At 63.4% G+C, this 57,671-nt stretch carries 51 protein-coding genes and 1 other RNA gene (1 of these 52 running past the window's edge); 30 read left to right on the plus strand and 22 right to left on the minus strand.

Features of this window, described 5'->3' with window-relative positions; all coding sequences use genetic code 11:
• Positions 1–207: 207 nt before the first annotated feature.
• Positions 208–621 (minus strand): ferric iron uptake transcriptional regulator, encoded by a 414-nt coding sequence (gene fur, locus VGM61_RS01585; protein ID WP_324348927.1) that lies wholly within the window; start codon positions 619–621, stop codon positions 208–210.
• 81 nt (positions 622–702) lie between these two features.
• Here fur and VGM61_RS01590 point away from each other — a divergent pair, with 81 nt between their 5' ends.
• On the plus strand, positions 703–1,167 hold the full coding sequence (locus VGM61_RS01590; protein ID WP_331520957.1) for an outer membrane protein assembly factor BamE: 465 nt from the start codon (positions 703–705) through the stop codon (positions 1,165–1,167).
• A gap of 4 nt (positions 1,168–1,171) precedes the next feature.
• Here VGM61_RS01590 and VGM61_RS01595 read toward each other — a convergent pair whose 3' ends face one another.
• Positions 1,172–1,417, minus strand: coding sequence for an RnfH family protein (locus VGM61_RS01595; RefSeq protein ID WP_331521005.1), 246 nt, complete (start codon positions 1,415–1,417; stop codon positions 1,172–1,174).
• Between the two features lie 4 nt (positions 1,418–1,421).
• The gene (locus VGM61_RS01600; protein ID WP_331520958.1) at positions 1,422–1,850 is read right to left on the minus strand and encodes a type II toxin-antitoxin system RatA family toxin; all 429 of its coding nucleotides are present in this window, start codon (positions 1,848–1,850) and stop codon (positions 1,422–1,424) included.
• A gap of 68 nt (positions 1,851–1,918) precedes the next feature.
• Here VGM61_RS01600 and smpB point away from each other — a divergent pair, with 68 nt between their 5' ends.
• The 8 genes from smpB (at position 1,919) to VGM61_RS01640 (ending at position 8,511) form a co-directional block, all read left to right on the plus strand.
• Entirely contained in the window at positions 1,919–2,410 is a 492-nt protein-coding gene (gene smpB, locus VGM61_RS01605) for an SsrA-binding protein SmpB (protein WP_331520959.1), read from the plus strand.
• A gap of 157 nt (positions 2,411–2,567) precedes the next feature.
• Positions 2,568–3,491 (plus strand): hypothetical protein, encoded by a 924-nt coding sequence (locus VGM61_RS01610; protein ID WP_331520960.1) that lies wholly within the window; start codon positions 2,568–2,570, stop codon positions 3,489–3,491.
• A gap of 83 nt (positions 3,492–3,574) precedes the next feature.
• Positions 3,575–3,962: a transfer-messenger RNA gene (gene ssrA, locus VGM61_RS01615) on the plus strand.
• A 565-nt stretch (positions 3,963–4,527) separates the two neighbouring features.
• A complete protein-coding gene (locus tag VGM61_RS01620) occupies positions 4,528–4,653 on the plus strand; it encodes a hypothetical protein (protein WP_331520961.1) in 126 nt (41 codons plus the stop codon).
• 139 nt (positions 4,654–4,792) lie between these two features.
• Positions 4,793–5,245: a hypothetical protein gene (locus tag VGM61_RS01625; RefSeq protein ID WP_331520962.1), complete on the plus strand. Its 453-nt coding sequence runs from the start codon at positions 4,793–4,795 to the stop codon at positions 5,243–5,245.
• A gap of 61 nt (positions 5,246–5,306) precedes the next feature.
• Positions 5,307–6,446, plus strand: coding sequence for an acyltransferase (locus VGM61_RS01630; protein WP_331520963.1), 1,140 nt, complete (start codon positions 5,307–5,309; stop codon positions 6,444–6,446).
• 113 nt (positions 6,447–6,559) lie between these two features.
• Positions 6,560–7,492, plus strand: a complete 933-nt coding sequence (locus VGM61_RS01635; protein WP_331520964.1) for a hypothetical protein — start codon at positions 6,560–6,562, stop codon at positions 7,490–7,492.
• Positions 7,489–8,511 (plus strand): LLM class flavin-dependent oxidoreductase, encoded by a 1,023-nt coding sequence (locus VGM61_RS01640; protein WP_331520965.1) that lies wholly within the window; start codon positions 7,489–7,491, stop codon positions 8,509–8,511. Before VGM61_RS01635 ends, VGM61_RS01640 begins: the two co-directional genes overlap by 4 nt.
• A gap of 11 nt (positions 8,512–8,522) precedes the next feature.
• Here VGM61_RS01640 and VGM61_RS01645 read toward each other — a convergent pair whose 3' ends face one another.
• Positions 8,523–9,092 (minus strand): DNA-3-methyladenine glycosylase I, encoded by a 570-nt coding sequence (locus tag VGM61_RS01645; protein WP_331520966.1) that lies wholly within the window; start codon positions 9,090–9,092, stop codon positions 8,523–8,525.
• Positions 9,093–9,191: 99 nt separating this feature from the next.
• Between VGM61_RS01645 and VGM61_RS01650 the strand changes: the two genes are divergently transcribed.
• The 4 genes from VGM61_RS01650 to VGM61_RS01665 are packed head-to-tail and all read left to right on the plus strand — an operon-like array spanning position 9,192 to position 15,212.
• A complete protein-coding gene (locus tag VGM61_RS01650) occupies positions 9,192–9,836 on the plus strand; it encodes a methylamine utilization protein (protein WP_331520967.1) in 645 nt (214 codons plus the stop codon).
• A 6-nt stretch (positions 9,837–9,842) separates the two neighbouring features.
• Positions 9,843–12,173 (plus strand): bifunctional diguanylate cyclase/phosphodiesterase, encoded by a 2,331-nt coding sequence (locus VGM61_RS01655; RefSeq protein ID WP_331520968.1) that lies wholly within the window; start codon positions 9,843–9,845, stop codon positions 12,171–12,173.
• On the plus strand, positions 12,170–13,393 hold the full coding sequence (locus tag VGM61_RS01660; protein ID WP_331520969.1) for a hypothetical protein: 1,224 nt from the start codon (positions 12,170–12,172) through the stop codon (positions 13,391–13,393). The genes VGM61_RS01655 and VGM61_RS01660 overlap by 4 nt, the downstream gene beginning before the upstream one ends.
• 55 nt (positions 13,394–13,448) lie before the next feature.
• Complete coding sequence (locus VGM61_RS01665; RefSeq protein ID WP_331520970.1) at positions 13,449–15,212, plus strand: M28 family metallopeptidase; 1,764 nt, start codon at positions 13,449–13,451, stop codon at positions 15,210–15,212.
• Here VGM61_RS01665 and VGM61_RS01670 read toward each other — a convergent pair.
• On the minus strand, positions 15,209–16,669 hold the full coding sequence (locus VGM61_RS01670; protein ID WP_331520971.1) for a porin: 1,461 nt from the start codon (positions 16,667–16,669) through the stop codon (positions 15,209–15,211). The two genes, VGM61_RS01665 and VGM61_RS01670, sit on opposite strands and share 4 nt — an antisense overlap.
• Positions 16,670–16,923: 254 nt before the next feature.
• On the opposite strand from VGM61_RS01670, the gene VGM61_RS01675 reads away from it, so the two are divergent.
• On the plus strand, positions 16,924–19,158 hold the full coding sequence (locus VGM61_RS01675; protein ID WP_331520973.1) for a TonB-dependent receptor: 2,235 nt from the start codon (positions 16,924–16,926) through the stop codon (positions 19,156–19,158).
• 1 nt (position 19,159) lies between these two features.
• On the opposite strand, the gene VGM61_RS01680 is transcribed toward VGM61_RS01675, so the two are convergent.
• Positions 19,160–19,945, minus strand: a complete 786-nt coding sequence (locus VGM61_RS01680) for an SDR family NAD(P)-dependent oxidoreductase (protein ID WP_331520974.1) — start codon at positions 19,943–19,945, stop codon at positions 19,160–19,162.
• A 210-nt stretch (positions 19,946–20,155) separates the two neighbouring features.
• On the opposite strand from VGM61_RS01680, the gene VGM61_RS01685 reads away from it, so the two are divergent.
• The 6 genes from VGM61_RS01685 (at position 20,156) to VGM61_RS01710 (ending at position 24,950) form a co-directional block, all read left to right on the plus strand.
• Positions 20,156–20,383: a hypothetical protein gene (locus VGM61_RS01685; RefSeq protein WP_331520975.1), complete on the plus strand. Its 228-nt coding sequence runs from the start codon at positions 20,156–20,158 to the stop codon at positions 20,381–20,383.
• A 27-nt stretch (positions 20,384–20,410) separates the two neighbouring features.
• Positions 20,411–20,740 carry a hypothetical protein gene (locus VGM61_RS01690; RefSeq protein ID WP_331520976.1) on the plus strand — a complete coding sequence of 110 codons (330 nt, stop codon included), beginning with the start codon at positions 20,411–20,413 and terminating at the stop codon, positions 20,738–20,740.
• A 5-nt stretch (positions 20,741–20,745) separates the two neighbouring features.
• Complete coding sequence (locus VGM61_RS01695; protein ID WP_250622685.1) at positions 20,746–21,126, plus strand: GntR family transcriptional regulator; 381 nt, start codon at positions 20,746–20,748, stop codon at positions 21,124–21,126.
• Positions 21,123–21,980 carry an ABC transporter ATP-binding protein gene (locus tag VGM61_RS01700; RefSeq protein WP_331520977.1) on the plus strand — a complete coding sequence of 286 codons (858 nt, stop codon included), beginning with the start codon at positions 21,123–21,125 and terminating at the stop codon, positions 21,978–21,980. The genes VGM61_RS01695 and VGM61_RS01700 overlap by 4 nt, the downstream gene beginning before the upstream one ends.
• Entirely contained in the window at positions 21,977–22,960 is a 984-nt protein-coding gene (locus tag VGM61_RS01705) for a hypothetical protein (protein ID WP_331520978.1), read from the plus strand. Before VGM61_RS01700 ends, VGM61_RS01705 begins: the two co-directional genes overlap by 4 nt.
• A gap of 223 nt (positions 22,961–23,183) precedes the next feature.
• Entirely contained in the window at positions 23,184–24,950 is a 1,767-nt protein-coding gene (locus VGM61_RS01710) for a hypothetical protein (RefSeq protein ID WP_331520979.1), read from the plus strand.
• Here the strand turns inward: VGM61_RS01710 and VGM61_RS01715 are convergent.
• Positions 24,931–25,854 carry a phosphodiester glycosidase family protein gene (locus tag VGM61_RS01715; RefSeq protein ID WP_331520980.1) on the minus strand — a complete coding sequence of 308 codons (924 nt, stop codon included), beginning with the start codon at positions 25,852–25,854 and terminating at the stop codon, positions 24,931–24,933. The genes VGM61_RS01710 and VGM61_RS01715 overlap by 20 nt on opposite strands.
• Positions 25,855–25,972: 118 nt before the next feature.
• The gene (locus VGM61_RS01720) at positions 25,973–27,370 is read right to left on the minus strand and encodes a class II fumarate hydratase (RefSeq protein WP_331520981.1); all 1,398 of its coding nucleotides are present in this window, start codon (positions 27,368–27,370) and stop codon (positions 25,973–25,975) included.
• Positions 27,371–27,488: 118 nt separating this feature from the next.
• Here VGM61_RS01720 and purB point away from each other — a divergent pair, with 118 nt between their 5' ends.
• The gene (gene purB / locus VGM61_RS01725) at positions 27,489–28,856 is read left to right on the plus strand and encodes an adenylosuccinate lyase (RefSeq protein WP_331520982.1); all 1,368 of its coding nucleotides are present in this window, start codon (positions 27,489–27,491) and stop codon (positions 28,854–28,856) included.
• 24 nt (positions 28,857–28,880) lie between these two features.
• Here the strand turns inward: purB and cysK are convergent, their stop codons facing one another.
• The gene (cysK, locus tag VGM61_RS01730) at positions 28,881–29,822 is read right to left on the minus strand and encodes a cysteine synthase A (protein ID WP_331520983.1); all 942 of its coding nucleotides are present in this window, start codon (positions 29,820–29,822) and stop codon (positions 28,881–28,883) included.
• An 86-nt stretch (positions 29,823–29,908) separates the two neighbouring features.
• Between cysK and VGM61_RS01735 the strand changes: the two genes are divergently transcribed.
• The 8 genes from VGM61_RS01735 to pilH all read left to right on the plus strand — a co-directional run bounded on the left by VGM61_RS01735 (position 29,909) and on the right by pilH (position 39,538).
• Entirely contained in the window at positions 29,909–31,087 is a 1,179-nt protein-coding gene (locus VGM61_RS01735) for a cupin domain-containing protein (protein ID WP_331520984.1), read from the plus strand.
• Positions 31,088–31,125: 38 nt separating this feature from the next.
• Entirely contained in the window at positions 31,126–31,605 is a 480-nt protein-coding gene (locus VGM61_RS01740) for a hypothetical protein (RefSeq protein ID WP_331520985.1), read from the plus strand.
• Between the two features lie 123 nt (positions 31,606–31,728).
• Positions 31,729–34,575 carry a 2-oxoglutarate dehydrogenase E1 component gene (locus VGM61_RS01745; protein ID WP_331520986.1) on the plus strand — a complete coding sequence of 949 codons (2,847 nt, stop codon included), beginning with the start codon at positions 31,729–31,731 and terminating at the stop codon, positions 34,573–34,575.
• Between the two features lie 7 nt (positions 34,576–34,582).
• Positions 34,583–35,791, plus strand: coding sequence for a 2-oxoglutarate dehydrogenase complex dihydrolipoyllysine-residue succinyltransferase (gene odhB / locus VGM61_RS01750; RefSeq protein WP_331520987.1), 1,209 nt, complete (start codon positions 34,583–34,585; stop codon positions 35,789–35,791).
• Between the two features lie 162 nt (positions 35,792–35,953).
• Positions 35,954–37,378, plus strand: coding sequence for a dihydrolipoyl dehydrogenase (gene lpdA, locus VGM61_RS01755; protein WP_331520988.1), 1,425 nt, complete (start codon positions 35,954–35,956; stop codon positions 37,376–37,378).
• Between the two features lie 76 nt (positions 37,379–37,454).
• Positions 37,455–38,054 (plus strand): TIGR00730 family Rossman fold protein, encoded by a 600-nt coding sequence (locus VGM61_RS01760; protein ID WP_331520989.1) that lies wholly within the window; start codon positions 37,455–37,457, stop codon positions 38,052–38,054.
• Positions 38,055–38,065: 11 nt separating this feature from the next.
• Positions 38,066–39,061 (plus strand): YhdH/YhfP family quinone oxidoreductase, encoded by a 996-nt coding sequence (locus VGM61_RS01765; protein WP_331520990.1) that lies wholly within the window; start codon positions 38,066–38,068, stop codon positions 39,059–39,061.
• Positions 39,062–39,172: 111 nt separating this feature from the next.
• Positions 39,173–39,538: a twitching motility response regulator PilH gene (gene pilH, locus VGM61_RS01770; RefSeq protein ID WP_250622668.1), complete on the plus strand. Its 366-nt coding sequence runs from the start codon at positions 39,173–39,175 to the stop codon at positions 39,536–39,538.
• 33 nt (positions 39,539–39,571) lie between these two features.
• Here the strand turns inward: pilH and VGM61_RS01775 are convergent, their stop codons facing one another.
• The 5 genes from VGM61_RS01775 to mtnA all read right to left on the minus strand — a co-directional run bounded on the left by VGM61_RS01775 (position 39,572) and on the right by mtnA (position 45,590).
• Entirely contained in the window at positions 39,572–40,483 is a 912-nt protein-coding gene (locus VGM61_RS01775) for a DnaJ C-terminal domain-containing protein (protein WP_331520991.1), read from the minus strand.
• Positions 40,484–40,664: 181 nt separating this feature from the next.
• On the minus strand, positions 40,665–41,270 hold the full coding sequence (locus VGM61_RS01780) for a hypothetical protein (RefSeq protein WP_331520992.1): 606 nt from the start codon (positions 41,268–41,270) through the stop codon (positions 40,665–40,667).
• 145 nt (positions 41,271–41,415) lie between these two features.
• Positions 41,416–44,028, minus strand: a complete 2,613-nt coding sequence (gyrA, locus tag VGM61_RS01785) for a DNA gyrase subunit A (RefSeq protein WP_331520993.1) — start codon at positions 44,026–44,028, stop codon at positions 41,416–41,418.
• 138 nt (positions 44,029–44,166) lie between these two features.
• Positions 44,167–44,580, minus strand: a complete 414-nt coding sequence (locus VGM61_RS01790; RefSeq protein ID WP_331520994.1) for a GtrA family protein — start codon at positions 44,578–44,580, stop codon at positions 44,167–44,169.
• Complete coding sequence (gene mtnA, locus VGM61_RS01795) at positions 44,577–45,590, minus strand: S-methyl-5-thioribose-1-phosphate isomerase (protein WP_331520995.1); 1,014 nt, start codon at positions 45,588–45,590, stop codon at positions 44,577–44,579. Before mtnA ends, VGM61_RS01790 begins: the two co-directional genes overlap by 4 nt.
• Positions 45,591–45,734: 144 nt before the next feature.
• Between mtnA and VGM61_RS01800 the strand changes: the two genes are divergently transcribed.
• Positions 45,735–47,303, plus strand: a complete 1,569-nt coding sequence (locus VGM61_RS01800; RefSeq protein ID WP_331520996.1) for a tyrosinase family protein — start codon at positions 45,735–45,737, stop codon at positions 47,301–47,303.
• 55 nt (positions 47,304–47,358) lie between these two features.
• On the opposite strand, the gene phaC is transcribed toward VGM61_RS01800, so the two are convergent.
• The 8 genes from phaC to nusA form a co-directional block, all read right to left on the minus strand.
• Positions 47,359–48,423: a class III poly(R)-hydroxyalkanoic acid synthase subunit PhaC gene (phaC, locus tag VGM61_RS01805; RefSeq protein ID WP_331520997.1), complete on the minus strand. Its 1,065-nt coding sequence runs from the start codon at positions 48,421–48,423 to the stop codon at positions 47,359–47,361.
• 1 nt (position 48,424) lies between these two features.
• Entirely contained in the window at positions 48,425–49,348 is a 924-nt protein-coding gene (locus tag VGM61_RS01810) for a poly(R)-hydroxyalkanoic acid synthase subunit PhaE (RefSeq protein WP_331520998.1), read from the minus strand.
• Between the two features lie 93 nt (positions 49,349–49,441).
• Entirely contained in the window at positions 49,442–51,541 is a 2,100-nt protein-coding gene (gene pnp, locus VGM61_RS01815) for a polyribonucleotide nucleotidyltransferase (protein WP_331520999.1), read from the minus strand.
• Between the two features lie 24 nt (positions 51,542–51,565).
• The gene (gene rpsO / locus VGM61_RS01820) at positions 51,566–51,835 is read right to left on the minus strand and encodes a 30S ribosomal protein S15 (protein ID WP_250622658.1); all 270 of its coding nucleotides are present in this window, start codon (positions 51,833–51,835) and stop codon (positions 51,566–51,568) included.
• A gap of 154 nt (positions 51,836–51,989) precedes the next feature.
• Positions 51,990–52,919, minus strand: coding sequence for a tRNA pseudouridine(55) synthase TruB (gene truB, locus VGM61_RS01825; RefSeq protein ID WP_331521000.1), 930 nt, complete (start codon positions 52,917–52,919; stop codon positions 51,990–51,992).
• A gap of 8 nt (positions 52,920–52,927) precedes the next feature.
• The gene (rbfA, locus tag VGM61_RS01830) at positions 52,928–53,314 is read right to left on the minus strand and encodes a 30S ribosome-binding factor RbfA (RefSeq protein ID WP_331521001.1); all 387 of its coding nucleotides are present in this window, start codon (positions 53,312–53,314) and stop codon (positions 52,928–52,930) included.
• The gene (gene infB, locus VGM61_RS01835) at positions 53,314–56,154 is read right to left on the minus strand and encodes a translation initiation factor IF-2 (protein WP_331521002.1); all 2,841 of its coding nucleotides are present in this window, start codon (positions 56,152–56,154) and stop codon (positions 53,314–53,316) included. Before infB ends, rbfA begins: the two co-directional genes overlap by 1 nt.
• Before the next feature lie 130 nt (positions 56,155–56,284).
• On the minus strand, positions 56,285–57,671 hold the 3' portion of the coding sequence (gene nusA / locus VGM61_RS01840) for a transcription termination factor NusA (protein WP_331521003.1). 119 nt of this gene lie beyond the right edge of the window; 1,387 of the gene's 1,506 nt are visible here — the last part of the coding sequence; its start codon lies beyond the right edge, outside the window — the gene reads right to left on this strand; it ends in the stop codon at positions 56,285–56,287.

Below are 57,671 nucleotides of genomic sequence, written 5' to 3' on the forward strand. Positions count from 1 at the left end.
CTCCCTCCGGCTCATCAGGTGCCGTGCAGAGCAAGGCAGCGCGCGGGATGCAAGTACCCCGTCCCTGCTGGTCCCACAGGCTGACCTAGCGCCTGGAGGAGTCGTTGGGTGGCGTTTTCGTCACGCTTCCGAAGGAGGGCGAAGCCCGACGAGGACTTAGTGACGAAAATGCCACCCGACGGCTCACACCGCCACGCCCCAGGGCTGTTAGCGGCGCTTCTTGGGGCGCACGTACAGGACCAGGGAGTGGTCTTCGATGACGTAGCCGTGCTTCTCGGCGATCTCGTGTTGGAGGCGCTCGATCTCTTCGCTGACGAACTCAATGACCTTTCCGCTGTCCACATCGATCATGTGATCGTGGTGCTTGCCGCGGTCCAGTTCGTAAACGGCCTGGCCGCCCTCGAAATTGTGCTTCATGAGGATACCGGCCGCTTCGAACTGGGTCAGTACCCGGTACACGGTGGCAAGGCCGATGTCCTCGGCGTGGGCCAGCAGGTGTTTGTAGATGTCCTCGGCGGTCAGGTGACGTGCCTCGGAATCCTCAAAAATCTGCAGGATCCGCATCCGGGGATGGGTGACTTTCAGGCCCGCCTTGCGCAATTCCCTGGTTTCCTGATCCATCTGTCTCACCCCTCTTGAAAGCACGGTGCCTTAGGGCGCTTAGTGTATCATCCAACGCTTTACGATCCGGACGCACTACGCATGCAAAAGCTCCTCCGCACGCTGGGCATGGCAATCCTCGCATCCTCGGTTGCCGCCTGCGGGCTCGTTTACGTTCCCGACGTGCAGCAGGGCAACCTGCTCGACAAGAAAACCGTCGAGCAGCTCCAGCCGGGCATGACCAAGCGGCAGGTGCTGGTGCTGATGGGGTCGCCTTCGGTGAGCTCACCGTTCAACCAGAATCGCTGGGATTATGTCTCCACGGTGGCCCACCGCGGCGGCAAGATGAAGGTCCGGACCTTCAGCCTGGCCTTCAACAACGATGTGTTGGTGAGCACCAAGGGCGATTTCTTCGCCGCCGACGCCGCGGCCCTCCTGAAGGACCAGAAAAAGTACCATCAGGATTACCCGACCACGGAAACCAAGGGCGACAAGAACACCGACCCGGACGCCAAGAAGAGCGACGACGGCGGTTTCGGCAGCGGCAGCGGCGACGACAAGAAGTAAAGCGTCAGCGCCGTGAAGCCCGCCGCCGGCGGGCTTCCTTCGGATCGAGGGTGAGCTCGCGGTAAATCTCCACGCGGTCACCTTCGGCCAATACGTGATCTGCATCGACCCGTCGCGAAAACACTCCAAGCGCCGTCGCGGGTGGCCAGCCGGCCAGGGCCACTGCCTGCGCGGCCGTGGTACCCAGGGGCACGGTGAGTGCCAGCACCTCCTGGCGATCGGGGAACGCCCGCGCCACTTCGATGGCGATGTGCTCAACCATAGATGCGGGCGGCCTCGGCGCTGAAGTCGTCCACCATCCTTGTGGCGAGGGCCTGGAACCCCATCTTCAGTACGCTGCTGCCAATGCCGGCATATTCGAAATCCAGCAGCAACCCCACTTTGCAGCCGTGCTCGCCCAACGGGGTGAATTCGAACAATCCCTCGAGCGAGGTAACCGGGCCTTCAACAAAATGCATCGTCAGGCGATGCGGCCGCTCCGGGGTGTTTCGGGTGGTGAACGACTGGCGGATACCGGCGAATTTCAGGTCCAGCCGGGCCACGAGCACATCGCCATCGCGCTCGATCACGGTGGCGGCGTCACACCAGCCGAAGCGCTTTGGGTATGCTTCGACATCGTTTACCAGGTCGAACATCTGCGCTGGGGTATAAGGCACCAGCGCGCTGCGGCGGATTTCGGTCACGGAACCACGCATCCTTTTGGGAGGCCCAAGGCCTGCCCCACCATGAAAGAACACCGATTTTAGCGAAGATGGCCAAGCAAAAAGACAAGGACAAGGCAGCCGGCGGCACAATCGCCCTGAACAAGCGTGCCCGTCACGAATACCACATCGACTCCCGCCACGAGGCAGGTATCGCCCTGCAGGGCTGGGAACTGAAGGCGCTGCGCGCCGGCCGCATCAATTTCACCGACAGTTACGCGGTGGTGCTGGGCAGCGAGCTGTTCCTGGTGGGCACCTCGATCCCGCCGCTGATCCAGGCCTCAAGCCATGTCATCGCCGAGGACCGCCGCACGCGCAAGCTGCTGCTGCACCGTGCCGAGATCGACACCCTGATGGGATTCGTCGAGCGCAAGGGCTACACCCTGGTGCCCACCGCCATGTACTGGAAGGGCAACAAGGTAAAGGTGGAGATTGGCGTGGCCCGCGGCAAGCAGGAACACGACAAGCGCGCCTCGGAGAAGGAACGGGAGTGGAAGGTGGACAAGCAGCGCGTGATGCGTGCGCACAACCGCATGGGATGATCGCCGACGGCGTGTACTTTCACTGCGCTGACTTAAGCTTCGCGAACTGACACACGTCGCGCTCAGTACCGACTTACACCGGTAGTCGCGATACCTAACGTGGATGTGCCACCCCCGCCAACGCGGCGCGGGTGGCTCACTCACTGAAGGAATCGTCATGACCCATCGCACTCTCCCTTCCCTTGCCGCTCTTGTTGTTGGGCTCATCGGCATCGCAGCGAATGCCGCCCCGATCGAAAACCCACTCGAGCGAGCCCAGGCCACGGCAGAACTTGTTCGCCAGTTCTCGCCCGCAACCGACATACCTGCCTCGGTGGCCAACGCCACGGCCAGTGCCGGCCTCGACGCCTTCGGTACGCTACAGATGCCACCTGCATCCGATGGATCGCGCTGGTGGCTGGAACTGCCCGTTGTCCACGCGACTGGCCAGATCACGCACGACGGGACACAGGTATTTAGTACGCTCGATCCTGATGTGGACCTCACCACGACGGCGCTCACCGATGGCATCCAGGTAACCACCGTGATGCGCAACCCCGCGGCAGCCACCGAAGCCACGTACAGGCTGGGCGGGAACGTGGTCGCTTCCCTCGACGACGGCGGCGGCGTCATCATCGGTCACCGTGTGACCGGCGGACGTGCCGCGGGCCACGACTGGCAGCCTGTCGTCACCCTGGGCCAGATCAATGCGCCCTGGGCTCGTGACGCCGCCGGCAATGCCATCGCCACGCGCTATGTCCTTGACGGTGGCGCCATCGTCCAGCAGACCGATCATCGGGCTCCCGGCACGAACTATCCCGTGGTGGCCGATCCCCGGGTGATCTTCGAACCACTCCCTTATGTGTATCTCGGAAAACTGGAAACGAGCCTTGCCAGTTCCGTGGAAGGCGCCGCCGGCCTGTGCGACATCATTGCAGCCATTCCCGCCGTCGGATCGATCTCCGCCGGGCTTTGCCGTAGCCGGGTGACCAAGGTGGCCAGTGAGGCCCAGAAGCAGGCGTCGGCCGGGAAATGCGTGGCGTATCTATTCGCGCCACCGCTGGTGATCTCCAAGGGCCATACCGGCGACTTCTGCGACTGAACTAAACTGAACGGGGCCGCGGCGGCGCTTGGGTAAACGTACCGCGTCCCTATATACTGCAGACGGCTTTCAAAGCTTTCCCCGGGGGTGTCCTGGCTTCGACGGGGGTAGTGCGATCGCCTGGTGCATGCCGAGGGGGTGACTTTCCTCGTTAAACCAGTCGCAAAACCCATAATTGCCAACGATAGCAATTACGAAGTGAATCAGGTGGCTCTCGCCGCCTAATTCTGTGGCCCCATAAAGGCCCTTCCCCGAACCGGTCTTGTGCTCATGCTCGCCGGTGTAGGGTCATTATCATGAGACAGTCCAACGTTGCCGGCCCGGCGGCTGCGGATTAAATCCAACGGGCTGGTTACCTGGTGCGCTTCGCACGCCGTGCTGTCAGGTAACGAGATCCAACGGTGAGCTAAGCATGTAGAACTGGGGGTTAAACGCCTTCGGACGCGGGTTCGACTCCCGCCACCTCCACCACGTTCCGTCAAAACCCCTTGCCTTCCGCAAGGGGTTTTTTCTTGTGTGGCGTTTGTGACTTTGCGCAGTCATGGCGCGCGCGGGCATGGCAGGCCATCCAGTTCGGAGCATCTCTACAACGGCACCCGAGTGATTGAGCATCGTTTGATGGGATGTGTCGGGCAACTTTGAGAAAATCCGTATGGAACCGCAGCGCTGTAGTCGGGATCATTCATGGGTTGCTGGGAAACCGGCAACCGGGTGTCGAAAGCCCGGCGCAAGCCCCGCGTCCCGCAGTGAATCTGCGGGACGCGTGGTTCTACCGCCTTTATGGCGGGCGACCAGGCGGGCGTATGCCCGGCCGTGCTTGTGCGGACTTTCGACCCTGGCTCGCCCGCCCCCTACCCTTTCCTGAAACGGGCCCGGCAGACGAGCTACGGTGGCGAATGAACGTACCCGGCGACATGGAGCTGCCCTGGTTGACCGTTATCCCCGTGGCGGAAGACCAGGCCAGGGTGTAAATGCCGGCGCGTTCATTCGCCTGATCCGTGTGCGTGACTTTGTGCACTATAGCTTCAGGCGCACGATGGGCGCGTCGCTTGCCCGTCAGATGCCCCACGGCAAGTATGTCGTGCTTCAGGACAGCGCCCACTTCAGTTACCAGGACGAGCCCGGCACGTTCAAGGGTGCGGTGGAAGCGTTCCTTCGCTAAAAAGTCCACCACCTACATGGGCGACGCCCGGATCTGACAAGTATTCCTGTCCAGGACGACTTAAAATCCTCCTGCTGCCGCGGCTATAAAAGACAGCGCCATGTGGCGCGCCGCCGGGTCTCCCCGGAAGCAAGGAGTCATGGATTTGGCAAGGAAGAAACAACCATCACGCCATCGTCGGCATCCGCCGCTAACGATGGCAACCTACGCCGATCGTCGGGCGCTCACGCCCAGCGCGTTCGATGGCGAACTGGCGATGTCGATCCTGGTAGACATACACCACACCGTGGGTCGGCTCGATCGTTCCGTGGCCCGACTCGAGGAAGGGCAGAAGCGCCTTGAGGAACGCCAGACGAAGCTGGAAACCAAGGTTGACCATCTTGATGTCAGATTCGACCGTCTCGACAAGAGGGTAGATCATCTCCAGGTCAAGTTCGACCGTCTCGACACCAAAGTCGGGGACCTCTCCGTTACGGTCGATAGCCTATGGACCTTGCGAACAAAAATCATGGGCGGCGTCATCACGCTTGGCGCCATCTGGACGCTCTATCGCGCCGTGTCCTCTTATATCCACTTCGGCCCGCTACCGTAGCAACCTTTCCGGCCCTTGGGCGCACTCACCGATCTGCGGCGGGACGCGACCGGCATCGGACATGAAGCTTAAGTTTGCCCATCAGTTGCGCGCGATCGCCGCGCTATCGGTCGTTATCTACCATTACTGGGGCATCTTCTTCTCGCCTGCCGTGCGCACGATCATCGGGGTACCGGCAAACTTTGTACCGGTGAAGCCGGGCTACGCGCAGCACGTCATGTCACCAGGGCAAGGCGGCTTCTACTACGGTGTTTTCGGTGTTGGCGTTTTCTTCCTGATTAGCGGGTTTGTCATACCCATAAGCCTGCGGAACATTTCGACAGGTACATTTCTGGTGAGGCGGTTCTTTCGCATCTATCCGGTCTATTGGTTCTGCTTGCTCATCAGCCTTTCCATGTACTTCATCTGTTCGGGGTATTGGCACACGCCGCTGTCAGACAGGATCGGCTTGAAGTATCTGCTGGAGACCCTGCCACTGCTGCATAGTTCGACGGGCATACCCTCACTGGATTTCGTTTGTTGGTCGCTGGCGGTGGAAGTGAAGTTCTATGTGATCTTCGCACTGATATTCCTGGCTGGAAGAAACGCCCACAAAGTGCTGGCGCTATCCATCGGCTTCCTGGCTTTGTGCTGCGTAGCGGTTTTCTTTGCCGCCCATGGTTCGAACCCGGCATCCTTCCTGTCATTGCTGATGTCGGACATGAAGTTCATGACCTTCATGTTCCTGGGCTGCCTGTTCTATTACGTCCTCTACAACGAATTGGCCATGGGGGCCGCGCTTGGTTATGGAGCCATCATCTACATCTTGTTCCTGACAATCACGGCGTCTTACGAGGGCAGCGTCGGTGGACCGCTGGCGAAAAATTACACCTATGCACTGGTTCTGTTCTCCGTGTGCTATGTGCTTCGAGACAGGTTCCGTGATAGCAGGGTCCTGGATTTCGTGGCGGACATCAGCTTCCCGCTCTACCTGCTTCACTCGACGATCGGGTATGTGGTCATGCCCATACTGATCGATCATCGCGTTTCGTTTACGTTTGCCTGGATGATCTGCCTGGGCTTGACCCTCCTGGTCGCATCCGGTGTCCATCAATACATCGAGGTTCCCGTAAACGCTTTTGGCAAGAAGATATCGAACCTCGCCGCGAGGCGGCCCAGGCCAGTGCACAGGGACACTCTCCCGCTCGAAGGGTCGCCCTGATGCCAGGCGCCGGACGGGCTGCAGGCAGACGTCCAGACGTCCGCCCGATCTTGCGGCTTGACACGTGCAGCAACCCATGTGAACCATGCCGGACCCCGTCCCTGGACTTCCCCATGCCCGCCCTTCCCCCGCTGGCCATCGTCTACGAGCACCCTGAGTGGTTCAAACCGCTCTTCGCCACGCTTGACCGCCGCGGCATCCCCTACCGGGCCATCCGTTTCGAAGACCACCTGTTCGACCTGGCCGATCGCACGCCGCCGGCGCCGGTGATCTTCAGCCGACTGGCCATGAGCTCGTTCCTGCGCCAGGACGAACACCCCATCTTCTATGCGCAGGCGCTCTATGCGCATTGGGAGTTGAACGGCGCCAGGGTGATCAACGGCACGCGGGCGCTCCGTGTGGACACTTCCAAAGCCCGGCAGATGTCGGTGATCCAGGCCCAGGGCCTGGGGATTCCCGCCACGCGCGTGGTCCATCGCAGGGGTGACCTTGAGGCGGCTAGCCGGGGCTTACGCTTCCCAATTATCGTCAAGGTGAATATCGGCGGCTCAGGCAGCGGTGTGGTTCGCTACGACTCAGTCGATGAACTTCGCGCGGCGGTGGCCGCCAGCACCACGCCGACCGGCATCGACGGTGTCTGCCTGGTGCAGGAATACGTGCCGGCACGCAACGCGCAGGCGGTGCGCATGGAAACCCTTGACGGCAAGTTCCTCTACGCCATCGCCCTGAATACCGACGGTGGCACCTTCGACCTGTGCCCGGCCGACTTCTGCCTGGTCGACAAGCCCACGGTTAGCGCGGTTGAATTCAAACCCGACATGGAAACCATCCGCGAGGCCGAAGCCATCGCGCGGGCATCAGACCTGGACATCGGCGGCATCGAGTTCATGGTGGACGACCGTGACGGCGCACGCCGCTATTACGACATCAACGGCTTGTCGAACTTCGTCGCCGACCCGCTAACCGTGCTGGGCTGGGATCCGCACGAAAAGCTTGCCGACTACCTCGTCCAGGCCATCCACGCACATCAGGGGGAAGCAGCATGAGATACGGATTCTGGGCACCCGTCTTCGGCGGCTGGCTGCGAAATGTACGCGATGAAAACATGGAGGCCAGCTGGGATTATTTCAGCCGGCTTTGCCGTCGCGCCGAGGAGATTGGCTACGACCTTACCTTGATTGCCGAGCTCAACCTCAATGACATCAAGGGCGTCAGGGAACCGGCCATGGACGCCTGGTCGAGCGCCGCAGCCCTCGCTGCCGTCACCAAAACCTTGGAAATCATGGTGGCGGTGCGTCCGAACTTCCATCAGCCGGCGCTGTTCGCCAAGGCCGCGGCCAACATCGACAACATCTCCAACGGCCGCCTGGCGCTGAATGTGGTGTCGTCCTGGTGGGCCGACGAAGCCACGCAATATGGCCTGCAGTTTGACCAGCACGACGACCGCTACGGCCGCACGGCCGAGTGGCTTACCGTGGTGGACGGCCTGTGGTCGCAAACGCCCTTCAACCACCAGGGCGAACGCTACCAGCTGACCGATGCCATCTGCGAGCCGAAGCCGAAGTCATCGCCGCGGCCGACGATCTACGCTGGTGGAGAATCGGAAGCTGCGAAGAACCTCATCGCCAGTCGCTGCGACGCCTACGTGATGCACGGCGACGAACCTGAAGTGATCGCCGAAAAGATCGCCGACATGCGCGCCCGCCGCGAGAAGACCGGTCTGCCGCCGATGATCTATGGCATGGCCGCTTATGCCATCGTGCGGGGCAGCGACGAGGAAGCCCAGGCTGAAGTGGAGCGCATCACCACGCTCGACCCAGACGCCCCGGGCTTTGCCAACTTCGACCAGTGGCTGTCGGGAACCCAGCTCGAGCGCGAGCTGAAGATCCGCGAATATTCAGTGTCCAACCGTGGCCTTCGACCAGGGCTGGTGGGTACGGCAGCGCACGTGAGGGATCGCATCAAGGCCTTCGAAGACGTGGGCCTTGACCTCCTTCTGCTGCAGATGAGCCCTCAGCTGGAAGAAATGGAGCGCTTCGCCGCCGACGTGATACGCAGGCACTAACCGCAGAAAGGTCAAACCTTCTTATATCGGAAACAGCCCTGTACGTGGTCGTTGACCATGCCGGTGGCCTGCATCCAGGCGTAGACAATGACGGGGCCGACGAACTTGAAGCCCCGTTGCTTCAGCGCTTTGGACATGGCCACGGAGCTTTCCGTCTGCGCCGGCACCTGCGCGGTCGATGTCCAGCCGTTTCGAAGCGGCTTGCCGCCTGCGATGTCCCACACGAAATCGGCGAAATCTTCGCCAGCTTCCTGCATATCGAGGAAGGCCCGTGCGTTACCGATCGTCGCAGCGATCTTCGACGCCGAGCGGATGATGCCGGCATTGGCCATCAGGCGGTTCACATCGCGCTTGCCGTAACGAACGATGATCGAGGGGTCGAATTCGTCGAACGCCTCGCGGAAGGCGTCGCGCTTGTGCAGGATGGTTTTCCACGAGAGCCCTGCCTGGAAACCGTCCAGCACCAGCTTCTCCCACAGTGAACGGCTGTCATGGATGGGCACCCCCCATTCGGTGTCGTGGTAGTGGCACATCTTTGGGTCGATACCCGCCCACGCACAGCGAACGACTTCCTTGGCCATGATGCAACCTGGGTTCCCACGCCGATGTCGGCAATGGCTTGCATTGTAGGGCCTCAGCCCGGCTACCATGAGGTGCTTTCCAAGGGGATGCAAAACGGCATGCGCAGGGCATACCAAACACTGGCGGGGCTCGTCATGGGCCTGGCCGCCAACGCCTACGGGGGCACCCTGGTGGTGCACGTGGACGACGGACACGGGCATCCGGCCGAAAGCGCCGTGGTCACGCTGGAATCCCCTGGCGATACGGCGACTCCCACCTCTGCACCGGCCACACACACCATCGACCAGCGCGACGAGACCTTCATACCCTACGTGGAGGTCATGCGACCTGGCGACCAGGTGGTCTTCCGCAATTCGGACAATACCCGCCACCAGGTGTATTCGTTTTCCGACCTCAAGCGCTTTGAATACGTGCTTCGCCCGGGCACCAGTTCCCCGCCGCTGACCATCGACGGCAGCGGCATCATCGCCGTGGGCTGCAACATCCACGATGAGATGATCAACTATCTATTCGTCACCAGTAAGCCTGCGCGCTTGTCGGGCAAAGACGGCAACGCGCAATTCGACAGCCTTGCGCCCGGTAGCTACTCATTGCGCGTCTGGCACCCGCAACTCAAGCCCGGCGACCAGGGCACCCGGGTCGAGGCGGTCGTGGCGGAGGGAAGTTCCACGCCGCTCAAGGTGCACCTGACGTTGCTCCCCGACCCGCGGGCCAGCATGGACCGCGAACACATGGGTTACTGACCGCCCATGCCGCGCCTGGGCTTCCGCCTGCGGGTTGCGCTGTTCTTCGTGGCGACCATCATCGCCGTACAGGCGCTGACGGCGGGCCTGGGCTATGAGGTGGCGCGCCGCGAACTGGTGCGGCAGGGCGGCAGCCAGCTGGCGGCCAATTCCAATGCCTTCGTGGCACAGATGGACGACATCGCCGCCCGCGTGGCCTCGTCCGTGCAGATACTTTCGCAGGACTACGGCCTGCGTTCGGCCATCGGCGAGCGCGACCACGGTACGGTGCTGTCGATCCTGCGCAACCACGGCCGCCGGGTCGGCGCCACGCGCATGCAACTGGTGGGGCTGGACGGCAAGGTGCAGGCCGATACCGCCCATGCGGGCGCGGCCGCCGTAGCGTTCGCCAGGCCCGCCCTGTTGCAGGGCGCCTTCGACGGCCGTAAGGCAGCGGTGGTCGCGGAGAACGGCGCGGTGTTCTGGCAGGTGGTGGTACCCATTTACGCCCCGCAGCCAGCCGGCCTGGTGGTCGCCAGCGTTCCGATCGACGATAAGCTCCTGTCCCACATGCAGGAGCTTTCCACCCTGCCGCGCGACGTGGAAATGATGACGCGGCCAGCGGGCAAACCCTGGTCGGTGGTGGCCCATGGTGGTGGCGAGGCCCGGCTCCCTCCCGGCTTCTTTGCCGGAAACAACCAGTTGCCGGACGCGCCCGTACTGGTCCAGTCCAGCGGCCGCGAATTCCTGGTGCTGGCTCGCGGCTTTCCACAGGCCACGGGCGATCCCGAGGTCGCCGCGGTGCTGGGCTATTCGCTGGACGACGCCTTGCGCCCTTACCGCTCGGTTTGGATCACCTGGGCCGGGCTGCTGGTGTTCGGCCTGGTATTGGGCGTGCTCGGCTCACTGCTGATCGCCCGCAGCGTATCAAGGCCGGTAGAGATGCTGGCCACCGCCGCACGGCGGATCGAAGCGGGGGACTACCGGCCGCCGGAGGGGATGCGGCGTACCGATGAGATCGGCCAGCTCGCCGCCAGTTTCCAGGCCATGACCGCTGCCATCGGCCAGCGCGAGCAACGCATCCGCGAACAGGCACTACACGATGCCGTGACCGGACTTCCCAACCGGGTGGCCAGCCAGGCAGCGATCGATCGGCCCCGTGCGACCTCCGAGGCGAGCCTGATGATGCTTGGCATCACCCGCCTTCCGGACATCATCAAGACCGTGGGCCATGGCCTGGGCGACCGGCTGATGCACGACGCCGGCAGTCGCCTGTCGGATCTGGCCGGATCGCGTTTCGTCGGACGCGTATCGGATACGCAGTTCGTGTTGTGGCTTCCCGATGCCGGCCGCACGCGTGCCACGGAACTGGCCTCGCGGCTGCTCGACGCCCTGGGACGGCCCTTTGTCGAAGGCGACTTCAGCATCGACATGGGACCTGCCATCGGCATTGCCTGCGCCCCCGGGGACGGCGAAGACGCCGCCACGCTGTTGCGCCACGCCGAAGTCGCCCAGTTCGCCGCGGCAGGTTCTACGCGCGGCCTTGCTTTCTATGATGCCGCTACCGATCCACATCGGCCGGACCGCCTGTCGCTGATGGGCGACCTGCGTGAAGCGATCGACCAGGGCCAGCTCACCTTGCACTACCAGCCGAAGCTGGACCTGGCCAGTGGACGTGTCACGGCGGCTGAAGCCCTGATCCGCTGGCAGCACCCGCGGCGTGGCCCGGTGCCACCGGACGCCTTCATCGGCGTGGCCGAGGAAACCGGCAATATCAGCCGCCTGACCCGCTGGGTGGTCAATGATGCCCTGGCCCGCGCCCGCGCCTGGATCGACGCCGGGCATCGGATAAACATCGCCGTGAACCTGTCCGTCCGCGACCTGGAAGACGTCGACCTTACCCGCCGCATCGGCGACCTTGCTGCCGCCCATGGCGTGCCCACCTCGGTCCTCACGCTCGAGGTCACCGAAAGCGCGGTGATCGCCGACCCCGCCCGTGCCCTTCAGGAACTGCGCAGGCTTGCCGATCTAGGTTTCAAGATTGCCGTAGATGACTTCGGCGTCGGCCAATCCTCCTTTGCCTACCTGCGCCAGATGCCCGTCCACGAACTGAAGATCGACAAGACCTTCATACGCAACTTAAGCCGCGACGAGGGCGACCGCGTGGTGGTGCGGTCGATCGTGGACCTGAGCCACCGGCTGGGCCTGCGCGTCACCGCCGAAGGCGCTGAAGACGCGGCCGCGCTGGATTACCTGCGCGAGGTCGGCTGCGATTGCGCCCAGGGCTTCCACATTGCCGCCGCCATGCCGGCCCAGACCTTCGCTGAGCGCTTCCTAGTCGACGGCATACCTCCATGACCGCATCGGCCAGGGTTCGCGGCGTCCTTCTCGCCGGTCTCGCGGTCGGCGGCAACATGGCGTGGGCACAGGAGGTGAAAGTCCATGCGTTCCTTGATGGACGCCTGGTGGATGCTCCCTCCCCCACGAGTTTTACCGAAGGCGGCTATGGCAAGACCCGCTACGGCAGCGGCGATACCCGCCTGCAATTTGGCGGCGGCGGCCTGATTGTCACGGCCCAGGCCACGCCTTCGCTGTTTGGCCTGGTGGACGTACAGGCGCAGACCACCGATCACCGCATGCTCGGTGTGATGGAAAGTTACCTGCGCTATCGCCCCGTATCGCTCTCGCCCTGGCGCTGGTCACTACAGGGCGGCGTATTCTTTCCCCCGGTATCGCTGGAGAACGACGGCATCGGCTGGACCAGTCCCTGGACTATCACGCCGTCGGCGATCAATAGCTGGGTGGGAGAAGAACTGCGCGATGTCGGCGTGCAGGGACAACTGCAATGGCGCGGCCAGGGCAGTTCGCTGGCCATCACCGGAGCGCTGTTCCGACGCAACGAGATCGCTGGCAACATCCTGGCCGTTCGCGGCTGGTCGCTTAGCGACCTGACCTACGGCCTGGGCGAACGCATCCGCCTGCCGGACCAAGCCGGCGACGATGGCCAGGCGCCTACCGAACGCTACGACCCCTTCCGCCGCGTCACCAACCAGATCGGCTGGCACGCCGACCTCACCTGGCGCGCGCCGGGCAATACGCGCGTGACCTTGCTGCGCTGGGACAACGGCGCCGATCCGCGTGCCTTCGTACCCTACGAAGGCGGGGATCGCCTCCGCGCATGGCGCACGAAGTTCTGGTCGTTCGGGGCCACCACGCAATCGGGCCCGATCACCTGGATCACCCAGGCGATGGAGGGCGGCACGCTGGTGCTGCCTGGGACCCGTCACGTACAAACGCACTTCCGCTCGGCGTTCGTGCTGGTGGGGTGGAACCAGGGTGCCTGGCGTCCGGCGTTGCGCGTGGAGCACTTCAGCACCGACAACGATTCCAGCTTTGGCGACGGCGGCGAACACGGCAATGCGCTGACCGCGGCATTGGCATGGCGTCCGCACGACTGGCTGCGCATCACCTATGAATTGATGCGCGTGGACAGCTACCGTTCGGACCTGGCAAGCGATGGCCTATCGCCCCACGTCAAGGTCACTCAGGTGCAGGTCAGCGCGCGACTTTTGTATTGACCCGGTTCGCCCAGGGGGGGCACCATCGACGATCCCTGCGCCCAAAGGCATCCACATGCACTGCAAGCCCTGGCTCATCATCTTCGTCGCCGCGCTTGCCGCGTGCAGTTCCAGCCACAACGACACCCAGGCACCGGCAGCGGCGTCCACCGCACCGGCCAGGGCTTCCACCGCACCTCCGCCGCCTGTACCGGCCGTGCCGCCGGGTACGCACACCTTCCAGGCGGGCATCACCGCCGACGACTTCTCAGCCCATTTGCGCACGATCGCCTCGGACGAATTTGCCGGCCGCAAACCCGGCACGATCGGCGAACGCCTGACCACCAACTACCTGGTGGAGCAGTTCAGGCGCATCGGCCTGCAACCGGGAGTGAAGGGTGAATGGTTCCAGGCCGTTCCGGCGGTCACCACCACCTTGCAACACCAGGACACGCTCAAGCTCGACGTCGCCGAAGGCGGCGGTACCGAATCGTTCGCTTTCGGCAAGGACATGGTGGTCGCCACGCTCAATGCCTCGGCCCATGTGGAACTCAAAGACTCCGACATCGTCTTTGCCGGGTACGGCGTGGACGCGCCCGACCAGCATTGGAACGACTTCGACGGCGTGGACGTGAAAGGCAAGACGGTGGTGGTGCTGGTGAACGACCCAGGCTGGAACGGCAACGACACGTCGCTGTTCAAGGGCCGGGAAATGACCTACTACGGCCGCTGGACGTACAAGTACGAAGAGGCGGCGCGCAAGGGCGCGGCCGCCATATTCATCGTGCACCAGACCGAACCTGCCGGCTACGGCTGGAACGTGGTCGAATCAGGCTTCAGCATGCCGCGGCTGGATCTTCCCGTCAGCGAAGATCCGGCCCCGCGCATGCCCATGGCCGGCTGGCTGACCCATGATGCGGCCAAGCGATTGTTCGCCAAGGCCGGCAAGGATTTCGACGCGCTTGCAGCACAGGCCAACCAGCGCGGCTTCAAGGCCGTGCCGTTGGACGCCAAGGCCTCGATCACGCTCGACAGCACGATCGGTACGTCCATTTCCAGCAATGTGATCGGTGTGCTGAAAGGCAGCAAGCATCCCGACGAGGCCATCGTCTACACCGCGCACTGGGACCACCTGGGTACTGATCCATCGATCAAGGGTCACAACATTTATAACGGCGCGGTCGACAACGGCACCGGCATCGCCGCCATGCTGGAGATTGCCGAGGCTTTCGCCGCAAAGAACCCGCACCCTGAGCGCAGCATCGTGTTCGCCGCGGTAACGATGGAGGAATCGGGGCTGCTTGGCTCGAAGTACTACGTGGCCCATCCGGTGTTCCCGCTGGCCAAGACGGTAGCCGACATCAACATGGACGCGATCGACATCATGGGTCCGACCCACGACATGTCCGTGGTGGGCCTGGGCCAGTCGCAAATGGACGATGTACTGAAGGATGTCCTTGCCGCCCGTGGCCGCGTGGTCAGCGGCGACGACGCACCGGAGAAGGGTCATTACTTCCGTTCGGATCACTTCAACTTCGCCAAGGCCGGCGTTCCGGCACTCTCCGCCGGTGGTGGCGTGGACATGGTCCAGGGCGGCAAGGCGGCCGGCGAGGCCGCCGTGGCCGACTACGTGGCCCATCGCTACCACCAGCCGGCCGATGTCTTCGACCCGCGCTGGAACTTCACTGGCGTGCTTCAGAATGTGCAGGCCTATTACGACGTGGGTGCGAAACTCGCCGACAGCGACATGTGGCCGGCGTGGAGTGAAGGCAGCGAGTTCCGCCCGGCGCGCGAGGCGATGCTTGCCAAGCCCGCCGCGAAGACGAAGAAGAAGCACTAGAAGTTCCACTGCAGCTGCACACGCGCCACGTCGGCCCGCACCCGGGGGTACGGCGCCTGGCGCGTGTTGGTGCGGCGCATGTTGGCGTAGGCCACGGCGATTTCCAGGGCGTTGGAGGGCTGCCACTCCACGCCGGCCTCAAGTTCGTCGACCAGCATGCGCGGGGCGTTGGTATCGAACTTCGCCGCGCCCCGGTAGGTTTGCCACTTCAGGTAAGGCGTAAGCACGCCATAGGCACCGGTGCGGCGAACCATCGCCTGAACATAGCCGCCGCGAAGCGAGCGGGTACGGATGCGCTGCTGCGCGACATCCAGCTGAGGGCCCTCGCCCACCGTCCACTCCGCCTGCAAGCCGAAGGGCTGCGGGTACCAGATCACGTGCGCGGCAACGCGACGATCGGTCGACCCCTGGGCCCCGGCGTCGACCGTGGGAGTGAACGATGCACCGTCGATCTTGACCGATGTCGGCGCACCTACCCGGTATTGCCCTGCGTAGGCATCGGCACCCACTTGTACGAACTGCCCCGAGGCCAGTTTGAATGGCCAGGTGGCATGCAGGACGACGTGGCGCCGGTCGTTGCTCTCCGGGCGATTGGCGCCCTGGCCGTTGTAGACGCCCAATCCCAGCACGCCGTAGTCGCCACTGCCCTTCAATCCCGACTTGGTGAGTTCGCCGAATCGCTGTGCCGCAATCTTCGGCGAGTAGTAAAGGAACAACCCCACATCGCGCTCGTCGCGCACGCCGGCATTGAGCGCATCGGCGCGGTCCGGCGCCAGGCGGTTCTGGCTCGACTGCAGGTTCTCAAAACCATAGGGCACTTTCGACTGACCGGCGCGCACGCGCCATTCATGGGCGCGGTCAAGGCTGATATCGGCATAAGCGTCACGAAGCTGGCCGAAGTTGGATGTGCTCGAACCGCTGGGTGTGCTGCCGAAGTCCGGCTGCAGGTAGATGAACACCCGCTCACTCACCTGGCCGCTGATCACCAGGCGCACACGGCGCAGCCCGAACGACTGGTTCGCACCAAGGAAACGATCACCCGGCGTCGCGAGCTCGGCTTCATTACCTGAAAGCACTTGGTTGTAACGCATCTGCACATAGCCACGAACCTGCAGGCGTTCATGCCACGGCCCGGCAGGTGGCTTGACGGCCGCGACCCTTGCCGTGGATGTGGCGACGGTAGCCTCGGCAGGACGAAGATCACCGCGTGCCGGGGAGGCTCCACGGACGGCAGTGGCACCGGCGGCCATTGACGGCGCAGCGATGTGCGCCGTGGCTTGGCCCGGAGCAGCGGGGTCCTCGACCTTGCGAAACGCTCCCAGCCTGGTCCGGTCCGGCCCCGGCTCGGCAAAGATTTGCCGTGTTTGTTGATCGACGTAAAGTTCGACGTCCGCTTCCGCGGCGTCGACATTCGACATGGCGGCCAATAACCCCACGGCCAGGATGCTTCGTTTCATGCCCACGCTCCTTGTGTCGACGACGTCGCCGGTCCTGGCGACGAAGCGGAAGGTACGGCCTGGATGTTTCCGCGTGGTGACAACGAGCGCAAAAGGTTGCGCAAACAATCGCAATGGAATCAGCGATTTATAAAGTTGGCCAAAAATTCGTAGTTCAAACCTATCGTTCCAGCGGCGATAATCCGGTCTCGGCCGCCACCTGAGGGGAACCACGGCGAGCCGGCCAACCCCTTCCTAAAAAAAGATCCACGCCGATGCCCACCGCCTTCCCGCGCCGTGCCCGCCTTGCCCTGTCCCTCGCCGCTGCCCTTGCCGTACCCGCCTTCGCCCAGGACACCGCTACCGCCCCGCGCGCGGACAAGCCCGCTACCTTGCAGACGATCACGGTGACGGCCGAGAAACGGGTGGAAGACATGCAGAAGGTGCCGATCTCGATGACGGTGCTGCCGTCGGACAAGCTCGAGGCCTTCGGCCAGGCCGGTGATGGCGTGCTGCAGCTGGCTTCGCGCGCGCCAAGCGTCTACGCGGAGACATCCTATGGGCGCGAATTCCCGCGCTTTTACATCCGCGGCCTGGGCAACAGTGATTTCGACCTCAATGCCTCGCAGCCGGTGTCGATGGTGTACGACGACATCGTGCAGGAGAACCCGATCCTCAAGGGTTTCCCCCTGTTCGACCTGGAGCAGGTCGAAGTACTGCGCGGTCCGCAGGGCACGCTGTTCGGGCGCAATTCCCCGGCGGGTGTGATCAAGTTCGAATCGCGCAAGCCCACGCAGGAAACCACCGGTTACGCCCGCGTATCCTACGGCTCGCTCGGCACGGCCAACGCCGAGGCGGCTATCGGCGGCGCGCTTTCCTCTGCGTGGTCGGCGCGCATCTCGGCGCTCGCCCAGCATCGCGATAACTGGATCGACAATACCTTCAAGGGCAAGAACGACGACCTGGGCGGTTACAACGATCGCGCCGTGCGCGTACAGGCACTGTACGAACCCAATAGTGATTTCAGCGCGCTGATCAACGTGCACGCCCGATGGCTCGATGGCAGCGCCATGGTCAACCGCGCCAATGCCATCGAACTGGGCGAGCCCAGCTTCGTGCCGGGCTTCGACCGCGACAAGGTAGCCCAGGACGGCAACAACAAGCAGCACCTGTTCACCTGGGGCAGCAACCTGCACCTGAACTGGAAACTGGGTGACCTTAACCTGACCTCGATCACGGGCCTTGAACGCGCCACCACCTATAGCCTGGGCGACGTCGACGGTGGTTACGGCGCCGTGTACGCGCCGCCCAGCGGCCCGGGTGTGATCCCCTTCCCGTCCGAAACCGCCGACGCGTTGCCGAAGGACCGCCAGATCACCCAGGAAGTACGCCTGTCCAACGACCAGACCGAGCGCCTGAAATGGCAGACCGGCGTGTACTACTTCGACGAAGATATCGCCATCGATAATTTCTCGTACGACACGCTGGCCAACCACGCCCTCAACGACTGGGCGCAACAGTCGCAGCGCACCAAGGCGTGGGCGGTGTTCGGTTCGGCCGACTACGACGTTACCGATCGCTTCGACATCCGGGCCGGTGCCCGCTTCTCACATGACAAGCGTGATTTCTCGGCCAACCGCGTGTTCGGCTTTGACGGGCCGCTCGGTCCGCTGACCTCCAAGCCCACCGATGCGCGCTGGAGCGGTGACATCACCGGAAGCTACGCCATCAGCGACAAGACCAACGCCTATGTGCGCGTGGCCAACGGCTTCCGCGCGCCCAGCGTGCAGGGCCGCATCACCTTCGGCGACACCATCTCAACCGCCAAGCCCGAAACCATCACCTCGTACGAGTTCGGCATGAAGACGCTCGCCGCCGACGGCAAGCTGCGCTTCAACGCCGACATCTACAAGTACAACATGCACAACGAGCAGCTCACCGCGGTAGGCGGCGCCACCAACGTGACGCAGTTGCTCAATGCGAAGAAGACCGAAGGCTATGGCGCCGAATTCGATGCCGAGGCGTATCTCACGCCGAACTTCATCGTCACCGCCGGTGGCAGCTACAACCACACGGAACTGAAGGATCGGAACCTCGCCGTGGCGATCTGCGGTTCCGGCTGCACGGTGCTTGATCCGCTCAATGCCCAGGGCAACGCGCTGATCAACGGCAACGTGCTGCCGAACTCTCCCAAGTGGATCGGCACCTTTACCGCCCGCTACGGGATCCCTTACGGCGATAACGGCGAATTCTTTGTCTACACCGACTGGAACTACCGGAGCGAGATCAACTTCTTCCTGTATGACTCGGCCGAATACCGGTCCAAGGCGTTCCTCGAAGGCGGCTTGCGCCTGGGCTATAACTGGGACTTCGGCAAGCGCGAGGTCGCGCTTTACAGCCGCAACATCACCGGCAAGCAAGTGATCACCGGCGCGATTGACTTCAACAACCGCACCGCGTTCGTCAACGATCCACGCATCATCGGCATCGAGTTCCGCGCCGAACTGTAAGTCAGATCACCGAAGCCTTGCCGCCGTCCATGGGGATGATCGCGCCAGTGACGTAACTGGCCAGATCCGACGCCAGAAATACAGCGACGGCGGCAATCTCGGCGGGCTCGGCCATGCGTCCCATGGGGATGTCGCGCAGCAGTTCGTCGAGCAGGTCTTCCTTGTCGCGGCCGGTGGCGCGCATCGAGGCGTTGAGGCCCTCTTCAACGCGACCAGTACGCGTGTAACCGGGGTTGATCGCATTCACGCGCACACCCTTGCGCGCATAAGCCCGGGCATAGCCCACCGTCGCGAGCATCAACGCAGCGTTAGCCGAACCACCGGCGATATGCACCTCATTGGCTTGCCGCCCACCCTGCCCCACGATGCTGACGATACTGCCGCGGCCTCGCTCGGCCATGCCGCGGATCACCGCTTCAATGGCGTTGACGTAGGTGTAGTACTTGGCACCAAAGGCTTGTTCGAACGCATGCATATCGAGCTCTTCGGCCGGATAGCGCCGCGCCGCGCCAGCGGAGTTGACCAGTACATCGACCGGCCCGATTTCGTGGCCAATACGCAAGAGCACGTCGCGGGCAGCCTCCGCATCGGATAGATCGGCGTCGTAAATGGCCATTTCCAGGCCGTGGCCGTGCAGGTCGCCCTGGGCGAGCTCAAGGTGCTCGCGACTCCGGGAAATCCCCGCCACCGTGGCGCCTTCGCGGGCCAATGCCGTCGCACACGCCAATCCCATGCCCTTGCTGGCGCCTGTGACCACCACAACACGCCCTTCCAGACCGCTTTGCATGCTTTTTCCCAGCCAATTTCACGCCCCGAGCATGCCCAAAGTGCGCGCCGAGCGCCAGTTCTTAAAGTTAACGCACTGATTTTAAAAGTCTTTGGTCATATAGGCCATTAGTCATGGTGACTTTTCAAAAAAAATCCTTGACGGGTCGAAACATGGTGTTATAGTTCACTACAACACCGGTCACCCACATCACCACCAAAGGACATCACCATGAACCGCATCAACGCCACCGCCGCCGTTGCTTCACTGCTAATCACCTTCGCCAGCGTCGCCGCCGTCCGCGACACCACCAACTACGCCGCCCCGGTTGCCCACATCGCTGCCGCTTCCGCCGCCCGCTACATCAACGGCATCGAAGTGACGGACCTGGCCCCGCTGACGGTCACCGCCACGATCACCACGCTCGCCCCCATCGTCGTCACCCCCGACGCCGAGTAACGCAACATCTTTCCGCGGAGAACACCCATGAAAGCGCCGAACCCCATCGCCATGGCCGTCTCGACCCTGCTAGTCGGAGCCACCCTGTTCGCCTTGCGCTCCGCAGACATCGAATTCCCGGCCCCGGCCCAGCCGCTGGCCAGCGTCATCGACGGCATCAACGTCACCCAGTTCCAGACCATCGTGGTCCGCCCCACCGCAGCCCAGATGGGCGCGACGGGTGCACTGCACCGGAGCCCGGGCGCAACCGCGCTGGCCCGTGATGCACGCGACCAGGCGCTGGGACTGATCGGATCACAACTGGCCATGCCCTACTATTCGTTTGGCACGGCACTTCGCCCCGCAGGCAAGGAATAACCCATATGACCGTTACCTGGAACGACAGCGTCCCGATTTATCGCCAGCTACACGAACGTGTAGTGGCGATGATCCTGGACGGCGCCCTGAACGAGGGCGACCCGCTGCCGTCGGTGCGCCAGGTGGCAGCGGATTTTTCCATCAATCCGCTGACCGTCTCGAAGGCGTACCAGGAGCTGGTCGACGAACAACTGGTTGAGAAACGGAGGGGATTGGGCATGTTCGTTATCGATGGCGCTCGCGAGGCGCTGCTTAAATCCGAGCGGGAGCGTTTCCTGCGCGAAGAGTGGCCGATCGTGCTGGCTCGACTGCAGCGCCTTGGCCTGGACCTCAAGACCCTGCTGCGCGACCTGCCCGAAGGCGGCAACGCGAAGGAGACCCCATGAGCACCGTCATCAGTGCCAACGGCCTGTCCAAGACTTACAAGGACGCCAGGGCGCTGGCCGGCGCCAGCTTCCAGATCCAGTCCGGCCGCATCGTGGGGCTGATCGGCCCCAACGGGGCGGGCAAAACCACGGCGCTGAAGGCCATCCTGGGCCTGACCGATTTCGATGGCGAGCTTTCCGTGCTGGGCATGGACCCGCGCCATAGCCGCGGCAAACTGATGGAACAGGTGTGTTTCATCGCCGATGTGGCGGTACTTCCGCGCTGGCTGTGCGTGAAAGACGCGGTGGACTTCGTCGAAGCCGTGCACCCGCGATTCAGCCGTGCCAAGTGCGAGGCCTTCCTGGCTCGGACCAAGCTGACCCCGCGGATGAAGGTCAAGCAGATGTCCAAGGGCATGATCGTGCAGATGCACCTGTCGCTGGTGATGGCGATCGACGCTCGCCTGCTGGTGCTGGACGAACCCACACTCGGCCTGGACCTGCTCTATCGCAAGCAGTTCTACCAGAGCCTGCTGGAAGATTATTTCGACGAGGACAAGACGATCCTGATCACCACCCACCAGGTGGAGGAGATCGAGAACATCCTCACCGACCTGATGTTCATCCGCGACGGCCGCATCGTGCTCGATGCCGACATGGATGCCGTGGGCGAGCGCTTCTGCGAAGTGATGGTGGGCGCCGAGCGTGCCGCCGAGGCCCGCGCACTCAAGCCGCTCGACGAACGGCAGGTGTTCGGCAAAAGCATCTTCCTGTTCGATAACGCCGACCGCGGGCATTTGTCCACGCTCGGGGAATTGCGCCGGCCATCCATCGCCGACCTCTTCGTCGCCACCATGAAGGGAACCTACGCATGAACACCCTCTACTGGCTCGTCAAACGCGAAATCTGGGAACACAAGGGTGGCTTCATCCGTGCGCCCCTGATCGGCGGCGCCATCTTCCTGGTGCTGAACCTGATGACCCTGATCGCAAGCGAAGTCGTCTCCGGGCAGAACTTCCGCTTCGGCGGCAGCTCCATCCGTGAATTGGGCAAGATGCTCGACCAACGGCAGTTGGCGATGGTGGGCATGGGCCTGGATACGGCCATGCTGTTTTCCACCGCGATCATCTCGGTGGTCATGGGTTTCGTGGTGTTCTTCTACTGCCTGGGCGCCCTGTACGACGATCGCCGCGACCGCAGCCTGTTGTTCTGGAAGTCGCTGCCGATCACCGACACACAGACGGTGCTGTCCAAGGTGCTGGCCGCCACCATCGTCGCCCCCGCCGTGGCCTTCGTCACCGGCGTGGTTGCCGGGCTCATTACCCTGCTGATGTACGCCACGGTGTTGTCGATGCATGGCCTGGGCGTGTGGCAGCTGTTGACCCTGGCCCATCCATTCCGGGTGATCGCCAACCTGATTGCCAGCATCCCGATGTACTTCCTGTGGGCGCTGCCGACGGTAGGCTGGCTGATGCTGTGCTCGGCCTGGGCCAAGTCCAAGCCCTTCCTGTGGGCGGTGGCGATCCCGGTGGTCACCGGCGTGCTGATCTGGTGGGTGCAGCTGATGGGCCTGCTCCCCTCGGGCAACTTCTACTGGAGCCAGTTCCTGCCGCGTCTGTTGGGTAGCGTGTGGCCCGGTAGCTGGTTCGCCGCCGCCCACCATGCCGGTAATAACGTCAGCCTGGGCATCGGTCTGGAAGGCGTGGACAACCCCGACAACCCGATGGTGCAGTTCCTGAGCCTCTCTAACCTGTACGCCACGCTGGGCACCAGTACCGCCTGGATCGGCATGATCTGCGGGGTGGCGCTGATCGCCGGAGCCATCTGGATCCGCCGCTGGCGCGACGACACCTGAAGCAACTGAAATCTAAACGCTTCCAAACCGCCGGTTAGCCGGCGGTTTTTTTATGCACCGAACGTATAGCCAGGCTCGCAGGACGATGTCTAAAGGAAAGTCTTGTCGTGAATGCGCCTACAAGCCAGGCGAGAGGATCTGAATCGTGGAAATCGTGATCATTTCTTGAATGCAAACCGCAACCGCGACGGTCAGGATAAAACCCTCTTCAAAAGGAATGGTCATGCTGACTATTGGCACATTGCAGAAACAAACCTCGCTGCCCGAGACACACGCTTCCGAGAGCGATCTCTTCAACAGGAAGGAACCTACGACCCCGTTGTCACCCAGGGCGATCGCCAACTCGATCCAGAACGACAGCTTCCATCCCTCCGTCAGCCGAGCCGGATGGCCCTGCTTCGCGCCCCGTACAACTGTATTTCCTGCGTTCTTTGCAGCCCATAACCCGGGAACAGCACGGGCCGAACAGAAGAAAATGCAGCAGGCATTCGCTTCAGTCGCCGCCGGGGCATCTGCTGTTCGGCGTGAAATCGGCGCCGAATTCGTCAGACAGGCCCAATCGACCGCTATCAAAAAAGCGATCAACATCCCCATGGAAATCGTTCTGGAGAACCAGAAGAACTGGCTGGACCCTAAGCAAGGCATTGGCATGCCTTACACCCATGCACGTGATCACGAATTCTCCGGGCTATTGGACGACCCCAGTCAGGACATCCATCTGATGCTTCCCGGGTACGCCACGGGCGATCGATATTCAATGATCCTGGCGGCCCTGGTTGAACCGAGGCTGCGCATTTCGGTGGCCTTTACGCAAGGCGATGCCGCGGAAGAAAGCCATGCGCGCGAGGCCTATAGAGTGCTGGTGGCTGCGCTTGAAGCCAATGGAGAGGCCGATCCCGAGCAGCGCATTGCCCTGGTCGGATTCGCCGGCGATCTGCGTGCGGCCCGTGAAACGCTGGACGATCCGGCGACCTTGCGTAACTTTGCCCACGTTGAAGGATTCGACTCTCCCCTTGGCATGGATGCAACGGATACGCACGTGTTCCACATCTCCGTATCGACCGAAATTCTTCGCCGACAGTTTGCGGGGCTCGGGCCTGAGGACATCCAGGCCAAGCATGCATCGTTTAAACAATACGTAAGCAATATGGTCTCGCCCACCGACCAAAAGATCATCGATGGGCTCGTCGAGCGAGTGATGAAAGAACAAGGCATCGGGTGCGGCGACGTCGGCCTGTGGATAGCCGACAGGCCGCTTCCCACCCAACGCGAAGCAGAGGCCATATCGCGGCCGGCCATGTTCGAACAGATTGCCACGGCTCTTGAGAAAACTGGCCGGAAGGTCTATTTCGTGGCGGACACTTTCATCAACAAGGCACGGGGTGCGGAGAACCTGGACGTGGTCGTTAATCGCCACAAATACCGGCCGGCGCATCGCCCGCACATCGGCCGATTCTGGGCTGCTCATGCGAACGGCAAGGCGATCCTTGCTCCCCGGGAAAACCAGTGGTACTTCATGAATCGTCTGCTGGAGAAAACCGCCGCACCGATTATCGGCGTGCGCAGCGGCGCGCTCGAGCCCCTGGCCTTGATGGGACATCCAACCATCTACCTGGAACACAAGGATATGTTTACGCCCGAGCGCCACGCCAGTTGGCAGGGCCACGTGCCTTACCACCGCTTCGTAACTGACCACACCACGGGCTACCGGGGCTCCGCGACCGAAATTGAGCATTCCAGGCTCACCGCAACCATGCTTTCCATGGCTCTGAAAGGTGACAGAGTTTTTTTGGGTCCCAACGTCATGAAATACGATGAATGGTTGACTCTGGACGATCTGCAAGAGATGGCGGTAGCCATTGAGACCGACGTAGCCGAAGGCGTACTCGCCACGAGCGAGCTTGACGTCCTGCTGGCCATGGTGGCTCAGCCGGGGCCGGCACTCCAGATCGGTCGATCGCTAGACGCGATCAGCGCATCGAAACCTTGATGACGTTCGCCACCGGCCTGCCGCGCGTGGCCTGCGCCGTCACAACGGGTAGGTGATTCTTGTCACGAACAACCAGCGACGCTGAGAAACCCCCGTCGAGATTGAACGACGCATTGGCTGGAGATGCCAATCTGTCGATTCGGGCGACAAGCCGGGACCATTCGACAAGCGAGTAGCCTTGGTCGGCTCCCCGGGCTTTAGCCAGGCCTACGACAAGGCGAGCCCGGCCTCTGCCGGGCTCGCTCGGTAAACTAACAGCTGATCGTGGATTCCGATCGGCGGCGTGACGAAGCGTGCCAGGTGCAATGAAGCTATCGGCGAAATCAAAATCGGCAGGCACGCGGTAGGCTGGGTTGTTGAGCCGGTCCTCCATGAACATAGGGTTCCCATTCTTGCCGAGTTGGGGAGCGGCAAACATTGATGAGCCGTCCTCGAGTTCGATATAGACATAGTCGTTCTTGTAGGCTTCGGGTATATGGAGCGATGGCATGGAGCAGGCTGCCGTTCGACTTGCTCCTATCGTGGCGTGATATGCCGCGGTAGCGTCGGCGCGCCCTGCCATGTTGTAGAAACCGCCATTGATCAGGGCGACAGTCGTTTTATCGCCATGCATGACATCGACAGGTTCAACCAGGCCATCGTATGCCCCGAGCCCAACGATATGACGGCGCTGGTCAACGCTGGCATATGAAAACGTGTGCTTCGCGCACACGCCGGATTGGCCGCCCAATGTGAATCCTGCAGACGCCAACCACTCGTTGGACGCGTCGTCGAAGCGGACCAGAATGATTCCAGGGCACATGGCCGTCACAGCCATATGGCGACGAACCATCCTCGTCCGCCACGCCGCCTGGATGCAGATGGCTGCCCGATGAGTCGAGCTGTTGGCGACTTTCAGAAGCATTGGAACGAACTCGAGCCGCGGGTTCGCACCGTCGCGTCGCATGTCGTCAGACGGTCGCTCAAGCTTGGATACGGATAATGTCAACGCGGTCTTAGGGGTCATAACTACGCATCACTCGTCAGCCCCCGCCTCCACTGCCTTCACGGATGCCGCCACGCGTGAGTTCGAGCGGGTCAAGCAGTTCCTTGAGCTCTTCTCGGGGCAATCCTGTCGATTCCACGGCCACGTCGAGGATCGGCCGACCTTCCTTGTATGCCTGCTTCGCCGTCGCAGCACCCTTCTCGTAACCGATCACCGGATTGAGCGCGGTAACCAGGATGGGATTGCGATCCAGCGCCAATTTGATCCGCTCCCGGTTCACGGTGAAACCGGCGATGGCCTTGTCGGCCAGCAGCCGCGATACATTGGCCAGCAGCTGGATCGACTGCAACAGGTTATAGGCGATCACCGGCAACATCACGTTCAACTGGAAGTTGCCCGACTGTCCGCCGATGGTGATGGTGGCATCGTTGCCGATTACCTGCGCCGCTACCATCGCGGTGGCTTCCGGGATCACCGGATTGACCTTGCCCGGCATGATCGACGACCCGGGCTGCAGCGCCGGAAGCTCGATTTCGCCAAGGCCGGCCAGCGGGCCTGAATTCATCCAGCGAAGATCATTGGCAATCTTCATCAACGACACGGCCAGCGTCTTCAGCTGGCCGGAGAGTTCCACCGCGGCATCCTGCGACGACATCCCTTCGTAGAAATTCTCCGACGATTCGAATTTCACGCCAGTCAGTCGCTTCAACTCCTGCGCCACCGCGGGTCCGAACTTCGGATCAGCGTTGATGCCGGTGCCGACCGCACTACCGCCCTGGGGTAGCTGCTGCACGCGCACGAGCGTATCGCCGATGCGTTTGCGCGCCGAGGCGATCTGCGCCGACCAGCCGGACAGTTCCTGGCCGAAGGTCACCGGCATGGCGTCCATCAGATGCGTGCGGCCGGTTTTGGCCACGTTGCGAAGCTGTCGGGCACGTTTGTCGATGGTCTTGCCAAGGTGGGCCAGTGCCGGCAACAGGTGCTCGTGCACGGTGAGCGCGGCGCTCACCTGGATGGCCGTGGGAATCACATCGTTGGAACTCTGCCCATAGTTGACGTGATCGTTGGCGTGTACCGGCGTGCCTGCCCGGGCCGCGACATGCGCGATCACCTCGTTGGCGTTCATGTTGGAACTGGTGCCCGAACCGGTCTGGAAAACATCGATCGGGAAATGACCATCGTATTGGCCGGCAGCTACCGCCTCGGCGGCCTGGCGGATCGCCTTGACCTGCTTCTTCTTCAGGTAACCAAGCTTGCCGTTGGCTTCCGCGGCGGCCGCCTTGACCAGGCCCAGGGCGCGGATGAACTCACGCGGCATGGGCAGGCCGGAAATGGGAAAATTGTCGACGGCGCGCTGGGTCTGGGCGCCGTAGAGCGCGTCGGCCGGCACGTTCAACTCACCCATGCTGTCGCGCTCAGTGCGAAACTTGGTCATGCGGGGCGTTCCTGTGGATTTGGCATGGCACCGAGTATAGGCAGCCCCAGGCTAAAGCCGCGTGGAGGCCGCACAGGTATAATCGCCGGCTGACCCACGAAACCGCCTGGACGCCGCCATGTCGCATGCCGCCCTCACCGCCCTTTCGCCGCTCGACGGACGTTACGCCTCCAAGGTGGAGCCGCTGCGGCCGATCTTCAGCGAATACGGCCTGATGCACCGGCGTGTGCACGTGGAGATCCACTGGCTGCTCACCCTGGCCGCCAACACCGGCATCGTGGAACTGCCCGCCTTCGGCAAGGCGGAATCTGCGAAGCTGCTGGCCATTGCCGATGGGTTCTCGCTCGATGACGGCGCCCGCATCAAGGCCATCGAGGCCACCACCAACCACGACGTGAAAGCCGTGGAGTATTTCATCAAGGAGCGCATGGGCGATGACGCCGCGCTGGCCCAGGCGCGGGAGTTCGTGCACTTTGCCTGCACCAGCGAGGACATCAACAACCTCTCCTATGCACTGATGCTCCGCGACGCCCGCGACGAGGTACTGCTGCCGGCCTTCGACCAGGTGATCGACGCGCTGCGTGCGCTGTCCCACCAGCATGCCTCCTTGCCGATGCTCTCGCGCACGCACGGCCAGACCGCCTCGCCGACAACCCTCGGCAAGGAACTGGCCAACGTGGTGGCACGCCTGGTGCGCCAGCGTGACCAATTGGTGGAAGTGGAAATTCCCGGCAAGATCAACGGTGCGGTGGGTAACTACAACGCGCACGTGGCGGCCTACCCGGAAGTGGACTGGCGCGCGCTGTCCAAGGGCTTCGTCGAACAGATTGGTTTGTCCTACAACGCCTATACCACCCAGATCGAACCGCATGACGGCATCGCGGAGTTCTGCGATGTCGTCCGCCGCATCAATGTGATCCTGATTGATCTGGCCCGCGACATCTGGGGTTATATCTCGCAGGGTTATTTCCGCCAGGCGCTGAAGGCCGGCGAGGTCGGTTCCTCGACCATGCCGCACAAGGTCAACCCGATCGACTTCGAAAATGCCGAGGGCAACTTCGGCGTGGCCAATGCGCTGCTTGGCCATTTCGCCGAGAAGCTCCCCATCAGCCGCTGGCAGCGCGATCTTACCGACTCCACCGTGCTGCGCGCCCTGGGCACCGCCTTCGGGCACACGCTGGTATCGCTGGAATCGCTGCGCAAGGGCTTAGGGAAGCTCACCGTCAATGCCGACCGCCTGGCCACCGACCTCGATGCCAGCTGGGAAGTACTGGCTGAAGCGGTGCAGACGGTGATGCGCCGGTACGGCCTGCCCGAGCCGTATGAACAGCTCAAGGCACTTACGCGCGGCCATGGCATCACGCGCGACTCCATGCGCGAGTTCATTGGCTCGCTGGATCTTCCCGATCAAGCCAGGCAGCGACTGCTGGAGATGACCCCGGGTAGCTACACGGGGTTGGCTTCTGAACTGGCAAAAGGCATCTAGCGCTTCAAAGGCCCGGCCGGGCGATCAATCGATCTCGTCGGAACCCTCGTTCACACCCTCGAACAGGAAGGTGGACAGATACCGCTCGCCCGTATCGGGCAGCATGGCAAGGATCACGGCACCCTCGCCAGCATCCTTGGCCACGTCCAGCGCAGCGGCCATCGTGGCCCCGGCACTGATGCCCACGAAGATGCCCTCTTCCTGCGCCAGGCGGCGGGCCGTGTCACGGGCCACGACATCGTCAACGGTCAGCACTTTCGAAGCCACGTCGCGGTTGAGTACCGAAGGCACGAAATCCGGTGTCCAGCCCTGGATCTTGTGCGGCTGCCATTCCTTGCCGTTGAGCAATGAAGCCCCGGCAGGCTCGCAGGCGATGAGCTTTACGTCCGGTCGCGCCACCCGCAACACTTCGCCAACGCCTGTCATGGTGCCGCCGGTACCCCACCCGGTAACGAAGTAGTCCAGCCGTTTTCCGGCGAAGTCGAGCAGGATCTCCGCTGCCGTGGTGCTGCGGTGATAAGCCGGATTGGCCGGGTTGTCGAACTGGCGGGCGAGGAACCAGCCATGTTTCTCAGCCAGTTCCTGGGCCTTTTTCACCATGCCAGTGCCGCGAGCCGCGCCCGGCGTCAGCAACACCTTGCCACCGTAGGCACGGATCAGCTTGCGCCGCTCGATCGAGAACGTTTCGCTCATCACCGCCACGAAGGGATAGCCGCGGGCGGCGCACACCGCCGCCAGGGCCACGCCGGTATTGCCTGAGGTGGCTTCCACTACCGTCTGTCCGGGCTTGATCGCGCCGGTCTTCTCCGCGTCAAGGATGATCGCCAGGGCCAGGCGATCCTTCACCGATCCGGCAGGGTTGAACGCTTCCACCTTGGCATACAGGGTGATGCCGGCAGGAGCCAGCCGATGCAGCTTCACTACCGGCGTGTTGCCAATGGTGTCCAGGATGCTTTCGTAGATCATGGTCGCTTTCCGCAGGGACGTGGACCACCGATATTGCGCCGCATCATGCTCCCGGGGCAATCGGTCCAACGGCTAGAATGAAAGGCATGGCCAAAACCTCCCTACCGATCGAAGCGCGCGGCGACACCAGACAGCGCCTGGGCATGTCCCCCGCCGAGTTCCTGCGCGACTACTGGCAGAAACGCCCCCTTTTGATCCGTAACGCTTTCCCGGGCTTCCAGCCACCGCTGCAGCCCGACGACCTGGCGGGTCTGGCGATGGAAGATGCCGTGCTCGCCCGGCTGATCACTCATGATGAAAAGCGCGACCGGTGGACCATGCGCAGCGGACCGTTCAAGGAGGAAGATTTCGCCTCAACGCCGTCCCGCGGCTGGACCCTGCTGGTGCAGGACGTGGACAAATGGGACGCGGACGTCGCCGCCCTGCTCGATGCCTTCGCCTTCCTGCCCAGCTGGCGCGTGGACGATGTGATGGTGTCCTATGCCGAGGATGGCGGCGGCGTGGGGGCCCATGTCGACCAGTACGACGTGTTCCTGTTGCAGGGCATCGGCCAGCGCCACTGGGCCATAAGCAACGATCCTGGCGCGCCGAAGGACTTCCGCCCCGATATCGAGCTGAAGCAACTGGCGAGCTTCGAACCCACTCATGAGTGGCTGCTGGAGCCCGGCGACATGCTGTACCTGCCACCGGGCGTGCCACACGATGGCGTGGCCGTGGGCAACTGCATGACGCTCTCGATCGGCATGCGCGCACCGTCGAAGGCGGAGCTGACCGGCGATCTGGCCGACTTCATCGCCGAACGCCTTGCCGACGAAGATCGCTACACCGATCCGGACCTTGCCCCCGCCACGGCGGCAGGCGAGATTGACAAGGCCTCGCTGGACCGGGTCCGCGCTGCCGTGCCCACTGCCTCGACCCTCGACGATGACACGCTGGCGGACTGGTTCGGCCGATTCATCACCCGGTACCGAAGCGCGCAGACGGTCGCGGGACCGGCACGGGCGATGACTGTCGCGGCCCTGGAAAAACACCTTGCGGCCGGACGTGAATTCCTTCGCCATCCCTGGGCGCGACTGGCATGGGTCCGCCATGGCCGCCATGCGCGTCTGTTTGCCAGCGGCCATGCCTACGACACCAACACCGGCTTCGCACGCGCCGTGTGCGCAAAACCACGGGTTGATGCCAAGTCCCTTGACGGTGCGGACGTCGATGTCCTGCTGGCCCTGGTCAACGATGGCGTCCTGGTCCCTTCCCGCGGTCGCTAACCCACCCCCACCTCACCGCCCCAACGCCAGGAGCAAGCATGGCCGCCGAACCCATCGCCTCCGCCCCTATGAGGGCGGCCGCATTAGCCAGGCTCCTGGCCAGCGCCCGGCACGAAGCATCGATCCTCGAACACCGCCTGGATGGCGAGGTCCACGATGACGAAGCCGTGCTGGATGCCCTGCGATCGCTTGCTGTGTCTGGCCGCGGTGCGCAGGTCCGCATCCTGGTGCAGGACGCCTCGCGGCTGCAGGTGGAGGCACCCCGCCTGCTTGCCCTGGTCCAGCGCATGTCCAGTGCGATGTCCATTCGGGTGCCATCGGAAGCCGTGGACCGCGCCTACGCATCCGCCTACACCGTCGTCGACGCCGGTGGCCTGCTGTTCAGGCCCGAGGCCTCGCGGCACGACACCCGCGGGCCCGCCGGGGAAGTAGGTGAACGCGCACGTTTACAGGCGTATTTCGATGCCATGTGGGAACGCTCCCAACCGGCAGCGGAACTGCGCCGGATCGACCTGTAAACGGTGTCTCAAAGTTGGCGCGCCGCAGCACGGGGGAGCTATACTTAAGGAATTCTTTATGCCGCCAGCCTGCCCCACACAGCTAGCTTGGCGGCCATCCTTATCGTGTTGGCCGGTGGTGACGTGAGCACAAACCTGATCCGCGAGTTTTTCGATTCTTCCCAGCTCGCCGGCGGTAACGCCGATTACGTCGAGCAAATGTACGAATTCTGGCTGGCGGATCCTTCCTCCGTCTCCACTGAATGGGACGGTTATTTCAGGGCATTCAAGGGCCGCGAGGCCGGGGACACCCCCCACTCGGCCGCCATCGCGCGCATCGAGGCAGCCCAGCGCCAGCGCCGCTCCACCGCCGCCCCCGCGGTCAGCGCCGGCGACGACGCCCACGCCCGCAAGCAGGCCGGCGTCATCCGCCTGCTCACCGCCTATCGTTCTCGCGGCCATCTGGCCGCCGACCTGGATCCGCTCGGCCTTGCCACCAAGATGGAAGCACCGGACCTGGGCCTGGCCTTCCACGGGCTCAGCGAGTCCGACCTTGACACCGAATTCGACTGCGGCACCTACGCCGGCGGCGGTCAGCGCCTGGTGTTGCGCGAGCTGCTGGCGCGGCTGAAGAAGGTCTACACCGGCACCATCGGTGCCGAATTCATGTACATCAGCGACCATGACCAGCGCCGCTGGATCTACTCAAGGCTGGAAAAGGCCAACGCCGACGCCGGGTTCGACAAGAAGGAAAAGGTCCGCCTACTGGAGGCGCTCACCGCCGCCGAGGGCCTTGAGCGCTACCTGCATACCAAGTACGTCGGCCAGAAGCGCTTCTCGCTGGAAGGCGGCGACAGCCTGATCCCCATGGTCGACGATGTCGTGCGTGCCGGCGGCGACAATGGCATGCGCGAAATCATCATCGGCATGGCCCATCGCGGCCGCCTGAACGTACTGGTGAACATCCTGGGCAAGCCGCCGCACCAGCTCTTCAATGAATTCGAAGGCAAGTTCGACCACCCGGACGATCCGCACCACTCCGGCGACGTGAAATACCACATGGGTTTTTCCGCCGACGTCAAAACGCCCAACGGTGGCGTGCATGTGGCACTGGCCTTCAACCCGTCGCACCTGGAAATCGTCAACCCCGTGGTAGCCGGGTCAGTGCACGCGCGCCAGTCGCGCCGCCGCGATGCCGAACGCCGTCAGTCGCTGGCCGTGCTTGTGCACGGCGATGCCGCTTTCGCCGGCCAGGGCGTGGGCATGGAACTGTTGAACATGTCGCAGGCGCGTGGTTTCGCCATCGGCGGCACCTTGCACATCGTGATCAACAACCAGGTGGGTTTCACCACGTCCAAGCCGGAGGACGCCCGTTCCACGCTGTACTGCACCGACCTTGCCAAGATGGTCAATGCGCCGGTGCTGCATGTGAACGGCGACGATCCGGAAGCGGTGCTGCAGGTCACCCGGCTGGCCTATGAATTCCGCAAGGAATTCAAGAAAGATGTGGTGATCGACCTGGTCTGCTACCGCCGCCACGGCCACAACGAGGCCGACGAGCCCGCCGCCACGCAGCCGCTGATGTACCAGGTGATCCGCAAGCGCGCGACCACCCGCGATCTCTACGCCCAGCGACTGGTCGCCGGCAATGTGATCGGCGCCGACGATGGCCAGAAGATGCTCGACGACTACCGTGCGCGCCTTGAGGCTGGCGGCTCGCTGATCGCGCTGGACGAAACCCCCGACCGCGACATTCCCGTCGACTGGGCCCGTTTCGCTGGCAACACGCTCGCCACTCCCGCCGACACCGGCGTCAACCGCAAGAAGCTGGCCGAGCTCAGCGCCACCATCCTTGATATCCCCACCGATATCACGCTGCATCCGCGCGTGGCGAAGATCTACGAAGACCGCCGCAAGATGGCCGCGGGTGAACTGCCGGGCGACTGGGGCTTTGCCGAGAACCTGGCCTACGCCAGCCTGATCGACGAAGGCCACGACCTGCGTCTGGTCGGCCAGGATGCCGGCCGCGGCACCTTCTTCCACCGCCATGCGGTGCTGCACGACCAGAACTCAGACAACACCTACCTGCCGCTGTCGAAAGTGCGCAAGGGCGCGCTGGTTGATGTGATCGATTCGCTGCTGTCCGAAGAAGCCGTGATGGCCTTCGAATACGGCGAGGCCACCACCTCACCGGATCAGCTGGGCATCTGGGAAGGCCAGTTCGGCGACTTCGCCAACGGCGCGCAGGTGGTGATCGACCAGTTCATCAGCTCCGGCGAAGCGAAGTGGAACCGCCTGTGCGGCCTGGCCCTGTTCCTGCCCCACGGCTACGAAGGCCAGGGCCCGGAGCATTCGTCCGCGCGCCTGGAGCGCTTCCTGCAGCTGTGCGCGATGGAGAACATGCAGGTCTGCGTGCCCACCACGCCGGCCCAGGCCTTCCACATGATCCGCCGTCAGCTGGTGCGCCCGGTGCGCAAGCCGCTGATCGTGATGACGCCAAAGTCCCTGCTGCGCCACAAGCTGGCAGTGTCTTCGCTGGATGAACTGGCCACGGGCCAGTACCAGCTTGTCATCGGCGACCAGCAGAAACTTGCCGACAAGAAGGTCAAGCGCATGGTGCTGTGCTCGGGCAAGGTCTATTACGACCTGCTCGACGACGCCGGCAAGCGCGGCCTGAAGGATGTCGCCATCGTCCGCGTCGAGCAGCTGTATCCTTTCCCGCGTGCCGAAGTATCCGCGGAGCTTGCCAAATACACCGGTGCAAAAGAAGTCATCTGGTGCCAGGAAGAACCCATGAACCAGGGCGCCTGGTTCCAGATCCGGCATCACCTGCAGGCCTGTGTCGATACCAAACAAAGCCTTACCTACGCCGGCCGCGCGCGCTCACCGGCGCCGGCTGCCGGCCATTTGAACACCCACGTCGCCGAACAGGCGGCCCTTGTCGAACAGGCGCTTGTAGCGCCCGTCGGCACCGATCACGCAGCGGAGTAAGGCAAGCATGTCCATCGAAGTCAAAGTTCCCGTCCTGCCCGAGTCGGTTTCCGACGCGCTCATTGCCACCTGGCACAAGAAGGTGGGTGAAGCCGTCAAGCGCGACGAGAACCTGGTGGACCTGGAAACCGACAAGGTCGTGCTGGAAGTGCCCTCGCCCGTCGACGGCGTGCTCAAGGAGATCAAGCACCCTGAAGGCACCACGGTCAACAGCCAGCAGCTGATTGCCGTGATCGAGGAAGGCGCATCCGCAGCCGCACCGGCGAAGGAAGCCGCATCCGCCAAGGCCGAGGCACCGAAAGCCGAGAAGACCGCGGCACCGGCCGCCAAGCCCGGCAATACCGATGAACTCTCGCCCGCCGGCCGCCGCGTCGCCGAGGAAGAGAAAATCGACCCGGCAAAGGTTGCCGGTACCGGCCGCGATGGCCGCGTCACCAAGGAAGACCTGGTCAACTATGGCAAGTCCGGTGGTGCTTCGGCCCCGGCGGCACCGGCCGCCAAACCCACCCCGGGTTCGCGTCCGGAAGAGCGCGTGGCCATGACCCGCATCCGCTCGCGCATCGCCGAGCGCCTGATGCAGTCGAAGAACTCCATCGCCATGCTCACCTCGTTCAACGAAGTGAACCTGGCTGAAGTGGTGAAACTGCGCAAAACGCTCGGCGAATCGTTCGAGAAGGCCAACGGCGTGAAGCTCGGCTTCATGAGCTTCTTCGTCAAGGCGGCCACCGAAGCGCTCAAGCGCTACCCCGTGGTCAACGCCTCGGTGGACGGTAGCGACATCATCTATCACGGCTACCAGGACGTCTCCATCGCCGTTTCCACCGAGAAGGGCCTGGTCACGCCGGTACTGCGCGACGTGCAGGACATGTCCTTCGCCGATGTCGAGAAGGGCATCCTGAATTTCGCCAAGAAGGCACGCGACGGCAAGCTCGGCCTGGACGACCTGCAGGGCGGCACCTTCACCATCACCAACGGCGGCACCTTCGGCTCGCTGCTGTCCACGCCCATCGTGAACCCGCCGCAGAGCGCGATCCTGGGCATGCACACGATCAAGGAACGCGCCATCGTCGAGAACGGCCAGGTGATCGCGGCGCCCATGATGTACATCGCGCTGTCGTACGACCACCGCATCATCGACGGCCGCGACGCGGTGCTGTTCCTGGTGGACATCAAGAACCAGCTTGAGAATCCGCAGCGCATGCTTTTGGGTCTCTGACCCAAAAGCAAAATAGGCAAGGGTTGGCCTTGGCGATGACCGTTGCGCCATAAAGCGCAAGGTCATCGCAAAACCTTTAAAAATTGAGCTTTCACCCCATTTACAAAGCAGAAAGCGACAGGCCCCAACGCCCGTCGATCCCTGCCAAAGGATGAGTAACCCATGTCCGACACATTCGACGTCATCGTCATCGGCGGCGGCCCCGCCGGCTACCACGCCGCGATCCGCGCCGCGCAGCTGGGCCTGAAAACCGCCGTGGTCGATGCCTTCGTCGGCAAGGACGGCAAGGCTGCGCTGGGCGGTACCTGCCTCAATGTGGGCTGCATCCCCTCCAAGGCGTTGCTCGATTCGTCCAAGCAGTTCTATAACATCGCGCACAACCTGCCCGTGCACGGCATCACCGTTGAAAATGCCAAGGTCGACCTGGGCACCTTCATCGGCCGCAAAGATAAAATCGTCAAGCAGTTCACCGGCGGCGTGGCCCAGTTGTTCAAGGCCAACAAGATCGTCAGCTACTTCGGCAAGGGCAAGTTGCTCAAGGGCAACAACGTCGAGATCACCGGCAACGACGGCGCCACGCAGACCATCAGCGCCACCAACGTGGTGCTGGCCACCGGCTCCGTGCCCATCGAGCTGCCGTTCGCCAAGTTCGACAACAAGTACATCATCGACAATGCCGGCGCCCTGGACATCACCGAAGTGCCCCGGCGCATGGGCGTGATCGGCGCGGGCGTGATCGGCCTGGAACTGGGCAGTGTGTGGCGTCGCCTTGGCGCCGAAGTCACCGTGATCGAAGCATTGCCGGATTTCCTCGGCGCCGCGGACGCCGACATCGCCAAGATCGCCTTCAAGGAATTTGGCAAGCTGGGCCTGGATATCAAGCTCGGCGCCAAGCTGTCCAAAGCCCAGGTCAAGGGCAATGAGGTTCACCTTACCTACAACGACAAGGATGGCGACCACGACCTCGTCGTCGACAAGCTGCTGGTGGCCGTGGGCCGCCGCGCCTACGCCGATGGCCTGCTGGCAGACGATGTCGGGGTGAAGCTCGACGAGCGCGGTCGCATCGTGGTCGACGAGCACTGCCACACCGGCGTCGATGGCGTCTGGGCGGTGGGCGATGCCGTGCGCGGCCCGATGCTGGCGCACAAAGGCTTCGAGGAAGGCATGGCGGTGGCCGAGTGGATCGCCGGCAAGTCAGGTCACGTCAACTACGACAGCATCCCCTGGGTGATCTACACCGAGCCCGAGATCGCCTGGGCCGGCAAGACGGAAAAAGAACTCAAGGACCAAGGCATTCCCTACCGCGCCGGCAGCTTCCCCTTCGCCGCCATCGGCCGCGCCGTGGCCATGAACGAAGCCATCGGCCAGGTGAAGATGCTCGCCCACGCTGAAACCGACCGCATCCTGGGCGTGCACATGGTCGGCCCGGGTGTATCCGAACTGATCGCCGAATGCGTAGTGGCCATGGAGTTCAAGGGGTCTTCCGAAGACCTCGCCCGCATCATCCACGCGCACCCGACCCTTTCCGAAGCGGTGCACGAGGCGGCGCTTGCGGTGGACAAACGCGCCATCCACAAGGGCAACTGATCGCCCCGGCAGCACAACAAGGCCCGCTCGTGGCGACATGGGCGGGCCTTTTCGTTTTCAAGCGACAGGACATGCCATGCACACCATCGCTTCGCTTTGCGTCTATTGTGGTTCCAGCGCGGGCACGCGGCCCGAGTACGCCGAACGCGCATTCGCCTTCGGTGAAATAATCGCCCGCCGCTGCACGGCACTGGTCTATGGCGGTGGTCGCGTCGGCCTGATGGGCAAGGTAGCCGACGGCGTGCTGGCCGCCGGCGGCCGTGCCATCGGAGTCATCCCGCGTCACCTCATGGACAAGGAAGTAGGCCATACCGGCCTTACGGAGCTGCACGTGGTGGAAACCATGCATGAGCGCAAAACACGCATGTACGAGCTCTCCGATGCCTTCGTCGCCCTGCCCGGCGGCTTCGGCACGCTGGATGAAATGTTCGAAATGCTCACCTGGGCGCAACTGGGCCTGCATACTTATCCCTGCGCCTTCCTTGGCACACGGGGTTTCTACACGCCACTGGAACAAGGCATCGACCACATGGTGGAAGAAGGCTTCGTCCGCGCCGAGCAGCGCGAATCGCTCTGGTTCGGCGAAGACGCCCAAGCGATGTTCACGTGGATGGAAAACTACGAAGCCGTGTACACACCCAAATGGCTGCCTGGCGAAGCGGGCGACCACGCCTGAGGAACGGGACAATGAAAAAATTCCGCGCTTTCCGCATCAACAACGACGCCAGCGGTTATCGCGCCGGACGTGCCGACATCTCGGTCGCAGACCTCGTTGACGGCGAAGTACTGGTCAAAGTCGAGTGGTCGTCGGTGAACTTCAAGGACGCGCTGGCAGGCACCGGCAAGGGGAAGATCCTCCGCCAGTTCCCGCTCAACGGCGGCATCGATGTCGCTGGCCGCGTGGTGTCCTCGACAGATCCTGCATTCGGCGAGGGCGACGCCGTGCTGTGTACTGGCAGCGGGCTGTCCGAGACGCGCGACGGCGGCTATGGCGAATACATCAAGCTGCCCGCCCTGTGGACGATACCGCTACCGGCCGGCCTCACCACCCGCGAGGCGATGGCCCTGGGCACCGCCGGCTTCACCGCGGCACTCTCGCTGCTGCGGATGCTCGATAACCGCCAGGCCCCGTCCATGGGCCCGATCGCCGTCACCGGCGCCACCGGCGGCGTGGGCATGTTGGCGACCGACATCTTCACCCGGGCCGGCTTCGAGGTTCACGCGATCTCCGGCAAGGCGGACCGCTTTGATTTCCTCAAAGGCATCGGCGCTACCCAATGCATCGACCGTCACCATCTTCAGTTCTCAGGCAAGCCGCTTGATTCGGGCCGCTTCGGCGGCGCGCTCGACAACGTCGGCGGCGACATGCTGTCGGGCCTGCTGCCGCTGATCGTGCCGTATGGCAATGTCGCCAGTTGCGGGCTGGCCGGCAGTCCCGCGCTCCCCACCACTGTCATGCCCTTCATCATCCGCGGCGTTAGCCTGCTGGGCATTGCTTCGGCCGGCACCGCCCGGGATATCCGCGAAGAAGTCTGGCGCCGTCTGGCAGGGGACTGGAAACCACTTCACCTGGACACTATCGTCACCCGGGAAATCACCCTGGACGAACTCCCGGGTGTATTCGAGGGCATGCTGGAGGGCCAATCCTTCGGTCGCACCGTGGTGCGGGTAGCTGAGGATTGATGAATCCGCCACGACCCGTAGAATGCTCAGGAAATACTAATCACCACCGGACTGGCCGATCGCAAGAAGTCGCGATTGGCCACCGGAACACAGCGTCCCTGGGGAAAATGCATGGCCCGTATCCTGATCGTCGATGATTCGCCGTCGCAACTGCTTGGCATCAAGCGCATCGTCGAGAAACTCGGGCATGAGGCGCTCACCGCCGAAGATGGTGCCGCCGGCGTGGAAGCGGCCAAACGCGAACTCCCCGACCTCATCCTGATGGATGTGGTCATGCCCAACCTCAACGGGTTCCAGGCCACGCGCACCATCTCCAAGGAGCCGACCACGGCCCACATCCCCATCGTGCTGGTGACCACCAAGGACCAGGACACCGATAAGGTATGGGGCATGCGCCAGGGCGCCAAGGCCTATGTGGTGAAGCCGATCAAGGAAGAAGAGCTCGTTTCGACCCTGAAAGAATTATTGCCGGGTTGACCGGCAAAAACTCCGGTCAAAAGACACCGATGCTCAGGCCCGGGGATTGAAGTCCGCAAACGCCTCGCGGTAGGCCTTCAACGCCGCTTTCTGCTCGATGTTCACAGCTTCCGGCACGCGCACTTCCAGGGTGACGATCTGGTCGCCCGGATGGGCGCCACCGGGCATGCCACGCCCCTTCAACCGCAGCTTGCGACCGCCCTGCGAGCCCGCAGGTATACGCAGATCCACGCTGCCGCCCAAGGTCGGCACGGCTATCGTGGCGCCCTCGGAGGCTTCCCACGGAGCGATCGCCAGGGTCGAATGCACGTTGTGCCCAGCCAGGCGGAACCGCGGGTCGTCCTTAATGCCGATTTCGAGTAGAAGGTCACCGGATGGGCCACCGCCGGCCCCCGGATGCCCCTGCCCGGCCAGGCGGATCACCTGCCCCGGCTGGATACCCGCAGGAATCCGGACTTCAAGCACGCGATCGCCACCGGAGGCGCCATTGAGCGCCACGCGCGTCTTGCCGCCACTGAAGGCGGTCTGGATGTCGGTATCGATCTGGGCCTGGATGTCACGACCTCGACGGGCCTGCTGTGCACCTCCGCCGCCCCGGCCGCGCCCGAAAAGACTCTCGAAGAAGTCGCTGAAATCCCCACCGCCGGCACCACCCATGTCGCCGAAGTCGAAACCCTGGCCCTGCTGGCCCCAGCCCGGCGGCGGCCGGAACTGCTCACCCGGACGGTAACCGCCGGCCCGGACCTGGTCGTAGGCCCGACGCTTTTCAGGGTCTTTCAGTGCCTCGTTGGCCTCGTTGATCGCCTTGAATTGCTCCTCGGCGTTCGGTTCCTTGCTGCGGTCGGGGTGGTATTTGCGCGCAAGCTTGCGATACGCCGCCTTGATCTCGGCGTCGCTGGCGTCAGGCTCGACCCCGAGCACCTTGTAGTAATCCTTGAACTCCACAGCGTCTCCCGGCGCTCATGGGCACCATCCTGCGGCGGCCGTCGTGAACAAGCTGCGCAATGGAGGAGCCAAACTGCACGACGGCGGGACCCATCCCGCCACCAATTACTGCAATATTGGCCCAGATGGATCACTTTGCAATGCCCGGAGGCGGACGATATTTCCTCCGGGCGAAGACGATTCAACGCTCGGGCGAAGGATCTCGGCGACGCGAGGGGCCGTGCATGAACGCATGCTGGTTGACACGGTCTGCATGCGCGTCGGGCAGCCGGTTAACTCGAAACGGCTGACGCGTACCGGCTTGGAAGTCGACATGCGCGGCGTGGTTGCCAGACTCACTGCGAGCCATCACACGCGCGTGCTGTTCAGTCACCACGACGGCGGCCTGGCCTCGTGGTGGAAGCCGGAGGAAGTTGGAACTGGCCTCGTAAGTAACGGGCCGGCCAGCACGCTGGGCCGTATCGAGATATTCCTCCCTGGTCGACATGTTCCGCTCGTGGTGGTCCCACTGCTCACGGGCCATAACAGGGTTACGACTATTGGCGTCCATGAGAAGTTCACTTGGATCGATCCCATGGGCCCCCGCCATCGACCTGATCCCGCAATCATTGGTGCCACCGTAGGCCTCACGGGGAAGACGTGCCGCCCGTTCGACGAGCGCGACTGGCGTGCCCTCTCCGGAGAGAGTCTTGCCGGCGTTCACCTCAGGCAATGTCGGTTCGGGTTCGGGTTCGGACGATGGCGAGCGGCTGCGCATCTCGACATCATCATAGTAGGGATAAGACATGACCTCCTCCTTGAGGTGCTGGCTAGGCTCATGGGCATTGTAATTCCTCGGGCCGCCAACAAAAATGCCGGAAGGCATCCTGAGATGCCCTCCGGCATAACTTGGAGAAACATTCGGGTCCGATCGACAGGGCCCGATGCATCACTTAATGGACCTCGTCGCTTCCCGGTGCAGGCATGGAATCACTTGCCGGAATCTCGCCAGCCTCTCCATCAACGGCCAACTCACCGTTGTCTTCCTCGGCATCCAGGCGCACCACGCTCACCAGGTTCTCATCCGACGGCAGCTTGATCAGGGTAACACCCTGCGTGTTGCGACCCAACTGAGATACCTCGGCTACGCGCGTGCGCACCAGGGTGCCCTGGTTGGAGATAAGCATCAACTCGTGTGCATCGGTAACCTGCACCGCAGCCACCAGACCGCCATTGCGCTCGGAACACTGGATGCCGATCACGCCCTGGGTACCACGGCCCTTCTTCGGGAATTCCGCGAGCTGCGTGCGTTTGCCGTAACCACGTTCGGTGGCGGTGAGGATGTCGCCTTCCTGCGCCACGATCAGCGATACCACGGTGCTGTCGTCGGCCAGGCGCATGCCGCGCACACCGGTGGCGGTGCGGCCCATCGAACGCACGGAAGATTCGTCGAATCGCACCGTCTTGCCGTTGGAGGCGAACAGCAACACATCGCTGTTGCCGTCGGTCAGCGCCACGTTCACCAACGCATCGCCGTCATCAAGGTTGATGGCGATCTTACCCTTCTGCAACTGGAAGGCGAATTCGGTGAGCGGGGTTTTCTTCACCGTGCCCTTGCGGGTGGCAAAGAAGACGAAGCGATCCTCGGTGTATTCGCGCACCGGAAGCACGGCCTGCACCTTCTCGCCCTCACCCAGCGGCAACAGGTTGACGATGGGTTTGCCGCGGGCGCCGGGGCCCGCTTCGGGCATCTGGTACACCTTCAGCCAGTACACGCGGCCGGTGCTGGTGAAGGTAAGCAGGGTGTCGTGGGTATTGACCACCCACAGCTGCTCGACAAAATCCTCGTCTTTCAGCGCCGAGGCCGAACGGCCACGGCCCCCGCGACGCTGTGCCCGATACAGGCTTGCCGACTGGCGCTTGACGTAACCGGAATGCGAAAGCGTAACTACTACGTCTTCCGGTGCGATGAGATCAAGGACGTTGAGGTCTTCCTGCGAATGCTGGATCAGCGTACGGCGTGCATCGCCGTATTCCTCGCGGATGGATTCCAGCTCGCCACGGATCACTTCAAGAAGTCGCTCGGGACGCTCGAGGATCTCGATGAGTTTGCCGATGGCTTCCATCACCTGGCGATATTCGTCGGAGAGTTTCTCCTGCTCGAGGCCCGTGAGGCGATGCAGGCGCATGGCCAGAATTTCGGTGGCCTGTACCTCGGATAGCTGGTAGCCGTCGTCTTTCAGGCCATCGCGCGGATCAAGTTCCTCCGGACGGGAGGATTCAGCCCCCGCGGCGGTGAGCATGGTGCGCACCATGCCTGGATCCCACTTGCGCGCGACCATGCGCTCGCGGGCTTCGCCAGGCGAGGCCGAACCGCGGATAAGCTCGATCATCGCGTCGATATTGGCCAGCGCAACGGTGAGGCCTTCCAGGATATGCGCACGGGCACGTGCCTTGCGCAGTTCGAAGATCGTCCGGCGCGTCACCACTTCACGGCGATGGCGGATGAAGGCGTCGAGAATTTCCCTGAGGTTCAACAGGCGCGGCTGGCCGTCGAGCAGGGCCACCATGTTGATGCCGAACGTTACCTGCAGCTGCGTCTGCTGGAACAGGTTGTTCAGCACCACGTCGCCCATGGCATCGCGGCGGATCTCGATGACCACGCGCATGCCGTCCTTGTCGGACTCGTCGCGCAGTTCGCTGATGCCCTCGAGCCTCTTTTCCTTCACCAGCTCGGCGATCTTCTCGATCAGGCGCGCCTTGTTCACCTGGTAGGGAAGCTCGTGGACGATGATCGTCTCGCGGCCGTTGGCCTCGGTTTCGATCTCCGCCTTCGCGCGCACCAGCACGCGGCCACGACCGGTGCGGTAGGCCTCCACGATGCCCGCGGCGCCGTTGATGATGCCGGCGGTGGGAAAATCAGGGCCGGGGATGAACTTCATGAGGTCGTCGACACCGAGCGACGGGTCGTCGATGAGCCCGATGGTGGCGTTGATGACCTCGGTGAGGTTATGCGGCGGGATATTGGTGGCCATGCCCACCGCGATACCGGCCGAACCGTTCACCAGCAGGTTGGGCACGCGCGCGGGCAATACCAGCGGCTCGTGTTCGCTTTCATCGTAGTTGGGACCGAAGTCGACGGTGTCCTTGTCGATGTCGGCCAGCAACTCGTGCGTAAGGCGCGACATGCGCACTTCGGTGTATCGCATGGCCGCGGCGTTGTCGCCGTCGACCGAACCGAAGTTGCCCTGGCCGTCGACCAGCATGTAGCGCAGCGAGAAGGGCTGGGCCATGCGGACGATGGCGTCATACACCGAGGCATCGCCATGCGGATGGTATTTACCGATGACGTCACCGACCACGCGGGCCGACTTCTTGTAGGGCTTGTTCCAGACGTTGCCCAGTTCGTTCATCGCGAAAAGGACACGCCGGTGAACCGGCTTCAAGCCATCGCGGACATCGGGGAGGGCTCGGCCAACGATCACGCTCATGGCGTAATCCAGGTAGCTCTGCCGCATCTCGTCTTCGATGTTGACGCGGATGATTTCGTTACCGAATTCTGCCATCAAACGGCTTCCAGACTGTTTTGGGTGGGCCCCCACCACGGCCCAGACGGGGCACGGGCGACAAGCGAAAAATGCATCGCGTAAGTGTAGCACACCGGGTCACGAAAACCCAGTATTTAATCTTTTAAAAACAATGAGTTACGGTGACGATTTGGGTTTCGTGAAAAGCGCCCCGCGAGCACTTGCAAAATTGAACGCAGCGCCCGCCGCGGAACCTGCCGCCACGGCTACCGCGGGCCAGCGTACAAGGGCCGGGAAGAGCTTCAGGACCAGTACGTAGATACCCAGGTTCACCGCCGCGCCCAGCGACATCAACACCACCCAACCGAGCCATTCGGCGTGCAGGGCACGCCCACTGTGGCGATGGCGAAAGGTGACATGACGGCTCCACCACCAGGTAAAGGTGGCAGCGAAGGCAAACGACACCGCGCGGGCGGGATAGACGTGCCAGCCTGCCCAGGTCACCAGCACCTGCACGATCGATGCGTCGATGGCAAGACCAAGCAGTCCGCCTGCCGCGAAACCCACCAGTTCCTGGCGCAGGCGGGTCATTCGCCGAAGACGGCCCGCATCTTTGCCGGATCCGGATGTTCGATCACGCCGCGCTCGGTAACCAGGGCGTCGATCAAGGCGGCCGGGGTGACGTCGAATACCGGGTTCCAGGCGTCGGCACCCTCAACCACCGTACGCGTTCCCGACATCGACAACAGTTCGGTGGCTTCGCGCAGTTCGATCTCGATGTCATCGCCGTCAGCGGTGGCCATGTCGACCGTGGTGGACGGTGCCACCACCATGAACTTCACGCCATGGTGCCTGGCCGCGATGGCCAGCTGGTAGGTTCCGATCTTGTTGGCGGTGTCGCCATTGGCGGCAATGCGGTCGGCACCCACCACAACCCACTGCACCGCGCCGGACTTCATCAGGTGCGAGGCGGCCGAATCGGCCACCAGCCGCGCGGGGATACCATCATTGACCAGTTCCCACATGGTCAGGCGGGCTCCTTGCAGCCACGGGCGCGTCTCGCCCGCGAACACCTGGGCGATGCGGCCTGCCGAAACACCAGCGCGAATCACGCCCAGGGCGGTGCCAAATCCCGCCGTGGCCAGCGAACCGGTGTTGCAATGGGTCATCACGCCCGAACCCGGGGAGATCAGGGCCGCGCCGAGCGCGCCCATGTGCCGGTTGGCGGCGAGGTCTTCGTCCTGGATGGCCTGGGCCTCGGCCTGGAGTGCGGCGATGTCTGCGCCGGCGTCCAGACGGGACTTCATGCGGTCCAGCGCCCACATCAGGTTGACCGCCGTGGGCCGGGCCGCACGCAACATGGCCAATGCCACGGGCAGGGATTCACCCGAGCGTGCCGCCAGGACCACGCCCCATGCGGCGGCGATGCCAATGGCCGGAGCGCCGCGCACGGCGAGATCCTTGATTGCGGCGGTGACGTCGCCGGCATTGCGACAGTCGATCCAGACGGACTGGGCAGGCAATTTCCTTTGATCGAGAAGACGCAGGCGATCGCCATGCCATTGCACCGCGCGGATCGAATCGTGGTCGTTGGTGTTCATGTCCACATTATGCGCGATCACATCGCGCTTACCCACTGCCGTGTGGCTTACAAGGAAATGAGCGGTCGCTGACGCAATATCGAGGAATGATGTCGCCGCTTCCATGGCATCGTCATCAGACCCCACTGACAAGGACGACATCTCATGGATGCGAACGGAAACGACAATCGAGATTCACGGCGAAAGTTCCTTACCCATGGTGCCACGCTGCTTGCGGCAGGCGCGGCACTGCCGGCGCTACCGGCGTTGGCCGGCCATCTGCGCGGAAGCCGTGCGGCTGAGCCTGCCGGCCTATCCACCCTCTCCACAGTCGAACGCCGCAATGTGAACGGTGCTTACAGCACCGCCGTGCTGGGCGACCTGCGCGCCGCCATCAATGCAATGATGGCACTGCCTCCGGAAGATCCGCGCAACTGGTATCGACAGGCAATGATCCACGTACTGGATTGTCCGCACGGCAACGCCTGGTTTTTCCCCTGGCATCGAGGCTACCTGTACTGGTTCGAATGCATCGCGCGCAAACTTCTCATGAAACCGTCGTTCGCGCTGCCCTATTGGGACTGGACCAGTGCTTCCGATATGCCTGCAGCGTTCTTCCGCGGTGACCTGCTCGATACCCGGGCCACAGGCTTCATCCACGACTTCCCCACCTTCAATGACAAGTTCCGCGGCCCCATGGAAACGTTCTGGAGCAAACTCAACAACAACCAGCGCAATGCGCTCAATCAGCGCGGCATGGACACCTTCGAGAAATTCTGGTCGGCGGTGCATATCTACTTCAGCAGGGGCACCGGCCGTAAGTTCGGGCCCGACAACCGTGGACTGACCGGCGACGCCCTCGAGGCAGTTTCGCTACCCATCCTGACCAACGCGCTGGCGCCTTCAACCTTCGAGGAGTTCGGCGGAAGCATGGTCGACCAGCACAACGCCATGGGGGGCTCGCCCGGCATGGTCGAAAGCCAACCGCACAACCTCGTCCACGAGGCTATTGGTGGCTATATGGGCGATTTCATGTCGGCGGCCGATCCGGTGTTCTGGCTTCATCATTGCAACATCGACCGGCTGTGGGATATCTGGATGGAGCGCAAAGGATGGCATGGCCAGGACGGCTCAGCGGCCTGGCGCAACGAACCTTTCCTGTTCTTCAGTGACGAAAACGGCGAGGCCGTCAACGGCATTACCAGGGACTACGTCAGCAGCAGCGAACTCAGTTTTGCCTTCGAGGCTTCAGCGCCCATTCCCAGTGCACCAGCACGTCCGGGAAACGCCGCATGGCCGGCAATGATTCCATGCACGCTGCAGTCCAGTGACCTCAAGATTGACGGCGCGGTCACGGCCAGTGTCGACCCCGGACTCGCTGCCTGCGATGCCTTTCGAAATAACTGCCAAACGGCCCTGTTGATTGACATGGACCGTCCCGACGACCAGAACAACTGGCGCTTCACGATCGAGGTGAAGGTCGACGGAGGCGCCCCCTACACATTCAAACACTGCGGCCGTACGGGATTCTTCGGTACCATGGGGGCAATGGGCCCAGGCAGGCTACATCGTGGACAACTGAAGGTCGGCATTGCCAGTGGCATAAGCAACTGCCTGACCGAAGCCGGTCCCGGCGCACATAAATTCACCGTCAGGGTTCGCGCGAAGTCGGTAGGCAACAGTTCGTCCGCGGCCGTTCTCAAGGTATATAAGGTCACGCTGGTTTCGGTCTAGCGCCGTTGGACGATACGGTGGCGATGAGCATTGCCACCGTATCGTTGCATCATGATCAACGTACCTGCAGCCAAGCGTGGATGGCTGAAGGGACCTCGCGTTGGGCGCGGCCGGAAACATAGATACCGATATGGCCACCCTTGAAGGCTAGCTCGGTATAGTCGGCACTTCCCGTGGCATGGCGAAGCGCCTGGGAAGACGCCGGCGGCACCAGGTGGTCCTGCTCGGCGTAGATGTTGAGTATCGGCGTGGTGAGCGTGGCCAGATCCACATGTCGTCCACCAAGCACCACCTGGCCCTTTACAAGTTTGTTGGCCTGGAAAAAATCCCTGGTGAACTGGCCGAACGCTTCTCCCGCCTGGTCGGGCGAATCGAAGATCCATTTTTCCATGCGCAGGAAATTGGCCATTTCACCAGGCTTGTCCAGGATATCCACCATGCCGACGTATTTCTGCTGCATCAGCCGCAACGGCTTGAGTGTCAGGAATACATGATTCATCAACCAGGCGGGAATATTGCCGAAGCTATGCACCAGTGCATCGACATCGATGTTGCGCGCCCAATGCGACAGCATGCTGTCGCCTGCGTGGAAATCAACCGGCGTGACCATGGTGATGAGGTTGCGGATTTTTTCCGGATACAGCGCCGTATAGCACAGCGAGAACGTGCCGCCCTGGCAAATGCCAAGCAAGTTCACTGCCCCTCCGCCATGCCGTGCGCGCACTGCGTCGATGCTGCGGTCCAGGTAGCCAAGGACGTAGTCTTCCAGGCCCAACCAGCGATCGGCAGCGTCGGGAAAACCCCAGTCGATCAGGTACACATCCTCGCCCTGTGCCAGTAGGTTGCGCACCAGTGAGCGGTCGTCCTGCAGATCCACCATCCACGGCGTGTTGACCAGGGCGTAACAGATCAACACCGGTGCCCTGGACGTTGGCGGTTTTTCGCCCTGGAAGTGCCAAAGCGTGAGCTTGTCTTCGCGATAGACGGCCTCGCGCGGCGTGCTGCCGTAACTTACAGGCCCCGGAAGCCGCAACGCCCCCAGTCCATCGACAACCTTGCGCTGGAAAGCTGCCAGTTCCTCGTGCAGGCGAGCAGGATCGGTCGGAAAGGGAAGCTCCATTTCAGCGCTTCTTCCTGGCGACAGGTTTTGTCGCCGACCTGGTTACCGCGGGCTTACTGGTGGATGTCTTCGCCGTGGCGGCTTTGCTGCCTGTCGGTTTCCTCGCCGGCGTCACTTTCGTCGCTGGCTTTCCTCGCGCGGCCGCTTTCTTCGCCAAAGCACTCTCCGGCACCATGTGGGGCGCAGCAGCGGTTACCTGTGCCCGAAGGACGGCAATCTCTCGCCGCATATCCTGGATGCTGCGCGACAGCGCCTCGAGGTCGCCGCGACCGGGCAAGCCCATCTGCTCGCCGACTCGGGAGAACTGGTCCTGCTGCAACGTTCGCACCCGCACCTGGGCATTGGCCAGCCCGCCGTAGGCCTCGCGGAATTCTTCCGACAGGGCGGCATTGTTATAGGCCTCCTCGGCCACTTCCACCCAGGCATCGTAGAGCTGGCGCATGGTGGGCATGTTGTCCTTTCCTGCTCCAGCCATCCGTTGCTGCAGCGAAGCAAGACCGCGCGCCTGCACCTGGCCCAGCAGGGCCTGGTAACGCTGTTGGGTGGCGGCGAGGTCGGCAAGCGCCTCGAACAGGGCCTGCTGGTCGGCCTGGACAGCGGCGCCTGGGCCCACCGCAGACGTACCCAGCCAATCCTGCGTCGCCTTCAGCCAGGCCTGGAACCGTTGCTGGGCATCGTCACCCGACAAGCGGGCAAACGCGGGCGGCGGTGTCCATGCAGGTGCCCCAGATGTTCCCTGGGCGTTGGAAGCATTGGACTGCAGCCACTGCGTGTAGTCGCGGATGCCGTCGAGCATGCGCGCCACGGCGGCCTTTTCGTCCAAGCCCGGCGTGGCCCCGGGGTCGACCTGGCGCAGCCAGGTTTCCCAGCCATCGCGCAGCAGCAACTGGTAGGCATCAAGGAAATCAGGGGCTGGCCGGGTCATGGAATGATCGCGTCATGAAAAATCACATGCTAACAAACGAAAAGCCCGGCATCTTGCGAGGCCGGGCTTCCTTGTACCGGGATGAAGCAACCGTTACACGGCGGCTTCGTCTTCCGTCACGGCCTTCATCGACAGGCGGATGCGGCCCTGCTTGTCTACTTCGAGCACCTTGACCTTGACGATGTCGCCTTCCTTGAGCTTGTCGGAGACTTTTTCGACGCGCTCGGAGGAGATCTGCGACACGTGCACCAGGCCGTCCTTGCCCGGCATGATGGTCACGAACGCGCCGAAGTCCATCAGCTTGGCGACCTTGCCCTCGTAGATGCGGCCCGGCTCGACGTCCGAGACGATCTGCTCGATGCGCTTGCGGGCAGCTTCGGCCGCTTCGCGGTTGACCGAGGCGATCACCACATTGCCGTCATCGGTGATGTCGATGGTGGTGCCGGTTTCCTCGGTGATCGAGCGGATGGTGGCGCCGCCCTTGCCGATCACTTCGCGGATCTTGTCCGGGTGGATCTTGATGGTGAGCAGGCGCGGGGCGTACTCGCTCATTTCCGAACGGGCTTCGGAGAGGCACTTGGCCATCTCGCCCAGGATATGCAGGCGTCCACGCTTGGCCTGGGCCAGGGCGGTGCGCATGATTTCCTCGGTGATGCCGTCGATCTTGATGTCCATCTGCAGGGCGGACACGCCTTCAGCGGTACCTGCAACCTTGAAGTCCATGTCGCCGAGGTGGTCTTCGTCACCCAGGATGTCCGAAAGCACGACGAAGTCGTTGCCTTCCTTGACCAGGCCCATGGCGATGCCGGCGACCGGCGACTTCAGCGGGACACCCGCGTCCATCATGGCCAGCGACGAACCACACACCGAAGCCATCGACGAGGAGCCGTTGGACTCGGTGATTTCCGAAACCACGCGCACCACGTACGGGAATTCCTCGATGGTCGGCTTCACCGCCTGCACGCCGCGCTTGGCGAGGCGGCCGTGGCCGATCTCGCGACGCTTCGGGCTGCCGACGCGACCGGTCTCACCCACCGAGAACGGAGGGAAGTTGTAATGGAACAGGAAGGTGTCCTTCCACTCGCCTTCCGGCGCGTCGATCAGCTGCGAATCGCGCGTGGTGCCGAGCGTGGCCACGACCAGTGCCTGGGTCTCGCCGCGGGTGAACAGCGCCGAGCCATGAGTGCGCGGCAGCACGCCCACGCGGACGGAGATCGGACGGACGTCGTCGAGCTGGCGGCCGTCGATGCGCACCTTGGTGGTGAGCACGCCGTCGCGAAGCGTGCGGTATTCCACTTCGCCGAAGGCGGCGCCGATGTCGCCGTCCGTCCAGCCATTGGCCTCGTACTGGCTGGCCAGGGCATTCTTGACGTCGGTCTTGAGCGCCGAGACGACATCGCGGCGGGCGAGCTTGTCGCGGATCTGGAAGGCCTCGGTGAAGCGGCTGCCAACGGCGTTCTTCACCGCCTCGATGGCCGAATTGGCGGCCGGGGCGTCCCACTTGAATGTCTTCACGCCAGCTTCGGCGACGAAGGCATTGATGGTGTTGATCGCGGCCTGCATCTCGCGATGGCCGAACATCACCGCGCCCAGCATGACATCTTCGGACAGGAGCTTGGCTTCGGACTCCACCATCAGCACCGCGCCGGCGGTACCGGCAACGACGAGGTCGAGGTCGGATGTCTTCAGCTGGGCGGCGGTGGGGTTGAGGATGTACTGGCCATTGGCGTAACCGACGCGGGCAGCGCCGATCGGACCCTTGAAGGGCACGCCTGCCAGCGACATGGCGGCCGAGGCACCGATCAGGGCCGGGATGTCACCGTCCACTTCCGGGTTCAGCGACACGACCTGGGCGATGACCTGGATCTCGTTGCGGAACTCTTCAGGGAAGAGCGGACGCAGCGGGCGGTCGATCAGGCGGGAGGTAAGGGTTTCTTTCTCCGTCGGACGGCCTTCGCGCTTGAAGAAACCGCCCGGGATGCGGCCCGCGGCGTAGAACTTCTCCATGTAATCCACGGTGAGGGGGAAGAAATCCTGCCCCTCGCGCGCCTTGGGCGCGGCGACCACCGAGACCAGGACGACGGTGCCGCCCATGGAGACAACAACCGCACCGGATGCCTGGCGGGCAATTTCGCCCGTCTCCAGTGTGACTTCGTGACTACCGTACTGGAATGACTTGGTTACTTTTGCCACTGGGTATCTCCTCGTCCTGTTCGGTTAACGGCGCAGGCCGAGGCGTTCGATAAGGGTCTGGTACCGCGAGCTGTCGCTGGTCTTGAGGTAGCCCAGCAAGCGCTTACGCTGGTTGACGAGCTTGAGCAGGCCGCGGCGGGAGTGGTGGTCCTGCTTGTGCGTCTTGAAGTGCTCGGTCAGGTGTTCAATGCGGGCCGAGAGCAGCGCGACCTGGACTTCCGGCGAACCGGTATCGTTGGGCACGCGGCCATAGTCGGCGATGATCTTGCCGGTCTGTTCTGCGGTGAGCGACATGTGTATCGATTCCTTAAAAGCGACTGCGAAACTTGCGCAACGTTACCCGTGGATAACGTTGCGCAAGCTTCGCAAGATGATGAAAGCCAAGGGTGTTAAGCACGCTATTGTAACGGGCGAAACCCTTTGGCAACAAGGCCCGGCGCCATAAGCGTCACGCCGGCTCCGGAAGGTTCAGCCCCCGGTGGGAGCGCAGGATGGCATCCACGCCGACCTCGCCAACGGCCATCAAACGGCCGTTTTCGCTGAAAACGGCATAGAGGCCCGGATCGACCGCCACCGGCACCGGCTGCCCGAAGGCGAACACCCTGCCCTGTTCAGCGTCCAGCCGCACCGACGGCAGGTGGGCAAGCCCGGCCTCCACCGGTAACAGGCAGGCGTCCAGCGGCCCGGGGCCCGCTCCAGCGGCGGCTTCCAGATCCTGCATGGTCACCATCTTCGGCTCCGTGAACGGATCGACCCAGAGTCGACGCAGCGCCGACAGATGACCGCCACAGCCTAAGCGTTCACCCAGGTCGACGGCGATGCTGCGGATGTAGGTGCCGGAACTGCATTCGACGTACAGGCGCAGGCGGTCGCCGTCACGGGCCAGCAACCGGAGACTGGACACCGTGACCTGGCGAGGCTCGGCCGTCACCGGGGCGCCCTCGCGGGCCAACCGGTAGAGCGGCACGCCGTCCTTCTTGATCGCCGAATACACCGGGGGCACCTGGGTGATCGTGCCCCGCAGGGTGGCAAGCGCAGCCTCCAGGGCATCGTCGCCAAGGACGGGCACGTCCCGGCGACTGGTGATGTCCCCCTCGCCATCGGCCGTGCTGGTGGTGACGCCCAGGGTGATTTCCGCCTTGTAAGCCTTCTGCGAACCCAACAGCAGGCCGGCGAGCTTGGTGGCTTCGCCGAAACACAGCGGGAGCAGGCCCGTGGCCAGGGGGTCCAGGCTGCCGGTATGGCCACCCTTGGCCGCACCCACCAGGCGCCGCGCGTGCTGCAGCGCCGCGTTGGAACTCATGCCCAGGGGTTTATCCAGCAGCAGGATGCCGTGGATGTCGTGGAACTTCGGGTGTGGCTTGCGGCGGGAACCCATGCGGCAGGTTACTTGCCGTCGTCGGCTTCGTCGGTGCCGGGTTCGGGGATGTCGCCGGACTCACGCAGCAGGCGCTCCACGCGCTCGCCCAGGTCCACCGATTCATCGTACTTGAAGCGCAATTCCGGCACGCGCCGCATCCGCGAGCCCTTGGAGAGCTCGCGGCGGAATTCCTTGGCCATGTCCTTCAGGGCCGACATGGCTTCCTTGGAATCTTCCGGACGCAACGCGGTGATCCACACGGTGGCCCAGTCGAGGTCGCGAGTGACCTCCACGTCGGACACGCTCACCGACGGCAGGCCGTGGTCGCGGACCGCGGCATGGACCAGTGAGCCGAGCTCGCGACGGAGCTCGGCGGAAACGCGGTCGGTCCGCTTGAAATCGCGTGCAGGCATTACAGCGTACGCGCCACTTCGATGCGCTCGAAGCACTCGATCTGGTCACCGACCTTGACGTCGTTGTACTGGCGCACGGCAATGCCGCACTCCATGCCGTTGCGGACTTCGTCCACCAGTTCCTTGAAACGGCGCAGCGATTCAAGCTCGCCCTCGAACACCACGACGTTGTCGCGGAGCACGCGGATCGGCTTGGAACGCTTGACCGAGCCCTCGGTGACCATGCAACCGGCAACCGCACCGAACTTGGAGCTGCGGAACACATCACGTACCTGGGCGATACCGATGACCTCCTCGCGGACTTCCATCGCCAGCAGGCCCGATGCCGCCTGGCGTACCTGGTCGATGACGTCGTAGATGATCGAGAAGTAGCGAACATCAAGGCCGCTGGTGTCGATCACCTTGCGTGCCGACGCATCGGCACGGACGTTGAAGCCGATCACCAGCGCCTTGGCGGCGGCGGCGAGGGTAGCATCGGATTCGGTGATGCCACCGACACCCGAGGCGATCACGTTCACGCGCACCATGTCGTTGCCGATCTGGGTGAGCGAGTCGCGCAGCGCCTCGACCGAACCCTGTACGTCGGCCTTGACCAGGATGTTGAGCACTTGCTGGCCTTCACCCTTGCCCATCTGCGCCATGATGTCTTCCAGGCGGTTGGACTTGGTGCTGACCAGGCGGGTCTCGCGGCGCTTCTGCTGACGCTCGGCCGCCACCTGGCGGGCCAGCCGCTCGTCTTCCACGGCCACGAAGTCGTCGCCAGACTCCGGAACACCGGAAAGGCCAAGCACCTGCACGGGAATCGACGGACCGGCCTGGTCGACCTGGCGGCCGGATTCATCCACCAGCGCGCGCATGCGGCCATATTCGATGCCGCAGACCAGGAAGTCGCCCTTGCGCAGCGTGCCCTGCTGCACAAGCACGGTGGCCACGGGGCCACGACCGCGGTCGAGGCTGGATTCGATCACCACGCCCGAGGCGCGGCCATCGGCCACGGCGCGAAGCTCCATGACCTCAGCCTGCACCGAGATGGCTTCGAGCAAGGCCTCGACGCCCATGCCGGTCTTGGCCGATACCGGTACGAACTGCGTGTCGCCACCCCAGTCTTCGGGGATGACCTCAAGGTTGGCCAGGCCCTGCTTGACGTTGTCGGGATTGATGCCGTCCTTGTCCATCTTGTTCAATGCGACGATCAGCGGCACCTTGGCCGCCTTGGCGTGCTTGACTGCCTCGATCGTCTGCGGCATCACGCCGTCGTCGGCGGCCACCACCAGCACGACGATATCCGTGCTCTGGGCGCCGCGCTGGCGCATCGCCGTAAACGCCGCATGGCCCGGGGTATCGAGGAAGGTGATCACGCCCTTGGGCGTATCCACGTGATACGCACCGATGTGCTGGGTAATGCCGCCGGCTTCGCCGGATGCAACCTTGGTACGGCGGATGTAGTCGAGCAGCGATGTCTTGCCGTGGTCGACGTGACCCATGATGGTCACCACCGGCGGACGTGGAAGCTTCTCACCTTCCAGTTCGGCGGTCTGGGTGTGGGCCTGCAGGGCAGCCTCGGCGTCATCATCGGACGCGCGCACGGCGTTGTGCCCCAGTTCCTCGACGACGAGTACCGCGGTGTCGTGGTCGATGGTCTGGTTGATGGTGGCCATCACGCCCATCTTGAACAATGCCTTGACCACCTCGGCACCCTTCACCGCCATCTTCTGGGCGAGCTCGGCAACGAGGTTGGCGTCGGTCACCACCACGTCGCGGACGACGGCGGCGGTGGGACGGGTGAAACCATGCGGGCCGCCGGACGATGCGCCACCGCGCGGTGCCTCGACACGGCCACGCGACTTGCCACGCGCGCCCTTGCCGGAACGGCGGGCACGATCGGCTTCGGACAGGTGCATTTCACCGGCAGCAAAGCGCTTGCCACCGGACTCGCGGTCACCGCGACCGCCGCCACCATGACGGGGCTTGGCGTTTCCACGTGAATCGTTGGACGCGGCCACGGCACCGGGCGCCGGACGCGCGCCAGGGGCAGCGGCCGGACGCGCAGCCACGGCTGGCGGGACCACGGGCGCCGCGGCGGCGACGGGCGCAGGTGCCGGGGCCGGGGCCGGGGCCGGTGTCGGCTTGATCACGCGCTTGCGCGGCTCATGCACGCGGGGCAGGATCAGGCCGAAGGAGCTGTGGTCGGTGCTTGAGCGTTCCGGCGCCGCCTGGGCGGCAGCGGGCACTGCCACGGGAGCTGATGCCTCAACGGCCTGCTCGACAGGCTCCGGGGCCGCAGCGGTTTCAGTGGCGAGCGAGGCTTCGGCGGCAAGTCGTGCGGCTTCGGCACGTTCGGCCTCGACACGGCGCGCTTCTTCGGCAGCGGCCTGGGCCTCGGCGGCACGGCGCTGCTCGGCCTCGGCGCGGGCAGCTTCTTCCTGCTCCTGCTGGATGCGGGATTCCTGCAGCTTGCGGGCGGCTTCTTCGCGCTCGGCATCGACGCCGGCGTCGTCGCCAATGGCGCCGCGCTTGACGTAAGTGCGCTTGGCGCGGACCTCGACGTTTACCGTCTTGGCCGCACCGGCGCCACGGCCGGATCCGGTATTGACCTTGATCTCGTTGACCGTACGGCGCTTGAGGGTGATCTGGCGCGGGGCGGCGTCCTCGACTTCGGCCGTAGCCTCGCCCTTGCCATGGGTACGGCGCAGGAAGCCCAGCAGCTTCACCTTCTCGGTGCTGCTGATCACCTGGCCCTCGTCGGAGAATTTCATGCCTGCCTCGCCAAGCTGCCCAAGCAGCTTGTCGACCGGCATGCCCAGTACCTGGGCCAGTTGTTTAATCGTTACATCGGACATCGTTACTTTTCTCCGCCAAACCCGCGTGCCGTCCGCGCAAGCCTAAAGGCCGCGCGGCTACCTCCATCCCTGGGGGAAGGCCCTTGCAGGCCCTCCCGCCGATGCCCGTCCCGGGCATCGCCTTCCGCGGTCAGCCGCCCTGTTCCAGGCGGGCAATCATCGGTGCGCGCGCGGCCATGATCAGCTGCGCTGCGCGTTCTTCGTCCATGCCTTCGATATCGATCATTTCGTCCACTGCCAGATCGGCCAGGTCGTCCAGGCTGACCACGCCGCGCTCGGCGAGTGCATAGGCGGTGGTTTCGTCCATGCCGTCGAGCTCCAGGAGCTCGCCGGACGGACGGTGTTCGTCGATGCCCTCTTCCACAGCCAGGGCCTCGGTAAGCAGCGCATCACGGGCGCGGGCGCGGAGTTCCTCGACGATATCCTCGTCGAAGCCTTCCACCGCCAGGAGCTCCGCGCTGGGCACATAGGCAATTTCCTCGACCGAGGAGAAGCCTTCCTGCACCAGGATATTGGCGATCTCCTGATCGACCTCGAGCTTGTCCATGAACAGGGCCAGCGCGGTTTCCTGCTCGGCTTCCGTCTTGGCGGTGACCTGGTCCTGGGTCATCACGTTCAGCTGCCATCCGGTGAGCTTGGACGCCAGGCGCACGTTCTGGCCGCCGCGGCCGATCGCCTGGGACAGCTTGTCCTCGGCCACCGCGATGTCCATGGAATGTTTTTCTTCATCCATGATGATCGACTGCACTTCAGCCGGCGCCATCGCATTGATCACGTACTGGGCCTGGTTTTCGTGCCACAGGATGATGTCCACGCGCTCGCCGTTGAGCTCGTTGGAAACTGCCTGCACGCGCGAACCGCGCATGCCGATGCAGGCCCCGATGGGATCGGTGCGGCTGTCATGGGCCACCACGGCGATCTTCGCGCGGTCGCCCGGATCGCGGGCGCAACCCTTGATCTCGACCAGGCCCTGGCCCACTTCCGGCACCTCGAGCTTGAACAGCTCCATCATGAATTCCGGGGCGCTGCGCGAAACGAACAGCTGCGGTCCGCGAATCTCCGACTTCACTTCATAGAGGTACCCGCGCACCCGGTCGCCGACGCGGGCCGATTCGCGGGGAATGGTCTTGTCGCGCGGGATGAAAGCCTCTGCGTTGCTGCCAAGGTCGAGGTACACATTGCCACGCTCCACGCGCTTGACGATACCGGTGACAAGCTCGCCCACTCGCTCGCGGAAAGCGTCCACCACCTGGGCACGCTCGGCTTCGCGCACGCGCTGCACGATCACCTGCTTGGCGGCCTGGGCGGCGATGCGGCCGAACTCGGCATTTTCGATCTGGTGCTCGACGGTGTCGCCGACCTCGGCGCCATCCTGTTCGTCCAGGGCGTCCATCAGGCGTACCTGGTTGAATGGCGATTCCATCTCGCCGTCGTCGGCGATCACTTCCCAGCGGCGAAAGGTTTCGTATTCACCGGTGTTGCGGTCGATCGACACGCGCACGTCCGCATCTTCATCG

The sequence above is a fragment of the Pinirhizobacter sp. genome (assembly GCF_036499745.1).
In the GTDB taxonomy this organism is placed as follows: Bacteria; Pseudomonadota; Gammaproteobacteria; order Xanthomonadales; family Rhodanobacteraceae; genus Pinirhizobacter.

Excerpts from the sequence above, each read along its gene's own strand:
- infB (WP_331521002.1), bottom strand. The coding sequence starts at position 56,154 with ATGTCCGATGTAACGATTAAACAACTGGCCCAGGTACTGGGCATGCCG.
- VGM61_RS01705 (WP_331520978.1), top strand. The coding sequence starts at position 21,977 with ATGAACACCCTCTACTGGCTCGTCAAACGCGAAATCTGGGAACACAAG.
- VGM61_RS01590 (WP_331520957.1), top strand. The coding sequence starts at position 703 with ATGCAAAAGCTCCTCCGCACGCTGGGCATGGCAATCCTCGCATCCTCG.
- VGM61_RS01690 (WP_331520976.1), top strand. The coding sequence starts at position 20,411 with ATGAAAGCGCCGAACCCCATCGCCATGGCCGTCTCGACCCTGCTAGTC.
- phaC (WP_331520997.1), bottom strand. The coding sequence starts at position 48,423 with ATGGAGCTTCCCTTTCCGACCGATCCTGCTCGCCTGCACGAGGAACTG.
- VGM61_RS01800 (WP_331520996.1), top strand. The coding sequence starts at position 45,735 with ATGGATGCGAACGGAAACGACAATCGAGATTCACGGCGAAAGTTCCTT.
- fur (WP_324348927.1), bottom strand. The coding sequence starts at position 621 with ATGGATCAGGAAACCAGGGAATTGCGCAAGGCGGGCCTGAAAGTCACC.
- VGM61_RS01635 (WP_331520964.1), top strand. The coding sequence starts at position 6,560 with ATGCCCGCCCTTCCCCCGCTGGCCATCGTCTACGAGCACCCTGAGTGG.
- VGM61_RS01675 (WP_331520973.1), top strand. The coding sequence starts at position 16,924 with ATGCCCACCGCCTTCCCGCGCCGTGCCCGCCTTGCCCTGTCCCTCGCC.
- rpsO (WP_250622658.1), bottom strand. The coding sequence starts at position 51,835 with ATGTCGCTCACCGCAGAACAGACCGGCAAGATCATCGCCGACTATGGC.
- VGM61_RS01625 (WP_331520962.1), top strand. The coding sequence starts at position 4,793 with ATGGATTTGGCAAGGAAGAAACAACCATCACGCCATCGTCGGCATCCG.
- VGM61_RS01670 (WP_331520971.1), bottom strand. The coding sequence starts at position 16,669 with ATGAAACGAAGCATCCTGGCCGTGGGGTTATTGGCCGCCATGTCGAAT.
- VGM61_RS01660 (WP_331520969.1), top strand. The coding sequence starts at position 12,170 with ATGACCGCATCGGCCAGGGTTCGCGGCGTCCTTCTCGCCGGTCTCGCG.
- VGM61_RS01695 (WP_250622685.1), top strand. The coding sequence starts at position 20,746 with ATGACCGTTACCTGGAACGACAGCGTCCCGATTTATCGCCAGCTACAC.
- VGM61_RS01780 (WP_331520992.1), bottom strand. The coding sequence starts at position 41,270 with ATGTCTTATCCCTACTATGATGATGTCGAGATGCGCAGCCGCTCGCCA.
- VGM61_RS01680 (WP_331520974.1), bottom strand. The coding sequence starts at position 19,945 with ATGCAAAGCGGTCTGGAAGGGCGTGTTGTGGTGGTCACAGGCGCCAGC.
- purB (WP_331520982.1), top strand. The coding sequence starts at position 27,489 with ATGTCGCATGCCGCCCTCACCGCCCTTTCGCCGCTCGACGGACGTTAC.
- VGM61_RS01700 (WP_331520977.1), top strand. The coding sequence starts at position 21,123 with ATGAGCACCGTCATCAGTGCCAACGGCCTGTCCAAGACTTACAAGGAC.
- gyrA (WP_331520993.1), bottom strand. The coding sequence starts at position 44,028 with ATGGCAGAATTCGGTAACGAAATCATCCGCGTCAACATCGAAGACGAG.
- rbfA (WP_331521001.1), bottom strand. The coding sequence starts at position 53,314 with ATGCCTGCACGCGATTTCAAGCGGACCGACCGCGTTTCCGCCGAGCTC.
- VGM61_RS01735 (WP_331520984.1), top strand. The coding sequence starts at position 29,909 with ATGGCCAAAACCTCCCTACCGATCGAAGCGCGCGGCGACACCAGACAG.
- pilH (WP_250622668.1), top strand. The coding sequence starts at position 39,173 with ATGGCCCGTATCCTGATCGTCGATGATTCGCCGTCGCAACTGCTTGGC.
- smpB (WP_331520959.1), top strand. The coding sequence starts at position 1,919 with ATGGCCAAGCAAAAAGACAAGGACAAGGCAGCCGGCGGCACAATCGCC.
- VGM61_RS01810 (WP_331520998.1), bottom strand. The coding sequence starts at position 49,348 with ATGACCCGGCCAGCCCCTGATTTCCTTGATGCCTACCAGTTGCTGCTG.
- lpdA (WP_331520988.1), top strand. The coding sequence starts at position 35,954 with ATGTCCGACACATTCGACGTCATCGTCATCGGCGGCGGCCCCGCCGGC.
- VGM61_RS01760 (WP_331520989.1), top strand. The coding sequence starts at position 37,455 with ATGCACACCATCGCTTCGCTTTGCGTCTATTGTGGTTCCAGCGCGGGC.
- VGM61_RS01665 (WP_331520970.1), top strand. The coding sequence starts at position 13,449 with ATGCACTGCAAGCCCTGGCTCATCATCTTCGTCGCCGCGCTTGCCGCG.
- VGM61_RS01610 (WP_331520960.1), top strand. The coding sequence starts at position 2,568 with ATGACCCATCGCACTCTCCCTTCCCTTGCCGCTCTTGTTGTTGGGCTC.
- VGM61_RS01640 (WP_331520965.1), top strand. The coding sequence starts at position 7,489 with ATGAGATACGGATTCTGGGCACCCGTCTTCGGCGGCTGGCTGCGAAAT.
- VGM61_RS01715 (WP_331520980.1), bottom strand. The coding sequence starts at position 25,854 with ATGCTTCTGAAAGTCGCCAACAGCTCGACTCATCGGGCAGCCATCTGC.
- VGM61_RS01740 (WP_331520985.1), top strand. The coding sequence starts at position 31,126 with ATGGCCGCCGAACCCATCGCCTCCGCCCCTATGAGGGCGGCCGCATTA.
- VGM61_RS01645 (WP_331520966.1), bottom strand. The coding sequence starts at position 9,092 with ATGGCCAAGGAAGTCGTTCGCTGTGCGTGGGCGGGTATCGACCCAAAG.
- VGM61_RS01710 (WP_331520979.1), top strand. The coding sequence starts at position 23,184 with ATGCTGACTATTGGCACATTGCAGAAACAAACCTCGCTGCCCGAGACA.
- truB (WP_331521000.1), bottom strand. The coding sequence starts at position 52,919 with ATGGGTTCCCGCCGCAAGCCACACCCGAAGTTCCACGACATCCACGGC.
- VGM61_RS01790 (WP_331520994.1), bottom strand. The coding sequence starts at position 44,580 with ATGACCCGCCTGCGCCAGGAACTGGTGGGTTTCGCGGCAGGCGGACTG.
- VGM61_RS01765 (WP_331520990.1), top strand. The coding sequence starts at position 38,066 with ATGAAAAAATTCCGCGCTTTCCGCATCAACAACGACGCCAGCGGTTAT.
- VGM61_RS01655 (WP_331520968.1), top strand. The coding sequence starts at position 9,843 with ATGCCGCGCCTGGGCTTCCGCCTGCGGGTTGCGCTGTTCTTCGTGGCG.
- mtnA (WP_331520995.1), bottom strand. The coding sequence starts at position 45,590 with ATGAACACCAACGACCACGATTCGATCCGCGCGGTGCAATGGCATGGC.
- VGM61_RS01630 (WP_331520963.1), top strand. The coding sequence starts at position 5,307 with ATGAAGCTTAAGTTTGCCCATCAGTTGCGCGCGATCGCCGCGCTATCG.
- VGM61_RS01620 (WP_331520961.1), top strand. The coding sequence starts at position 4,528 with ATGGGCGCGTCGCTTGCCCGTCAGATGCCCCACGGCAAGTATGTCGTG.
- cysK (WP_331520983.1), bottom strand. The coding sequence starts at position 29,822 with ATGATCTACGAAAGCATCCTGGACACCATTGGCAACACGCCGGTAGTG.
- VGM61_RS01650 (WP_331520967.1), top strand. The coding sequence starts at position 9,192 with ATGCGCAGGGCATACCAAACACTGGCGGGGCTCGTCATGGGCCTGGCC.
- VGM61_RS01720 (WP_331520981.1), bottom strand. The coding sequence starts at position 27,370 with ATGACCAAGTTTCGCACTGAGCGCGACAGCATGGGTGAGTTGAACGTG.
- VGM61_RS01685 (WP_331520975.1), top strand. The coding sequence starts at position 20,156 with ATGAACCGCATCAACGCCACCGCCGCCGTTGCTTCACTGCTAATCACC.
- odhB (WP_331520987.1), top strand. The coding sequence starts at position 34,583 with ATGTCCATCGAAGTCAAAGTTCCCGTCCTGCCCGAGTCGGTTTCCGAC.